53 protein-coding genes, 3 tRNA genes and 1 pseudogene (2 of these 57 only partly in view) are annotated in these 56,240 nt (G+C 70.7%); 33 read left to right on the top strand and 24 right to left on the bottom strand.

What is annotated here, in order from left to right; all coding sequences use genetic code 11:
• Together R4Z63_RS15420 and R4Z63_RS15415 are read right to left on the bottom strand one after the other, a co-directional pair.
• On the bottom strand, positions 1-1,680 hold the 5' portion of the coding sequence (locus R4Z63_RS15420) for an HSP90 family protein (RefSeq protein WP_384445828.1). 225 nt of this gene lie to the left of the window's left edge; only the first 1,680 of its 1,905 coding nucleotides appear in the window; it begins with the start codon at positions 1,678-1,680; the stop codon falls past the left edge of the window.
• Between the two features lie 144 nt (positions 1,681-1,824).
• Positions 1,825-2,364 (bottom strand): RNA 2'-phosphotransferase, encoded by a 540-nt coding sequence (locus R4Z63_RS15415; protein ID WP_384445826.1) that lies wholly within the window; start codon positions 2,362-2,364, stop codon positions 1,825-1,827.
• A 153-nt stretch (positions 2,365-2,517) separates the two neighbouring features.
• On the opposite strand from R4Z63_RS15415, the gene R4Z63_RS15410 reads away from it, so the two are divergent.
• Positions 2,518-3,348 (top strand): aquaporin, encoded by an 831-nt coding sequence (locus tag R4Z63_RS15410; protein ID WP_384445824.1) that lies wholly within the window; start codon positions 2,518-2,520, stop codon positions 3,346-3,348.
• 174 nt (positions 3,349-3,522) lie between these two features.
• On the opposite strand, the gene R4Z63_RS15405 is transcribed toward R4Z63_RS15410, so the two are convergent.
• The 3 genes from R4Z63_RS15405 to R4Z63_RS15395 form a co-directional block, all read right to left on the bottom strand.
• Positions 3,523-4,437, bottom strand: coding sequence for a MerR family transcriptional regulator (locus tag R4Z63_RS15405; protein ID WP_037920280.1), 915 nt, complete (start codon positions 4,435-4,437; stop codon positions 3,523-3,525).
• A 180-nt stretch (positions 4,438-4,617) separates the two neighbouring features.
• Positions 4,618-6,417, bottom strand: a complete 1,800-nt coding sequence (locus tag R4Z63_RS15400; RefSeq protein ID WP_384445861.1) for an SDR family oxidoreductase — start codon at positions 6,415-6,417, stop codon at positions 4,618-4,620.
• 5 nt (positions 6,418-6,422) lie between these two features.
• Positions 6,423-7,295 (bottom strand): M24 family metallopeptidase, encoded by an 873-nt coding sequence (locus tag R4Z63_RS15395; protein ID WP_384445822.1) that lies wholly within the window; start codon positions 7,293-7,295, stop codon positions 6,423-6,425.
• Between the two features lie 215 nt (positions 7,296-7,510).
• Between R4Z63_RS15395 and R4Z63_RS15390 the strand changes: the two genes are divergently transcribed.
• From R4Z63_RS15390 to R4Z63_RS15370, 5 genes are all read left to right on the top strand, one after another.
• Positions 7,511-8,500 carry an ABC transporter ATP-binding protein gene (locus tag R4Z63_RS15390; protein ID WP_078556253.1) on the top strand — a complete coding sequence of 330 codons (990 nt, stop codon included), beginning with the start codon at positions 7,511-7,513 and terminating at the stop codon, positions 8,498-8,500.
• Complete coding sequence (locus tag R4Z63_RS15385) at positions 8,490-9,377, top strand: ABC-2 transporter permease (RefSeq protein WP_037920274.1); 888 nt, start codon at positions 8,490-8,492, stop codon at positions 9,375-9,377. The genes R4Z63_RS15390 and R4Z63_RS15385 overlap by 11 nt, the downstream gene beginning before the upstream one ends.
• On the top strand, positions 9,374-10,285 hold the full coding sequence (locus R4Z63_RS15380) for an ABC transporter ATP-binding protein (protein ID WP_037920272.1): 912 nt from the start codon (positions 9,374-9,376) through the stop codon (positions 10,283-10,285). Before R4Z63_RS15385 ends, R4Z63_RS15380 begins: the two co-directional genes overlap by 4 nt.
• 15 nt (positions 10,286-10,300) lie before the next feature.
• Complete coding sequence (locus R4Z63_RS15375; RefSeq protein WP_037920269.1) at positions 10,301-11,020, top strand: ABC transporter permease; 720 nt, start codon at positions 10,301-10,303, stop codon at positions 11,018-11,020.
• An 83-nt stretch (positions 11,021-11,103) separates the two neighbouring features.
• Positions 11,104-11,754 carry a rhomboid-like protein gene (locus R4Z63_RS15370; RefSeq protein ID WP_384445819.1) on the top strand — a complete coding sequence of 217 codons (651 nt, stop codon included), beginning with the start codon at positions 11,104-11,106 and terminating at the stop codon, positions 11,752-11,754.
• A 233-nt stretch (positions 11,755-11,987) separates the two neighbouring features.
• Here R4Z63_RS15370 and R4Z63_RS15365 read toward each other — a convergent pair whose 3' ends face one another.
• From R4Z63_RS15365 to R4Z63_RS15325, 9 genes are all read right to left on the bottom strand, one after another.
• Positions 11,988-12,800, bottom strand: coding sequence for an HAD family hydrolase (locus R4Z63_RS15365; RefSeq protein ID WP_384445817.1), 813 nt, complete (start codon positions 12,798-12,800; stop codon positions 11,988-11,990).
• Positions 12,797-14,074, bottom strand: coding sequence for a serine--tRNA ligase (gene serS / locus R4Z63_RS15360; RefSeq protein ID WP_384445815.1), 1,278 nt, complete (start codon positions 14,072-14,074; stop codon positions 12,797-12,799). The genes R4Z63_RS15365 and serS overlap by 4 nt, the downstream gene beginning before the upstream one ends.
• 522 nt (positions 14,075-14,596) lie before the next feature.
• A complete protein-coding gene (gene pheA, locus R4Z63_RS15355; RefSeq protein WP_037920260.1) occupies positions 14,597-15,532 on the bottom strand; it encodes a prephenate dehydratase in 936 nt (311 codons plus the stop codon).
• 42 nt (positions 15,533-15,574) lie between these two features.
• Complete coding sequence (efeB, locus tag R4Z63_RS15350) at positions 15,575-16,861, bottom strand: iron uptake transporter deferrochelatase/peroxidase subunit (RefSeq protein ID WP_384445859.1); 1,287 nt, start codon at positions 16,859-16,861, stop codon at positions 15,575-15,577.
• Positions 16,858-18,810: a copper resistance CopC/CopD family protein gene (locus tag R4Z63_RS15345; RefSeq protein WP_037920256.1), complete on the bottom strand. Its 1,953-nt coding sequence runs from the start codon at positions 18,808-18,810 to the stop codon at positions 16,858-16,860. The genes efeB and R4Z63_RS15345 overlap by 4 nt, the downstream gene beginning before the upstream one ends.
• Before the next feature lie 21 nt (positions 18,811-18,831).
• The gene (locus tag R4Z63_RS15340; RefSeq protein WP_037920254.1) at positions 18,832-19,311 is read right to left on the bottom strand and encodes a copper chaperone PCu(A)C; all 480 of its coding nucleotides are present in this window, start codon (positions 19,309-19,311) and stop codon (positions 18,832-18,834) included.
• Positions 19,308-19,964: an SCO family protein gene (locus R4Z63_RS15335; protein WP_037920252.1), complete on the bottom strand. Its 657-nt coding sequence runs from the start codon at positions 19,962-19,964 to the stop codon at positions 19,308-19,310. Before R4Z63_RS15335 ends, R4Z63_RS15340 begins: the two co-directional genes overlap by 4 nt.
• 73 nt (positions 19,965-20,037) lie before the next feature.
• On the bottom strand, positions 20,038-20,760 hold the full coding sequence (locus R4Z63_RS15330; RefSeq protein ID WP_384445812.1) for a YcnI family copper-binding membrane protein: 723 nt from the start codon (positions 20,758-20,760) through the stop codon (positions 20,038-20,040).
• 110 nt (positions 20,761-20,870) lie between these two features.
• Positions 20,871-21,680, bottom strand: a complete 810-nt coding sequence (locus R4Z63_RS15325; RefSeq protein ID WP_384445811.1) for a hypothetical protein — start codon at positions 21,678-21,680, stop codon at positions 20,871-20,873.
• 138 nt (positions 21,681-21,818) lie between these two features.
• On the opposite strand from R4Z63_RS15325, the gene R4Z63_RS15320 reads away from it, so the two are divergent.
• Positions 21,819-22,268, top strand: coding sequence for an ATP-binding protein (locus tag R4Z63_RS15320; protein WP_384445809.1), 450 nt, complete (start codon positions 21,819-21,821; stop codon positions 22,266-22,268).
• A 126-nt stretch (positions 22,269-22,394) separates the two neighbouring features.
• Here R4Z63_RS15320 and R4Z63_RS15315 read toward each other — a convergent pair whose 3' ends face one another.
• Together R4Z63_RS15315 and R4Z63_RS15310 are read right to left on the bottom strand one after the other, a co-directional pair.
• Complete coding sequence (locus R4Z63_RS15315; RefSeq protein WP_384445807.1) at positions 22,395-23,861, bottom strand: aminopeptidase P family protein; 1,467 nt, start codon at positions 23,859-23,861, stop codon at positions 22,395-22,397.
• A 118-nt stretch (positions 23,862-23,979) separates the two neighbouring features.
• Positions 23,980-25,533, bottom strand: a complete 1,554-nt coding sequence (locus tag R4Z63_RS15310; RefSeq protein ID WP_384445857.1) for a PP2C family protein-serine/threonine phosphatase — start codon at positions 25,531-25,533, stop codon at positions 23,980-23,982.
• A gap of 395 nt (positions 25,534-25,928) precedes the next feature.
• Between R4Z63_RS15310 and R4Z63_RS15305 the strand changes: the two genes are divergently transcribed.
• Positions 25,929-26,687 (top strand): bifunctional DNA primase/polymerase, encoded by a 759-nt coding sequence (locus R4Z63_RS15305; protein ID WP_384445805.1) that lies wholly within the window; start codon positions 25,929-25,931, stop codon positions 26,685-26,687.
• Positions 26,688-26,796: 109 nt separating this feature from the next.
• Complete coding sequence (locus R4Z63_RS15300) at positions 26,797-27,369, top strand: hypothetical protein (RefSeq protein ID WP_384445803.1); 573 nt, start codon at positions 26,797-26,799, stop codon at positions 27,367-27,369.
• Positions 27,370-27,551: 182 nt separating this feature from the next.
• Here the strand turns inward: R4Z63_RS15300 and R4Z63_RS15295 are convergent, their stop codons facing one another.
• The 3 genes and pseudogenes from R4Z63_RS15295 to R4Z63_RS15285 form a co-directional block, all read right to left on the bottom strand.
• Entirely contained in the window at positions 27,552-28,526 is a 975-nt protein-coding gene (locus tag R4Z63_RS15295) for a DUF5926 family protein (protein ID WP_384445801.1), read from the bottom strand.
• Positions 28,527-28,743: 217 nt separating this feature from the next.
• A pseudogene (locus tag R4Z63_RS15290) lies at positions 28,744-29,345 on the bottom strand (ATP-binding protein).
• A gap of 85 nt (positions 29,346-29,430) precedes the next feature.
• Complete coding sequence (locus R4Z63_RS15285; protein ID WP_172671318.1) at positions 29,431-30,219, bottom strand: glycerophosphodiester phosphodiesterase; 789 nt, start codon at positions 30,217-30,219, stop codon at positions 29,431-29,433.
• A gap of 236 nt (positions 30,220-30,455) precedes the next feature.
• On the opposite strand from R4Z63_RS15285, the gene R4Z63_RS15280 reads away from it, so the two are divergent.
• The 7 genes from R4Z63_RS15280 to R4Z63_RS15250 all read left to right on the top strand — a co-directional run bounded on the left by R4Z63_RS15280 (position 30,456) and on the right by R4Z63_RS15250 (position 36,391).
• Positions 30,456-32,006 carry a S1C family serine protease gene (locus R4Z63_RS15280; protein WP_384445799.1) on the top strand — a complete coding sequence of 517 codons (1,551 nt, stop codon included), beginning with the start codon at positions 30,456-30,458 and terminating at the stop codon, positions 32,004-32,006.
• Between the two features lie 87 nt (positions 32,007-32,093).
• Positions 32,094-32,999 (top strand): LysR family transcriptional regulator, encoded by a 906-nt coding sequence (locus R4Z63_RS15275; protein WP_384445797.1) that lies wholly within the window; start codon positions 32,094-32,096, stop codon positions 32,997-32,999.
• A 79-nt stretch (positions 33,000-33,078) separates the two neighbouring features.
• On the top strand, positions 33,079-33,627 hold the full coding sequence (locus R4Z63_RS15270; RefSeq protein ID WP_384445795.1) for a cysteine dioxygenase family protein: 549 nt from the start codon (positions 33,079-33,081) through the stop codon (positions 33,625-33,627).
• Positions 33,627-34,673 carry a YeiH family protein gene (locus R4Z63_RS15265; protein ID WP_384445793.1) on the top strand — a complete coding sequence of 349 codons (1,047 nt, stop codon included), beginning with the start codon at positions 33,627-33,629 and terminating at the stop codon, positions 34,671-34,673. The genes R4Z63_RS15270 and R4Z63_RS15265 overlap by 1 nt, the downstream gene beginning before the upstream one ends.
• Positions 34,674-34,882: 209 nt before the next feature.
• Positions 34,883-35,848, top strand: a complete 966-nt coding sequence (locus R4Z63_RS15260; protein WP_384445791.1) for a trypsin-like serine peptidase — start codon at positions 34,883-34,885, stop codon at positions 35,846-35,848.
• A gap of 50 nt (positions 35,849-35,898) precedes the next feature.
• Positions 35,899-35,985 (top strand) — tRNA-Ser (locus R4Z63_RS15255).
• A gap of 190 nt (positions 35,986-36,175) precedes the next feature.
• On the top strand, positions 36,176-36,391 hold the full coding sequence (locus R4Z63_RS15250; protein WP_384445789.1) for a hypothetical protein: 216 nt from the start codon (positions 36,176-36,178) through the stop codon (positions 36,389-36,391).
• Here the strand turns inward: R4Z63_RS15250 and R4Z63_RS15245 are convergent.
• Positions 36,382-36,912: an SCO4225 family membrane protein gene (locus tag R4Z63_RS15245; RefSeq protein ID WP_384445787.1), complete on the bottom strand. Its 531-nt coding sequence runs from the start codon at positions 36,910-36,912 to the stop codon at positions 36,382-36,384. The genes R4Z63_RS15250 and R4Z63_RS15245 overlap by 10 nt on opposite strands.
• Positions 36,913-37,484: 572 nt before the next feature.
• Here R4Z63_RS15245 and R4Z63_RS15240 point away from each other — a divergent pair.
• From R4Z63_RS15240 to R4Z63_RS15200, 9 genes are all read left to right on the top strand, one after another.
• A complete protein-coding gene (locus R4Z63_RS15240) occupies positions 37,485-37,907 on the top strand; it encodes a DUF6344 domain-containing protein (RefSeq protein WP_384445785.1) in 423 nt (140 codons plus the stop codon).
• A gap of 666 nt (positions 37,908-38,573) precedes the next feature.
• Entirely contained in the window at positions 38,574-38,885 is a 312-nt protein-coding gene (locus tag R4Z63_RS15235; protein WP_384445783.1) for a hypothetical protein, read from the top strand.
• Positions 38,886-39,066: 181 nt separating this feature from the next.
• Positions 39,067-40,218 (top strand): acyl-CoA dehydrogenase family protein, encoded by a 1,152-nt coding sequence (locus tag R4Z63_RS15230; RefSeq protein ID WP_384445781.1) that lies wholly within the window; start codon positions 39,067-39,069, stop codon positions 40,216-40,218.
• Positions 40,215-41,162 carry a bifunctional MaoC family dehydratase N-terminal/OB-fold nucleic acid binding domain-containing protein gene (locus tag R4Z63_RS15225; protein ID WP_384445779.1) on the top strand — a complete coding sequence of 316 codons (948 nt, stop codon included), beginning with the start codon at positions 40,215-40,217 and terminating at the stop codon, positions 41,160-41,162. Before R4Z63_RS15230 ends, R4Z63_RS15225 begins: the two co-directional genes overlap by 4 nt.
• Complete coding sequence (locus R4Z63_RS15220) at positions 41,162-42,193, top strand: acyl-CoA dehydrogenase family protein (RefSeq protein ID WP_384445777.1); 1,032 nt, start codon at positions 41,162-41,164, stop codon at positions 42,191-42,193. Before R4Z63_RS15225 ends, R4Z63_RS15220 begins: the two co-directional genes overlap by 1 nt.
• Positions 42,190-42,573, top strand: a complete 384-nt coding sequence (locus R4Z63_RS15215) for a MaoC family dehydratase (RefSeq protein ID WP_384445775.1) — start codon at positions 42,190-42,192, stop codon at positions 42,571-42,573. Before R4Z63_RS15220 ends, R4Z63_RS15215 begins: the two co-directional genes overlap by 4 nt.
• The gene (locus R4Z63_RS15210) at positions 42,570-43,736 is read left to right on the top strand and encodes a lipid-transfer protein (RefSeq protein WP_384445773.1); all 1,167 of its coding nucleotides are present in this window, start codon (positions 42,570-42,572) and stop codon (positions 43,734-43,736) included. The genes R4Z63_RS15215 and R4Z63_RS15210 overlap by 4 nt, the downstream gene beginning before the upstream one ends.
• A gap of 137 nt (positions 43,737-43,873) precedes the next feature.
• Positions 43,874-44,407, top strand: a complete 534-nt coding sequence (locus tag R4Z63_RS15205) for a SigE family RNA polymerase sigma factor (protein ID WP_037920174.1) — start codon at positions 43,874-43,876, stop codon at positions 44,405-44,407.
• 152 nt (positions 44,408-44,559) lie between these two features.
• Positions 44,560-46,209, top strand: a complete 1,650-nt coding sequence (locus R4Z63_RS15200; protein WP_384445771.1) for a long-chain fatty acid--CoA ligase — start codon at positions 44,560-44,562, stop codon at positions 46,207-46,209.
• Positions 46,210-46,230: 21 nt separating this feature from the next.
• On the opposite strand, the gene R4Z63_RS15195 is transcribed toward R4Z63_RS15200, so the two are convergent.
• The 3 genes from R4Z63_RS15195 to R4Z63_RS15185 form a co-directional block, all read right to left on the bottom strand.
• Positions 46,231-46,803 (bottom strand): antibiotic biosynthesis monooxygenase, encoded by a 573-nt coding sequence (locus tag R4Z63_RS15195; protein ID WP_384445769.1) that lies wholly within the window; start codon positions 46,801-46,803, stop codon positions 46,231-46,233.
• 13 nt (positions 46,804-46,816) lie between these two features.
• On the bottom strand, positions 46,817-50,173 hold the full coding sequence (locus R4Z63_RS15190; RefSeq protein WP_384445767.1) for a response regulator: 3,357 nt from the start codon (positions 50,171-50,173) through the stop codon (positions 46,817-46,819).
• Positions 50,174-50,293: 120 nt separating this feature from the next.
• Positions 50,294-50,719, bottom strand: a complete 426-nt coding sequence (locus R4Z63_RS15185; protein ID WP_037920168.1) for an SSI family serine proteinase inhibitor — start codon at positions 50,717-50,719, stop codon at positions 50,294-50,296.
• Between the two features lie 186 nt (positions 50,720-50,905).
• Here R4Z63_RS15185 and R4Z63_RS15180 point away from each other — a divergent pair.
• From R4Z63_RS15180 to R4Z63_RS15170, 3 genes are all read left to right on the top strand, one after another.
• Positions 50,906-50,996, top strand: a tRNA-Ser gene (locus R4Z63_RS15180).
• A gap of 269 nt (positions 50,997-51,265) precedes the next feature.
• Positions 51,266-51,338 (top strand) — tRNA-Arg (locus R4Z63_RS15175).
• 200 nt (positions 51,339-51,538) lie between these two features.
• Positions 51,539-51,904, top strand: a complete 366-nt coding sequence (locus tag R4Z63_RS15170) for a PH domain-containing protein (RefSeq protein ID WP_030839590.1) — start codon at positions 51,539-51,541, stop codon at positions 51,902-51,904.
• A gap of 14 nt (positions 51,905-51,918) precedes the next feature.
• Here R4Z63_RS15170 and R4Z63_RS15165 read toward each other — a convergent pair whose 3' ends face one another.
• Positions 51,919-52,830 carry an SMP-30/gluconolactonase/LRE family protein gene (locus tag R4Z63_RS15165; RefSeq protein ID WP_384445764.1) on the bottom strand — a complete coding sequence of 304 codons (912 nt, stop codon included), beginning with the start codon at positions 52,828-52,830 and terminating at the stop codon, positions 51,919-51,921.
• Between the two features lie 107 nt (positions 52,831-52,937).
• Here R4Z63_RS15165 and R4Z63_RS15160 point away from each other — a divergent pair, with 107 nt between their 5' ends.
• The 5 genes from R4Z63_RS15160 to R4Z63_RS15140 all read left to right on the top strand — a co-directional run.
• Positions 52,938-53,372 carry an Lrp/AsnC family transcriptional regulator gene (locus tag R4Z63_RS15160; protein WP_037920164.1) on the top strand — a complete coding sequence of 145 codons (435 nt, stop codon included), beginning with the start codon at positions 52,938-52,940 and terminating at the stop codon, positions 53,370-53,372.
• Entirely contained in the window at positions 53,369-54,262 is an 894-nt protein-coding gene (locus R4Z63_RS15155; RefSeq protein WP_384445761.1) for a DUF2797 domain-containing protein, read from the top strand. Before R4Z63_RS15160 ends, R4Z63_RS15155 begins: the two co-directional genes overlap by 4 nt.
• Before the next feature lie 112 nt (positions 54,263-54,374).
• Positions 54,375-54,671 (top strand): antibiotic biosynthesis monooxygenase, encoded by a 297-nt coding sequence (locus R4Z63_RS15150; protein ID WP_384445759.1) that lies wholly within the window; start codon positions 54,375-54,377, stop codon positions 54,669-54,671.
• A complete protein-coding gene (locus tag R4Z63_RS15145) occupies positions 54,655-55,536 on the top strand; it encodes an amidohydrolase family protein (RefSeq protein ID WP_384445757.1) in 882 nt (293 codons plus the stop codon). Before R4Z63_RS15150 ends, R4Z63_RS15145 begins: the two co-directional genes overlap by 17 nt.
• Before the next feature lie 105 nt (positions 55,537-55,641).
• Positions 55,642-56,240 carry the 5' portion of a response regulator transcription factor gene (locus R4Z63_RS15140; protein WP_037920160.1) on the top strand. It continues 169 nt past the right edge of the window, so only the first 599 of its 768 coding nucleotides appear in the window; its start codon is at positions 55,642-55,644; its stop codon lies off the right edge, out of view.

Here is a 56,240-nt window from a genome sequence, read left to right as displayed (position 1 = left end):
GTTGAGGACCAGGCGCGCGCGGGGCGCGGATCCACGCAGCGACCCGAGGATGCCACTCCACAGGGAGTCGGCGCTCTCCAGCGCGGCGGTGCGGTCGTGTTCCTGGCGGGCCTGGCGGTCGTCGAGGTAGAGCGCGGGCACGGTGACGGGCTGGAAGGCGCGCAGCGCCACGTCGCAGTGCTGGGATGCGAGGCGGGTGCGCGCGGTGGCGAGGAAGGGCGCCAAGGCCAGCTCGTCCGCGGTGGGCACCTGGTCGAGCCGTTCGGTGACGGCTCCCGCGTCCAGTTCGGTCACCTTGAGCTCCGGCCGTACGGAGGGCAGCAGGGCGAGCAGGTCCGCGTCGTAGGTGTAGCCGGCGTTGATGACGCCGAGGCCGTGGGCCGCGGCGATCGGCGCGATCTGGCGGAACTCCTCGACGGTGCGTGTGAAGTGGATGTCGGTGTGGGCGGCCGCGAACTCCTGCAGGCTCATCGAACCTGCGCTGGTCTCGAACGGCAGCCAGGGCAGCATCAGTCCCAGCAGCTCGGGGTCGTGCCGGGCCATGGACTTCACACCGAGGTGGTGGACCTGGAGGAACGAGGCCAGGCGCTCGGGGTCGCCGGCCGCGAGCTCGGCGAGCCAGCCGCGGATGCGGGCGCCGAGGGCTTCCCGTACGGCGGAGAGGGTCTCGTCGTCGTAGAGGTTCTCCCGGGAGGCGGTCGGCCGCAGCGTGTCCGTGTCGATGACGGCGCGGACGAAGAACGCCCAGTCCGGCAGCAGGTTGTCGGCCCGATGGGTCAGCAGCATGCCTTTGAGGTGGACGCGGTGTCCGGCCCGGTGGGCGGGGCTGGTCGGGTCCGGCAGGACGTACGCGACCCCGCGCACGCCGGCGACCGGCAGGTCGAGGTCGATGCTGTCGAGGGGTGTGAAATCGAAGAGTTCGGCGCAGTGTCCGGCCAGGGCGACGCGGCGGGCGGCGGGGGTGGGGAACGCGCGCTCCCAGACGGCGGGCCGGTCGGTGACGGGTCGCGGCTCGCCGCCCTGACCGTCGTCGAAGGTGATGTCGTAGGGGAGCAGGGAGCCGTAGTCGCGGGCCAGTTCCTCGACCTTGGCTGGGAGGATCCATTCCGCCGCACCCGGCCGGGCTTCCAGGACGACGGTGGTGCCGGGCTCGGGGCAGGCTGCGTGGGGCAGTTCGCGCACCGTGTAGGAGCCGTCGTCCGCGGCCAGCCATTCCACGGGGGCGGCTCGGGGGTCGCGGGCGGAGCGGGTGACCACGCGGATCTGGCGGGCCACGACGAAGCACGCGAGCAGTCCGATGCCGAACTGGCCGAGGAAGTCTCCTCGGGTGGCTTCCAGGGCCTGCTCGGGGAACCCGTCCTCGCCGCCCCGCTTGGAGCTGCGGCCGATGGTGGCGAGGAACGAATGGGCCTCGGCGGCGGTCAGGCCGATCCCGCTGTCTTCGATGGTCACCCGGCCGCCGGAAGCCGTCAGCCGGATGCGGACCGGTGCCTCCGGGTCGATCGCCTGGCGTGCGGTGACCGCGTCCACCGCGTTCTGCAGGAGCTCGCGGACGTAGACGCGCGGGCTGGAGTAGAGGTGGTGGGAGAGGAGGTCCACCAGACCACGCAGGTCGACCTGGAAGCTGTGGGCGGCGGACACGGGTGTGGATGTGGGGGCCGGCGTGGGTGTGGACGTCATGGGGCGTCACCTCGCGTGCATGTGTGGATGGTTCGGCGATCGCGAGGTCCCCCCCTCACTGATCCCGGAGTGGGAGACACATTAGGGGGATGGTCCGACAATCTCCGTGCGATTTCCGGCGCCGGCGCAGGGCAGCCCACAGGGCTACGGGAGGCGCAGGAACTGCGGAGGCACAGCGTCCACCAGCCACACCCCGTTGGCGCTGACTCGGAAGACGTGCCCGGCCGCACGCATCGCCGCGGCGTCCACGCTGAGGACGACGGGTCGGCCGCGGCGCGCGCCGACCCGGGTCGCCGTCTCCCGGTCGGGGGACAGGTGCACGTGGTGGCGGTCCATCGGGCGCAGGCCTTCGGAGCGGATCGGGTCGAGTGCCGCGGCCACGGTGCCGTGGTAGAGGTACGCGGGCGGTTCGGCCTCCGGAAGGTCCAGGTCCACGGTCACGGTGTGCCCCTGGCTGGCTCGGATGCGGGTGCCGTCGACGGCGAACCGCCGCTTGTCGTTGGTGGCCACGACGTGGTCGAGCTCCGCGCGGCTGAGGTGGAAGCCGTGCGCCGCTGCGCCGCTCAGCAGGTCGTCGATCTCCACCCAGCCGTGCGGGTCCAGCACCAGGCCGATCCGTTCCGGCTGGTGTCGCAGATGTTTCGAGAGGTACTTGGACACCTTCACGGTGCGTCTTTCGTCCATGAACCCCAGCGTGCCCGTCCCCCACGTCCTCCGGCAGGGTTTTTCGGCTGCCGTGGGCCTGCGGACGGCCTGCGGACGGCCGACGGGCGTCTATTCTCATTCCGAGATGCGGAATATATTTTCCATTACTACTTCTGCTCCGGGGGAGACCTCATGCCAGTCCACACCTCTCTGCCACGCCGCGCGGCTGCCGAGCTGATCGGGACCGCCGGCCTGCTCATGGTCGTGATCGGCTCCGGGCTCAAGGCCGCGGAGCTCAGCTCCGACGCCGGTGTCGCCCTGATCGCCAACTCGTTCGCGTCGGCCATCGGCCTCGGGCTGATCGTCACCCTTTTCGGGCCGCTGTCCGGCGCCCATCTCAACCCGGTGGTCACCCTCGTCTCCTGGTGGGCCCGCCGCAGCGGCGGTGATGGGCTCGGCGGCCGCGAGGTACTCGTCTATGTCGCGGCCCAGACCGTCGGAGCCATCGGCGGCGCTGTTCTCGCGGAGGCCATGTTCGGACGGGTCCCGGGCACCTTCGCCACCCAGGTGCTCGACGGAGGTCACCTCCTCGTGGGCGAGGTGATCGCCACCGTCGGCCTCGTCCTCGTGATCCAGGGGCTGGGGCACATCGGGCGCCCCAGGCTCCTCCCGGCCGCGGTCGCCGCGTACCTCGCGGCTGCGATCTGGTTCACCTCTTCCGGCTCCTTCGCCAACCCCGCCGGCACCATTGGGCGCAGCTTCAGTGATTCCTTCACCGGCATATCGCCCGGATCGCTGCCCGGCTTCGTCGCCGCCCAGTTGCTCGGCGGGGTCCTCGGCCTGGCCATGGCGGCCTTCCTCTACGGAATCCGGGCGGAGGACGCGGCCGCATCTGGGGACTCCGAAGCCTGCGGGACCGAGCCGACGCCGGGCAGCGGGACGGTCCTGCCGGCCGTGCTGCCCGGGACCGGGCCGGCGGAAGGCGTCGGCCCCGATAGGGCCGAGTACCAGGCGATCGGTTGAGCCGCGGTCGCGGTTGCCCACAGGAAAAGTGGACTTGTCCACAGGTGTTTGGGTGGGTTTTGACGACAAACGCGTGATCCGCCCTGTGGAAGCTGTCGACCTGTGGAAGCAGTGGACAGATCCGTCTCGGACGCCACGGGTCACCCCGTCCGTTCCGCCCCACCACGGGCCCGGCTACCGGCCACCCCGGCGTGCCAGATCGTTCATCGTGCGGGCCTGGAGCTCCCGCTCCGTCGCTGCCCGCACGAACTCCGCCACGTGGTCGGCGCCGACCAGCTCCTGCACCGCCCGCACCGTCCCGGCCGGTAGCGCCACCGGCGACGGTCCCGTCGGCTGCGACGTCCCGGCCGCTCCTAGGTGCCGCTGGAGGTGCCGGGTCGCGAAGAGTCGCATTGCGCGGGCCAGCTCCGCATCCACGGTCTGCTGGGCCAGCGGCCGCAGCCGCCGTACCATCGTCGCCGCCTCCGCGGCGTCCGCGTCGGTGGGAGGCACCTGCCCGAGGTAGCGCGCGAAGACGTGCTCGGTGGTGAACTCCAGGAACCGCGACGCGATGTGCTCCACCTGGCCCCGCAGTTCTCGGAGGTGTCCGGTGATCGCCGCGAGCGGCACCCCGGCCGCGTACAGCTCGGCCGCCACCGCCAGCTCCTGCGGGGACGGCACCAGGAACTGGTCCGGGCGCCCGGGGATCCGCTCCAGCACGCCCAGTTCGCAGGCCTCGCTCACCGCCTCGTCGTCCGGCAAGCCGCCGAACCGTTCGTTCAGCTCGTCCCGGCTGATGCGGGCCGCCTCCTCGTCGGTCCACGGCCCGTGTACCTCGGCGACCAGCCCCAGTACGCCCCCCAGCCCGCGCCCCGCGTCCCAGGCCTCCAACAGCTCCTTGATGGAGGCCAGGGTGTAGCCGCGGTCCAGGAGGTCGGCGATCTGGCGCAGCCGCGCCAGGTGCGTGTCCCGGTAGACGTTGGAACGGCCCCGCCGCTCAGGCTTGGGCAGCAGACCGCGGTCCTGGTACGCGCGGATGGTGCGCACCGTCGCTCCACTGTGGTGTGCCAGATCCTCGATCCGGTACTCGGCCACCGCCTGATCGGACAAACCCGGCTCCCTACGACGTCGTGGCTCGGCCGGCCGTGCGGAGCGCGCCGGCCGCGGCCCGTGCGGCAGGTGAAGCCGCAAGGCACTCGACCGCCCTGCGCAGCGAGCCCTCCTGCGAGGGATGGTACGACCGCCGGCGGGAGCGGGGTATGGCCGTGCCGGGCTCTCTCCGGCCCGCGCTCACAGCCGGGGCTCCAGCCGTGCGATGCGCCGCAGGGTGCGCGGGGCGAAGCGGGACATCCACAGGGCGCCCTTCGACTCGGGTGTGACCGGCACGACCGCCTCGTTGCGGACCACGGCCCCCAGGATCGCCTCGGCGACCTTCTCCGGTGGGAAGTTGCGCAGGCCGTAGAGCCGCGAGGAGCGTTCCTGGCGGCGCTTCTCCTCGGCCTCGTCCACCCCGGCGAAGCGCGAGGTGGCGGTGATGTTGGTGTTGACGATGCCGGGGCAGATCGCGGAGACGCCGATGGACTTCGGGGCGAGCTCCGCGCGCAGGCACTCCGACAGCATCAGCACCGCGGCCTTCGAGGTGCTGTAGGCGGGCAGGGTGCGGGAGGGCAGATAGGCAGCGGCCGAGGCGGTGTTGACGATGTGCCCGCCCTGACCGCGCTCCGCCATCTGCTTCCCGAAGATCCGGCACCCGTGGATGACCCCCCACAGGTTGACGTCCAGGACCTTCTTCCAGTCCTCGGCCGTGGTGTCGAGGAAGGCCCCGGACAGGCCGATCCCGGCGTTGTTGACCAGGACGTCGACGATTCCGTACTCGGCGGCGACCTTCGCCGCCAGCTTCTCCATCGCCTGCTCGTCGCCCACGTCCACACACTCCGCCCAGGCGTCGGAGGCACCGACGAGGCGGGCCATGTCGGCCGTGCGTGCCGCGCCCTCCGCGTCCCGGTCCACCGCCACCACGCGTGCTCCCGCCTCGGCGAAGGCGAAGGCGGTGGCCCGGCCGATGCCGCTGGCCGCTCCGGTGACCAGGACCAACTGGCCGCCGAAGCGGTCGGCGTACCGGGCCGGAGCCCTCCGCTCGGGTGCCCGCGCGGCCGGCTCCTCCCGGGCCGTGACGAACTCCGCGATCCAGGAGGCCAGTTGGTCGGGCCTGGTCCGCGGAATCCAGTGCTTGGCGGGCAGGGTCCGCCGCAGCAGGTCCGGTGCCCAGCGCTCCAGGCCGTCGTAGAGCCGCTCGGACAGGAACGCGTCCCCGGTCGGGGTGATCAGCTGGACCGGTACGTGGGCGTAGGCGTCCGAGCGCGGCCGGCGCAGCCTCGGGCGCACGTTGTCGCGGTAGAGCCAGGCACCGTGCGCCGCGTCCGAGGACAACGAGGCCGTCGGGTAGGAGCCGGCCGGGACCTTCTCGACGCGCTGCAGCATCCCGGGCCACCTCTTGCCGAGCGGCCCGCGCCAGGCGAGCTCCGGCAGCACGGGCGTGTGCAGCAGGTAGACGTACCAGGACTTGGCGCCCTGCCCGAGGAGCTGCGCCGCCGCCCGCGGAGTCGGCCGCGACATGCGCTTCTTGATCCAGTGTCCGAAGTGGTCCAGGGAGGGACCCGACATCGAGGTGAAGGAGGCGATCCGCCCCTCCGTACGGCCGACCGTCGCGAACTCCCAGCCCTGCACCGAACCCCAGTCGTGGCCGACGAGGTGCACCGGCCGGTCCGGACTGACCGCGTCCGCCACCGCCAGGAAGTCGTCGGTCAGCTTCTCCAGGGTGAAGCCCCCGCGCAGCGGCTCCGGCGCGGTGGAGCGGCCATGGCCGCGTACGTCGTAGAGCACGACGTGGAAGCGGGTCGCGAGCCGCTCGGCGACCTCGGTCCAGACCTCCTTGCTGTCCGGGTAGCCGTGCACCAGCAGCACGGTCGGGCGGCCCTTCTCGCCGAGTTCGACTACGCACAGTTCGACCCCGCCGCTGCGCACCCAGCGCTCCCGCGCACGCGGGAGCTCCCCCGCTCCTGTTCGGCTCATGCCGCTCATGCCGCTCATGCCGCTCATGCTGCCTTCTCCTCCTCGGCCCAGCGCCGCACGTGCGGCAGATCGTCGTCGAGCCAGAACGCGCTCTCCTGCGGGTCCCGCGAGTCGGTGACCACGAGGATCTCCTCGAACTTCGCGCCGGTGCCCCGGAAGCCCAGGTGCGGTTCCACCGCCCACAGGCCGGGCTGCGGCGGATGGTCGGAGAAGCGGTAGGGGCTCCATAGCGGGGACCAGCCCTCACGGTGTCCGTGCAGCGCGTCACCGGCCAGTCCCTTGAGGGACTGGGCGCCGAACCCGAACAGGGTCGGCGACCAGCGCCGCTGCTCGACCCGGTCGATCTTGTGGGCGATCACGCCGAAGGGGTAGGCGCGGTGGCGGTTGGCGTACCCCTGCCGGTTCATCAGCCGCTCGACGTCCTCGTAGATCTCCCGCAGGGAGCGGCGCTCGCGCACCTGCTCCAGGATGAGCGCCCGGTGCGCCCGCAGATCGGACATGAGCCGGTCCTGCACGGGATTGAGGCCGAGGCTGCCCGAGTATCCGATGTCCGCCGAGAAGCCCTTGTGGACCGGCGCCATGTCGAGGATGAACGGCATGCCCGGCTCCAGCCGCCGGTTCGTCGGGAAGAACTGCAGCGGGATCCGGAAGCCGGCGAAGGCGGTACGGTCCCCGAACCAGGCGAACGGCAGGTGGAACCAGTCCCGTACCCCGCGGTCGCGCAGCCACTCGCGCTGCATGCGCGCGGCCTCGCGCTCGGTCACTCCGGGCCGCAGCTGGGCCGCGACGGCCTCGGCGCACGCGTAGGCGAGGCACTGCACCTCCCTGAACCCGCTCAGGTCGGCGGAGAGCCGTCCGGAGTGCCGCGCGGTGCGTTGCCTGGTGTCCCCAGCCATGTCAGCCCGTCCATCCGTGTAGCCGTATGCCCGTAAGTTGACACTGATGAATGTGACAATGCTCGGAGATCGCGTCAAGGGGCGTGCACGGACCTGTGGACAAAGTTGTCCGGTCCATATCAACCTCCCGTACGGGCGTGTACGCCTGAAGGCGGAGACGGGATCCAGCTCCAGGTCTGACGCCTTACGACAGCCCCGCCACTAACGTCGGATCCGTGACTGTCATCGCGACTGAAAGCCTGAGCAAGCGGTACCCCCGAGTGACCGCCCTCGACCGGCTCTCCCTGGACATCGGCCCCGGCGTGACCGGGCTCGTGGGCGCCAACGGAGCCGGCAAGTCCACGCTGATCAAGATCCTGCTGGGACTGTCCCCCGCCACCGAGGGCAGCGCCACCGTGCTCGGCCTCGACGTCAATACGCATGGCAGCGCCATCCGTGAACGCGTCGGGTACATGCCCGAGCACGACTGCCTGCCACCCGACGTCTCGGCCACCGAGTTCGTCGTCCACATGGCGCGCATGTCCGGCCTGCCGCCGACCGCGGCTCGCGAGCGCACCGCCGACACCCTGCGCCACGTCGGACTGTACGAGGAGCGGTACCGCCCCATCGGCGGCTACTCCACCGGCATGAAGCAGCGCGTCAAGCTCGCCCAGGCTCTCGTCCACGACCCCCAGCTGGTCCTCCTCGACGAGCCGACCAACGGCCTGGACCCGGTCGGCCGCGACGAGATGCTCGGCCTGATCCGCCGGGTCTACACCGACTTCGGCATCTCCGTCCTGGTCACCTCCCACCTCCTCGGCGAGCTGGAGAGGACCTGCGACCACGTCGTGGTCGTCGACGGGGGCACACTGCTGCGCTCCAGCTCCACCAGCGACTTCACCCAGACCACCACGACCCTCGCGGTCGAGGTCACCGACTCCGACCTCCACCCGGACGGCACCACCGCCCTGCGCAAGGCGCTGACCGAGGCGGGCCTGACCCTGCACGCCGGCGCGGAGCAGGGTCTGCCCGGGGCCGGCCACATCCTCCTCGTCGAGGCCACCGGCGAGCAGACCTACGACACCATCCGCGACACCGTCGCCGAGCTGGGCGTCGGCCTGGTCCGCATGGAACAGCGCCGCCACCACATCGCGGAGGTCTTCCGCGACAACGACCAGCCCGTGTACACCGCTCAGCAGAAGGGAGCCGGTTCCGATGGCGCCTGAGACGTCGACGCAGATCCACAACATCGGCTACCGGTCCTACGACGGACCCCGGCTCGGCCGCGCCTACGCCCGCACGTCGCTGTTCTCGCAGTCCCTGCGCGGCGCCTACGGCCTCGGCCGGTCGGCCAAGTCCAAGGTTCTCCCGATGCTGCTCTTCGCGGTGATGTGCGTCCCCGCGCTGATCATCGTCGCGGTGGCCATCGCGGTGCCCGGCTCCACCGACCTGCCGATCAAGTACACGACGTACGCCCTGACCACGCAGGTGGTCATCGGCCTCTACCTTGCCTCCCAGGCGCCGCAGTCCGTCTCGCGCGACCTGCGCTTCAAGACGGTCCCGCTCTACTTCTCGCGGCCCATCGAGCGCGTCGACTACGTCGTGGCCAAGTACGCGGCCATGGCCTCGGCCATGTTCATCCTCACCGCGACGCCACTGCTGATCATGTGGATCGGCGCGCTGCTGGCGAAGTTCGATTTCACCGACCAGACCAAGGGATTCGGGCAAGGACTCGTGTCGGTTCTGCTGCTGTCGCTGCTCTTCTCCGGGATCGGCCTGGTGATGGCCGCGCTCACCCCACGCCGCGGTTTCGGTGTCGCAGCGATCATCGCGGTGCTCCTGATTCCCTACGGTGCGGTCACCGCGGTGCAGGGCATCGCCTACAGCACCGGGAACACGGCAGCCATCGACTGGCTGGGCCTGTTCTCACCGATCACCCTGGTCGACGGCGTGCAGACCGCGTTCCTCGGCGCCAGCTCCGCCTTCCCCGGCGGTGAGGGCCCCTCGGCCGGCATCGGCTTCGTCTACCTGCTCGTCGCCCTCGGCCTGATCGCCGGCTCCTACGCCGCCCTGATGGCCCGCTACCGGAAGGCCGGGCTGTGACCACCATCGACATCGACCACACCTCCCGCTGGTTCGGGAACGTCGTCGCCGTCAACGACGTGACCATGCGCGTCGGCCCCGGCGTCACGGGACTGCTGGGCCCCAACGGCGCGGGCAAGTCCACGCTCATCAACATGATGGGCGGCTTCCTCGCCCCCTCCACGGGCACCGTCACCCTCGACGGCGCCCCGATCTGGCGCAACGAACAGATCTACCGGCAGGTGGGCGTCGTCCCCGAGCGCGAGGCGATGTACGACTTCCTCACCGGCCGTGAGTTCGTCGTGGCCAACGCCGAGCTCCACGGCCTCGACGACGCGGCGGCGCAGCGCGCGCTCGCCACCGTCGAGATGGAGTACGCGCAGGACCGCAAGATCTCCACCTACTCCAAGGGCATGCGCCAGCGCGTGAAGATGGCGTCCGCTCTCGTCCACGACCCGTCCGTGCTGCTCCTGGACGAGCCGTTCAACGGCATGGACCCTCGTCAGCGGATGCAGCTGATGGACCTGCTGCGGCGCATGGGCGACGAAGGACGCACCGTTCTGTTCTCCTCCCACATCCTGGAGGAGGTCGAGCAGCTCGCTTCGCACATCGAGGTGGTCGTGGCCGGACGGCACGCCGCCTCCGGCGACTTCCGCAAGATCCGCCGCCTGATGACGGACCGCCCGCACCGCTACCTCGTCCGCTCCTCCGACGACCGGTCCCTCGCCGCGGCCCTGATCGCCGATCCCTCCACGGCCGGCATCGAGGTCGACCTGAAGGAGGGCGCGCTGCGCATCCAGGCCGTCGACTTCGGCCGGTTCACCGAGCTGCTGCCCCAGGTGGCCCGACAGCACGGCATTCGGCTGCTGACGGTCTCGCCCTCGGACGAGTCCCTCGAGTCGGTCTTCTCCTACCTCGTCACGGCCTGAAAGGAGCTGGCACCCATGTACGACCCCACCGTTGCCCGGCTCACCTACCGGGCCCTGCTCGGTCGGCGCCGCGCGCTGATCCTCTTCGCCCTTCCCGCCCTGCTGATCGTCATCTCCATCGCCGTCCGCGCCTTCACGGGGCTGGACGACAAGGTCGCAGCTGACCTGCTCGGGGGTTTCGCGCTCGCCACCATGGTCCCGCTGATCGGGGTGATCGCCGGTACCGGCGCCATCGGTCCCGAGATCGACGACGGTTCCATCGTCTACCTGCTGGCCAAGCCGGTGAAGCGCCCGACGATCATCATGACCAAGCTGATCGTGGCGATCGCCGTCACCATGGCCTTCTCCGCGATCCCCACCCTGATCGCCGGCTTCATCCTCAACGGCAATGGCCAGCAGATCGCCGTGGCCTACACGATCGCCGCACTCGTCGCCTCGATCGCCTACAGCGCTCTGTTCCTGCTGCTGGGCACCGTCAGCCGGCACGCCGTCGTCTTCGGCCTGGTCTACGCCCTGATCTGGGAGTCGCTCTTCGGCAGCCTGGTCGAGGGTGCCAAAACCCTCAGCGTCCAGCAGTGGGCCCTGGCGCTCGCCGAGAAGGTCGCCGGTGAGGGATATGTCGACGCCACCGTGGGCCTGCCCACCGCCTCGGTCCTGCTCGTCGCGGTCACCGTCGGAGCCACCGTCTACGCAGGCCAGAAGCTGCGCCGCCTCACACTGGCCGGCGAGGAGTAGGCCCTGCCGCAGTACTCGCCCGACTGTGCCCCGCCCGGCCCACCGGCCAGGCGGGGCACCGTTTCGAGGGCCATCATCGGTGCATGATCGAGCGCACTGACCCGGAGCCGTCCAGGCCCCTGCGGTCCTGGATACGTTCCTCGCCCGGAACGCACATCTGGCTGCTGATCATCGCCGTGACCAGCGTCATCGTCGCGATCGTGCCGGACCAGACGGAACGCGTCCTGCTGCACCGAAACAGCAGCAACATCCACCAACTCGTCCAGTACCCCGTGCGTGCCCTCCTCAGTAGCGCGTTCTGGATCGAGAACCCAGCTTCCCTGGCTCTCTACGCCGCGCTCTTCGAGGTCTTCCATGCACCCGTCGAACGCTGGCTCGGCACCTTGCGCTGGCTCGTCATCGTGGCCACCGCCCATGTCGTCGCCACGCTGATCAGCCAGAGGGTCCTGTTGACGGCCATCCAGGACCACCGGGCCCCGCGCAGCATGGCTCACGTCGTCGACATCGGCGTCAGTTATGGCCTCGCGGCTTCAATAGGTGTCCTCACCTACCGGCTCCCCGGCCCATGGAGATGGCTTTACCTGGTCGGAGTGCTCGCCTTCTTCGGGATCCCGCTCGTCACCGGAGGCACCTTCACCGACCTGGGCCATGCCATAGCGCTCGCCATCGGACTGCTGTCCTGGCCGCTCACCCGCCACGTCGTTCCAGATGAAACACCGCCACGTTTCACGTGAAACGTGGCGGGTCGGCCTCCGTTTTCGCGGGGCATTGCCCCGGGTCCACCCACTGGCCGTCGCCTATGGGCGGCGCCGTCGGATTCACGGCTGATGCGCGGAAATTCGCTGGTACGGGGCTTCGGGCCGGGGCAGAGTAAGGAGTGCGGGGAGCAACAAGAAAGGTCCGGGGCGGCCACTTCGAGCGCGCCTTCCGGCGCGGGCCACCCCGGACCTTTCGTAGGTCCTGCGCGTTATCCGGCGCCCAGCAGACGCTCCAGCACCACGGCGATCCCGTCCTCCTCGTTGGAGGTCGTCACCGCGTCGGCCACCGCCTTGAGTTCCGGGTGGGCGTTGGCCATGGCCACCCCGTGGGCGGCCCAGCCGAACATCGGGATGTCGTTCGGCATGTCGCCGAAGGCGATCGTCTCCGTCGCCTTCACCCCGAGCCGGCGCGCGGCCAGGGACAGGCCGGTGGCCTTCGTCAGGCCCAGCGGCAGTATCTCGGCGATGCCGGGCCCCGCCATGACAACGTCGACGAGGCTTCCCACGGCCTCCCGGGCCACCTTGACGAGCTGGTCGTCGTCCAGCTCCGGGTGCTGGATGTAGAGCTTGTTGAGCGGAGCTGTCCACATGGCTGCGGTGTCCTCCAGGTAGAGGGCCGGGAGCCCCTCTTGCACCTGGTAGCCGGGCCCGAACAGGACCTTGCCGTCCACCCCATCGCGGCTGGCTGCCAGGGCCAGCGGGCCGACCTCAGCCTCCAGCTTCGACAGCGCCAGCCCGGCCAGCTGCCGGTCCAGCGTCACCGAGGTCATGAGCCGGTGCGAACCCGCGTCGTAGACCTGGGCGCCCTGTCCGCAGACGGCGATCCCCTCGTAGCCGAGGTCGTCCAGTACGTGACGGGTCCAGGGCACCGAACGGCCGGTCACGATGATGTGTGCCGCGCCCGCCGCGGTGGCCGCGGCGAGGGCTTCACGGGTGCGTTCCGAGACGGTGTCGTCGCCACGCAGCAGCGTGCCGTCGAGGTCGGTCGCGACGAGCTTGTAGGGGAACGGGGCCGGGCTCACTTGTTGATCGGCTCCAGGACCTCGCGGCCGCCGAGGTACGGGCGGAGCGCCTCAGGAACCCGAACGGATCCGTCGGCCAGCTGGTGGTTCTCCAGGATCGCCACGATCGTGCGCGGAACCGCGCACAAGGTGCCGTTCAGCGTGGACAGCGGCTGGGTCTTCTTGCCGTCGCGGTAGCGGATCGACAGGCGGCGGGCCTGGAAGCTGTCACAGTTCGATGCGGAGGTCAGCTCGCGGTACTTGCCCTGGGTCGGGATCCATGCCTCGCAGTCGAACTTGCGCGAGGCGGAGGCGCCCAGGTCGCCGGTGGCGACGTCGATCACCTGGAACGGCAGCTCCAGGCTCGTCAGCCACTGCTTCTCCCACTCCAGGAGCCGCTGGTGCTCGGCCTCGGCCTCCTCCGGCGCGACGTACGAGAACATCTCGACCTTGTCGAACTGGTGGACGCGGAAGATGCCTCGGGTGTCCTTGCCGTAGGTACCGGCCTCACGGCGGAAGCAGGGGGAGAAGCCGGCGTACCGCAGCGGCAGCTGGTCGCCCTCGATGATCTCGTCCATGTGGTAGGCGGCCAGCGGGACCTCGGAAGTGCCGACCAGGTAGTAGTCGTCCTTCTCCAGGTGGTAGACGTTCTCCGCGGCCTGGCCGAGGAAACCAGTGCCCTCCATGGCGCGCGGGCGGACCAGCGCCGGGGTCAGCATCGGGATGAAACCGGCCTCGGTGGCCTGGGCGATCGCGGCGTTGACCAGCGCCAGCTCCAGCAGGGCGCCCACACCGGTCAGGTAGTAGAAGCGCGAGCCCGAGACCTTCGCACCGCGCTCGACGTCGATGGCGCCCAGCAGTTCGCCGAGTTCCAGGTGGTCCTTGGGCTCGAAGCCCTCGGCGGCGAAGTCGCGGATGGTGCCGTGCGTCTCCAGGACGGTGAAGTCCTCTTCGCCGCCGACGGGTACGTCCTCGTGGACGATGTTGCCGAGCTGGAGGAGAAGGCGCTTCGCGGCTTCGTCGGCCTCGTTCTGCTCGGCCTCGGCGGCCTTGACGTCCTGCTTGAGCTGTTCGGCCTTCTTCAGCAGCTCCGCCCGCTCCTCCGGGGAGGCCTTCGGGATGAGCTTGCCGAGCGACTTCTGCTCGTTGCGCAGTTCGTCGAAGCGCATGCCGGAGGACCTGCGGCGCTCGTCCGCGGAGAGCAGGGCGTCGACGAGGTCGACGTCCTCTCCACGAGCGCGCTGCGAGGCGCGGACACGGTCGGGGTCTTCACGGAGCAGCCGGAGGTCAATCACCCCTCCAGGCTACCGGGCTGGGCTTCCTTGGATCACACCGATATCACGCTGCGTGTCGCTATGTCCTGATTGCAACGAATGGATAAGTCTTGATCGCTGACCGGAAGTGGCCCTTCTCGGGCTGTCAATAAAAGCGGCCGCATTCCCCGAAAAGGGGCAGCGTGCCGGATCCTGAGTCGTCCCTGAGCAGGGCCGGAGGTGGCTCTTGTCCACAGGAATGGTGACCGTCCGAAGTTTATCCACAGGCTGTGCGCCGTCGCTGTGGACACAGGAATGGATCATTCCTGACCGGTGGATGGCTGAGGGGAATCAGGGCCCAAACCGCCCTCACACACTCATTCGGGTGGGAATGGCTCGCTCCAAAGTGTTCATCGGCGATACGGGGGTGACACCGTTCACCTGTCGCTTCCCGGCGCGAAACCTGGGCTGCCTGACCGATTTGTCGACCTTGCCGTACCGCTCTGTCGACTTATCCCCAGTCTCGGCCGCGACCTGTGGATAACTCTGTGGATAGAGGGGGCGCTAGGCCCGACCGTCGAGGCAGCGTGCCAGCCAGTCGGACGCAGCCGTGAAATCGCCATCGGAGGTTCCGGCCCGCGGGGACCGCACGTCACTCTGAGCGACACCGGCGCGGGGGTAGGAGCCGAGGAAGCGGACCTGAGGACAGGTCCGCTTGAGGCCCATAAGCGCCTCGCTGACCCGCCGGTCCGAGATATGGCCCTCCGCGTCGACGGCGAAGCAGTAGTTGCCGATGCCCTGTCCGGTCGGACGGGACTGGATGAGCATCAGGTTCACCCCGCGGACCGCGAACTCCTGAAGGAGCTCCAGCAGCGCACCAGGGTGGTCGTCGCCGAGCCACAGGACGACGGACGTCTTGTCGGCACCCGTCGGTGCGGCCGGCCGCGCGGGACGTCCCACCAGCACGAACCGGGTCTCGGCGTTCTCCGCGTCGTGGATCTCGGTGACCAGTGGCACGAGGCCGTAGGTGGCGGCGGCGAACTCGCCGGCGAAGGCGGCGTCGAAGCGTCCCTCCTGGACCAGCCGGGCGCCATCGGCGTTCGAGGCCGCCGACTCCCATACCGCGTCGGGCAGGTTCGCCCGCAGCCAGTTCCGCACCTGGGGCTGGGCGACCGGGTGCCCGGTGACCGTCTTCACGTCCGACAGGGCGGTCCCCGGCCGTACCAGCAGGGCGAACGCGATGGGCAGCAGCACCTCGCGGTAGATCATCAACGGCTCGCCCGAGGCCAGTTCGTCGAGGGTGGCCGTGACTCCTCCCTCCACCGAGTTCTCGATCGGTACGAGGGCGGCGGCCGCCTCGCCGTTGCGCACGGCGTCCAGGGCGGCCGGGACCGACACCATCGGGACGAGCTCCCGGGTCGCGGCTTCCGGCAGGGTGCGCAGGGCGGCCTCGGTGAAGGTGCCCTCGGGACCGAGATACGTGAAGCGGGTGGCTGACATGCGATCAGCCTAATGCCGGGGTCCCGGCCACCGCGGCGCTGTTCATCCTTCGAGCAGTCGCTGCCCCACGTACTCGCCGCTGCGCGGGCCGGGCGGAACCGCGTACAGGCCGCTGGACTCGTGTCGGATGAACGCCGACAGCGCGTCGCCGCGGTCGAGCTTGCGCTGTACGGGCACGAAGCCGCGCAGCGGGTCGGCCTGCCAGCAAATGAACAGGAGCCCGGCGTCCGGAGCTCCGTCGGGGCCGATTCCGTCGTGAAACGAGAAGGGGCGCCGCAGCATGGCGGCCCCGCCGTTCTGCTCGGGGGCCGAGATACGGGCGTGCGCGTTCGACGGGATGACGGGCCTGCCGTCGGGGCCGATCTTGTCGAGCTCCATCTCGGTGGTCTCGCCGCCACCCGTCAGCGGTGCGCCAGTGGCCTTGGTGCGGCCGATGACCTGCTCCTGCTGGTCGAGGGACTGTTTGTCCCAGTCGTCGAGGAGCATGCGGATGCGCCGCACGACGGCGTACGAGCCTCCGCCCATCCAGGCGTGCTCCGCGGGCCCGGGGCCCACGGCGGGAACGAAGATCCGTTTGTCGAAGTCGGGCTCGGAGGGCTTCGGGTTGCCGGTGCCGTCGACCTGCCCCATGAGGTTGCGGGCGGTCATCGGGGTGTCGGTCGCGCCGGGGGACCGGTTGAAGCCGTTCATCTGCCACCGGACGCGGGCGGCTTCCCCGGCGTCTTTCTGGAGTGCGCGCAGGGCGTGGAAGGCGACGAGTCCGTCGTTCGCGCCGATCTGGACCCACAGGTCGCCGTTGCTGCGCTGCGCGTCGAGCCGGTCGGAGGAGAAGTCGGGCAGCGGGTCGAGGGCGGCGGGGCGGCGGGAGCCGAGGCCCGTGCGGTCGAAGAAGGAGTGTCCGAAGCCGAAGGTGACCGTGAGGGAGGACGGCCCGGCGTCGAGGGCGATACCGCTGTCGGCGGTCGGTGCGGTCTCGCCGGCCATGAGCCGCCGTGCGGTGTCGGACCAGCGACGCAGCAGCGCCGCGGCCTCGGCGCGGCCCGCTCCGGGGGCCAGGTCGAAGGCGACCACGTGTCCCTTGGCCTGTAGGGGCGTGGTGATGCCGGCCTGGTGGTCCCCGTGGAACGCCACCCGGGTGGCTCCCAAGGAGGACAAGGTCCCAGCCGCTCCGGTCGCCGAGCCACTGCCGGACTCGGCGAGCGAGGCGTGTGCGAGGGCGCCGCTGGCGCCGCCGAGGGCCAGGCCGGCCGCGCCTGCCGCGCCGACGGTGCCCAGCAGCCGGCGCCGGGAGATCTCGATGTCAGGGTTGCTCTCGGTCACGCTGGTCAGCCGATCTTCACGGTCTTCTGGACGGTGGTCTGGTCAATGTCGGACGTGCGGACGGTCACATCGATGCGCCATTCGCCGGCAAGCGGCAGTTGGACACCGGATGCGGTCCAGTGTCCGGGGGCGGCCTGCTCGGGGAGGACCGGCAGCGGGCCGATGTCCTGGGACGGGAGGGTGAAGGCGACCTTGATCTCGGGGAGGTCGAAGGGCTGCCCCTCGCCGGTGTCCGCCCAGAGGTGGAGCGTATTGGCGCCGACCCGGCCCGGGTCGAGCTCCAACCGGACGGAGCCCTTGCCCGTCGGACCGCCGGTGTCGAACGGCAGGGTGATCTTTACGGCGCGGTCGGGGACCGCGGTGGAAGCGTTGCTGCGGGACGCCTCCTGCTCCACGGTGCGTCCGGGTTCGGTGCTCGTGAGGATCGTGGTCACGACGAGCAGGACCACGGCGATCGCCGCTTCGGCGAGCACGGAGCGGCGCAGGCCCGCCCGGTCCGGGTCGGCGTCACGTACCCGCTTCTCGCGTGCGCTCTCCAGAGCGGCGCGCTGCCGGGCGAGCTGTGCGGCCCGCTCCGGGTCCGCCGGGACGGTGGTGGTGGGCTCTGTTTCACGTGAAACATCATCGGGTTCGGCTACCCGCGCGCCCACCTTCGCGTCGGCCTCCTCGAACGCGGCAGGAGCCTCGGCCAGCCGGGCGGTCCACTTCCGTGACAGGTAGGAGACGGCGAGGAGAACGACGACCAGGGCGACCTTGAGGAGCAGCAGTCGCCCGTACTCGGTGCCGGTCAGGGCGGACCAGCTGCCGGTCTGCCGCCAGGCCTGGTAGATGCCGGTAACGGCCAGGACCACCACGCTGACGAAGGCGAGCCGGGAGAATCGCCGGACCGCCGAGCGCTCGATCCCGGGCACCTTGTACAGGGCTACGAGCAGGGCGGAGAGGCCGCCCAGCCAGGTGGCCACGGCCATCAGGTGGAGGATGTCGACGGGCATGGCGAGGCCGGGCTGGATGCCGGTGGACGCGTGCTCGGAGAGGGCCCAGGTGGCTGCAATGCCACCGGAGACCACGGCCCCGCCGATGGTCAGGCCGAAGGTCAGGTCGTTGGTGTCCCTGGTCTCCTCCTCGGTCCCGGTGTCCTGCAGACGGCGCGCGAACACGCCGAAGAGGACCGCGACGAACAGGGCTGCCGCGCCCAGCAGCAGCAGCCGGGAGACCAGCGAGGCGCCTGTCTTGGTCTCCAGGACCGCCCTGAGCCCGTCCAGGTCGAAGGCGTCGGTGAACCGGCCGGAGCCCGTGTAAGGGGTCCGGAGCACCAGCATCGTCAGGGTGGCTGCGGTCAGGGTGACCCAGGCCCGCACGACGAGCTTCTGGAGCGGCCGTTCGGCGGCGCCCCTGCGCCAACACAGCAGGATGAAGGCGGCGCCGCCCACCAGGGCGGTGAAGCCGGCGTAGGCGGCATAGCGGGCGATGCCGTAGGCGATTCCGACGGGCCCGCCGCCTGCTGCCGTGGCGGGGAGGGAGACCTCCGTGGCCGAGGGCGCGCCAATGGAGAAGGTGAACGCGCCGGAGACCGGGTGGCTGTCCGCCGAGACGGCCTGCCAGGCGACGGTGTAGGTGCCGTCGGGTAGACCGGAGTGCAGGGCGGTGCCGTAGCGGATGCTGTTCCCGCTGCACATGTCGCGCAGTTCACCGGTGTCTACCCGTCGGCCCTGGGGGTCGAGGACACGAATCGAGTCGTCGCCCATGGCGACCTGCTCCGAGAAGGAGAGCGTGACCTGGGCGGGGGCCGTGGCGACCACCGCCCCGTCCGTGGGGTCGCTCGCGGTGAGTGCGGCGTGCGCCGTGGCCGGTGCGGCCGCGGTGAACAGGGTCGCCAGCAAGGCTGCGAGGACCAGCGCGAGCCGTGGCAGGAGTGCCGTGGCACGGGCGCGGGCCGCGGAGGGGGCGGTGACCGTCATGGCGTGTCAGTCCTCGGTCCGTCAGTGGCCGTGGTCGGCCGTGGAGGTCGGAGCCTGCGCGTTGTACGTGCGTTCCTTCACATCCAGCTCGACCTTGACGGAGCCGGCCTTCTCGAAGCGGAGCTCGACGGCGACCTTGTCGCCGACCTTGGGAGTGCTCTTGAGCCCCATGAACATGATGTGGTTGCCGCCGCGCTCCAGCCTCAGCTCGCCGTCCGCCGGCACGTCCATGGACTGGACCTGCTGCATCTTCTGGTCCTTGGTCTCGTGGATCTGGAGATCGTCGGAGAGGGGGGAAGTGGCGCTGATGAGCTTGTCGGGGTTCTCGCTCGGGTTGTCGATGACCATGAAGGCACCGGCCATCTTGTCGTTCACGGGCTGCGGCATGAAGGCGCCCTTGACGACCATCTTCGGTTCGGATTCTCCGGAGCAGCCGGATATGGCGAGCATCGCCGTCAGGGAGAGGGCGGCGGCGAGGGTACGGACGGTGCGGGTGTTCACGGGTTCTCCCCCTTGGCGAGCTTCGGCAGGTCCTTGGCGTAGTCCTCGACGGTCGTGCCCTCGCCGTAGAGGACGTAGCCCTCGTCGGTCTTGGGCGAGAACGCGATGACCTGCGCGCCGTGCATGGAGACGACGCTGCCGTCGGCCTCCTTCTTGGCCGGATCGATGCCGATGCCGAGGGTCCGTGCGGCCGCCTGGATGGTCGCGAAGTCCCCGGTGAGCCCGATAAAGGACGGATCCTGCGCCTTGAGCCACGCACCGAGGGATTCAGGGGTGTCCCGTTCGGGGTCAGTGGTGACGAAGACGACCCGGAGGTTGTCCTGGTCCTCCTTCGCGAGGTTCTTCTTGGCGACAGCGATGTTGCTCATCGTCAGCGGGCACACGTCGGGGCAGCTGGTGTAGCCGAAGTAGATGAGCGTCGGCTTGCCCTGGGTCTGCTCGCGGAGGTTCCACGGCTTGCCGGTGGTGTCCGTCAGGACGAGGTCCGGCTTGGTGAAGGGGCGGTCCAGGACGGTGGCTGCCTTCTTTGCGTCCTGGCCGCCGGAGATCTGGGTGATCCCGCCGTTGTCCCTGGCGGGTTCACCGCCGCAGGCGGTGAGGGTGAGTACGGCAGCAGCGAGGAGCGCGGCGACCGTCACACGTGTGGTGCGCATGGAGAAATGTCCCTGGGATCGGGGATGTGGGGATGTGGATGGACGGAGCGGTGGCGCCCGCGGGCGCCACCCGTCAGGCGGAGCGGCGGCGCGAGGCGATACCGAAGGCGACACCGCCGAGTCCGACGACGATGCCGGCGATGCCGAGGGCGCGGGCGGTGGTGTCGGATCCGTGGCCGGCGGAGGCCTCGTCGTGGCCGTGGCCCGCTTCCTTGTCGGCGTTCTTCGCCTCGTCGGCCTTGGCACCGGCGTGGTGGTCATCGCCCTTGGCGGCCGTCAGCTTCAGTACGGGGGCCGGGGTCTGCGGTTCCGCGGCGCCTTCCTTGGCCTCCTCGATCCAGCGCACGACCTCGTCGTTGTCGTAGGTCTGGATCGCCTTGAAGACCATCTGGTCGGCGTTCTCCGGGAGCTTGCCGACCGAGACGGGGAACTGCTGGAACATGCCCGGACCGATCTTGCCGCCTGACCAGGTCACCTTGGTGACGACCTCGTTGACCTGCTTGCCGTGCACCGTCAGGGGCTTGTCGAGCTTCGTCCTCTCGACGTTCACGGTCCAGCCGGGGACGTCCTGCGGCATCACGGACGTGAGGGGCTGGTCGACCGGGAAGTTGACCTCGAGCTGCGTGGTCGAGGCGTTGTCGCGTTCGTTGGGGACCTTGAAGTTGAGCGTCGCGTACCCGCCCTTGGCGGCGTCGCCGATCGGCTGCACGCCCACGTGCGCGAAGGCGGTGCCGGAGAGGACGAGGACGGAGCCGGCGGCGAGGGCGGCGGCGACGGAGACGCGAGAGGTCTTCATGACAGAAACACTCCACGGAAGCAGTGGCGGCGGTGGCTCCGCGCACGGGCGCGCGCGGAGTACGCGGCACCGGTGCTCCCCTTGTGTGCCCAGGGGAGGCGGATGCCGCTTCAGGCTGCGAGGGCGAACGCCGCGGGCGGCCCGCGGCGGATCACCGTGTGCTGGAGTGCTACCCGGCCCGTGCACGCCGCGGGCTCGTTTCCGGTCCGGCGGCCGGTCCGCGGGGTGCGGGCGGGCGCGCCGAGTCCGGCGCCGAGGGCGCGTACGAACGTCAGCGCGGCGCGCAGCGAGCGCATCGGAGCCGTGTCGGCGGTGAGCCGGGACAGCTCGACGAGCCGGAAGAGCGCGGCGTCGCCCCGGCCGAGCAGCCAGCCGGCGACGAGTGCGGCCAGCAGGTGCCCGAGCAGCATGGCCGGGCTGAGCAGGCCGGTCTCGGGTGCCGTGGTGACGGCGTGGGCCACGTGCACGCTGTGGCCCTGTCCCGTGGCCTGCTCGGCCAGGGCGGACGGGTCCAGGCCGGCGGATTCCAGGATCCGGCGGGCGTCGGACGGGCTCAGGGGTACGGAATTGCCCCCGCACACCAGCCGGGCGGCGAGTTCCGCGAGGGAGCCGTCAGCGGCGCCGCCGGGTGTCCCCACCGCTGCGGTGCTGTGCTGGCCGAGGCCGAACAGCGCGTGCAAGGAGAGCTGCCCGGCGGCGAGCCCGGCGGCCAGGCCGGGCAGCGCCCGGCGGCGCCCCGCGAGCGGGGCGGCGACGGCGAAGACCGCGAGGAAGCCGATGCAGAGGGCCCACCACGGCACGGTGGCGCAGGACGCGAGGGCGTGCCCGGCCGCGGACAGCACGACACAGACCGCGGTGAACACCGCGGCCCGGATGAGCCGGAGGCCGGCTCCGGCGTGCGTCGCGTGGGGGTCAGACATGGCCGGGACATCATCGCACTGCGCTGACACCTTCCTTACGGCAGGTCCGGAAGATCCGCATCCGCCGGACGTGTGCACGGAGGTCTCGGACGGCCGCGGGGCGCTTACGGCCCCTCCCGGGCGGCAATAGGTAACCGTATGAGCATCTGGTGGTCTCTCCACTTGAGGCGCGAAGCCGCGAGCGTGTCGCTCGCTAGGCGGCTGTTGCTGCGGACGATGGAGACCGCGGGGGTGGACGCGGACATCTCCTTCGATCTCTCGGTGGCCCTGAGCGAGGCCTGCGCGAACGCGGTGGAGCACGGCGGGGGCGGCGACATCCCGGACGAGACCGAGGCCGAGGCGTACCACGTCACCGCCTATCTGGACGGGGACTGCTGCCACATCGAGGTGACCGACTCCGGGCCCGGATTCCCGCCCGCCACGGTGGCCTGCCGCAGACCGGCCCTGGCCGAACACGGCCGGGGCCTGCACCTGATCGCCGAGCTCTCCGATCACGTCCGCTTCCGCAACCGGCCGGGCCGGGGCGCCGTGGTGAGCTTCGACAAGATGCTGAAGTGGCGTGACGACGCGCTGCTGAAGGTGTCGTAGTACGACGGTGGGCGGTAGATACGACGGCGGGCGGGACCTCGTACGAGATCCCGCCCACCGACACGTACTGCGGCGCGGACACCGGTCCTTCGGGCCTCGGCCGTTGCGGCCTCGGTCCGCTCGGCGTCAGCCCTTCAGGCGCGCCATCCAGGCCTCGACGTCGGTCGAGGTGCGGGGCAGCCCGGCCGACAGGTTCCGGTTGCCGTCCTCGGTGACCAGGATGTCGTCCTCGATGCGGACGCCGATGCCGCGGTACTCCTCGGGCACGGTCAGGTCGTCGGCCTGGAAGTAGAGCCCCGGCTCCACGGTGAGGCACATGCCCGGCTCCAACGTTCCGTCCACGTACGCCTCGGTGCGCGCGGCCGCGCAGTCGTGGACGTCCATGCCGAGCATGTGGCCGGTTCCGTGCAGGGTCCAGCGGCGCTGCAGACCGAGCTCCAGGACACGCTCGACCGGGCCTTCCAGCAGCCCCCATTCGACGAGCTTCTCGGCCAGTACGTGCTGGGAGGCGTCGTGGAAGTCGCGGAACTTCGCGCCCGGCTTCACCGCGGCGATGCCGGCTTCCTGGGACGCGTAGACCGCGTCGTAGATCTTGCGCTGGATGTCGGTGTACGTGCCGCTGATCGGCAGCGTGCGCGTGACGTCCGCGGTGTAGAGGGAGTGGGTCTCCACACCGGCGTCCAGCAGCAGCAGGTCACCGGAGCGGACGTCCCCGTCGTTGCGTACCCAGTGCAGGGTGCAGGCGTGTGCGCCGGCGGCGCAGATCGAGCCGTAGCCGACGTCGTTGCCCTCGACGCGGGCGCGCAGGAAGAAGGTGCCCTCGATGTAGCGCTCGGACGTGGCCTCGGCCTTGTCGAGAACCTTCACGACGTCCTCGAAGCCGCGGACGGTGGAGTCGACGGCCTTCTGTAGCTCGCCGATCTCGAACGCGTCCTTCACGGCGCGGGCCTCGGAGAGGTAGACGCGCAGCTCCTCGTCGCGTTCCTTGGTCACCTTGTCGGTGAGGGCGGACTCGATCACCGCATCGTGGCCGCGCACGGCGCGGACCGGGCCCTCGGCCTCGGTGAGGGCGGCGGCGAGCTCGCGTACGTCCTGGGCCGGGATGCCGAGGAGCTGCTCGGCCTCGGCGAGGGAGTGGCGGCGGCCGACCCACAGCTCGCCCTGGCCGGACAGCCAGAACTCGCCGTTGGCCCGGTCGGAGCGCGGCAGCAGGTAGATGGTCGCGGTGTGACCGCTCGCCCCGGCCGGCTCCATGACCAGGACGCCGTTCTCGGTCTGGTCGCCGGTCAGGTACGCGTACTCCGTCGAAGCGCGGAAGGGGTACTCGGTGTCGTTCGAGCGGGTCTTCAGACGGCCTGAGGGGACGACCAGGCGCTCACCGGGGAAGCGCTCGGACAGCGCGGCACGCCGGGCCGCGGTGTGCGCGGCCTGCGCGATCGGCTCCAGACCGCGCAGCTCGGTGTCGGCCCAGCCGGTGCGCATGTTCTCGGCGAGTTCGTCGCTGACGCCCGGGTACAGAGCGTTTTTGCGCTGCTTGTGCGTCTTCTTGGGCTGCTCTTCTTCCGGGGTCTCCGGGGTGAGCTCGTCAGCCACGTCTTCTCCTCAGCTACGACGGTACGGACCTGGGTGTGGACCTCACCCATCGTATGCGTGTACGGGGAAGGCGTGGTCCGGATCGTGCGGGTTGTCACGGTCCGGGCCGCGCGGCGGATCACTCGAAGCGGGCTGCGAGCAGCACGATGTCCTCGGGGGCGTCGGCCGGCCGCCCGTCGGGCAGCACGGTCCGCAGGATGTGGTCGCACAGGGTCTCCGGGTCCTCCCGGGCGGCTCGGGGCGCCCCTGCGGCTGCCGCGTGCAGACGGGCATAGGCCCGGTCCATCGGGTCGCCGGTGTGGTGGAGCAGCCCGTCGGTGTAGAGAAGCACCGTTTCTCCGGGTGCGGGTTCGATCTCCATGCTCGGCGCCTCCCAGCAGGACAACATGCCCAGGGGGGCGGAGAGCGAGGTCTCCACGTACTCCGTGCGGTGCTCGCCGACGACGAGCGGCGGGGTGTGTCCGGCCCCCGCCAAGATGATCTTGCTGTCCCGGTCGTCGCTCTGCTGCCCCCCGGCGGGCTCGCAGTAGGCGAAGAGCGCGGTGGCCGAGCGGGCGGGTTCGGTCAGCCGGAGCAGCAGTTCCAGGTCGGACAGGACGGCGACCGGATCCTCGCCCTCCATGACGGCGTAGGCGCGCAGGGACGCGCGCAGCCGTCCCATGGCGGCGACGGCGCTCGGGCCGGATCCGGTGACGGAGCCCACGGCCAGTCCCAGGGCGCCCTCCGGCAGCGGCAGCGCGTCGTACCAGTCGCCCCCGCCGAGCGGTCCCGTGTGGTGGCGGGCCGCGAGCTGGATCCCGGGGATCCGGGGGAGCCGGCTGGGCAGCAGTTCCTCCGCGACGGTGGCCAGCCGGGTGCGGGATCGTTCCACCTCCAGCATGCGGGCCAGGTGCTCGGCGGCGTGCCGCACGTACAGCCCGGCCAGATCGCGCTGGCGGTCGCTGGGTTCGGCCTGTTCGTCGTAGAGCCACACGGCGGCGCCGAGTCGGCCGGTGGCCTCGGCGGTCAGGGGGAGTGCGTAGCTGGCGGCGTAGCCGAGCCGGGCGGCGACCTCGCGGTGACGGGGATCCACGGGGGCGGCGAATCCGCCGGCCCCGGGGGGCGCGTCCGGTTCGGGAAGCACTTCGGAGCCGCCCTGGGCGTCGGGCAGTCCGTCGAGGATCCGCCCGTAGCGGGTCGCGCTGCGGGGCACGGTCTCGATGTGGCCCAGTTCGGCGTGTCCGAGGCCGAGTCCGATGGTGGCGGTGGGGCCCAGCCCGTCGGAGGGCTCCAGGACGATCAGGCCGCGACGGGCGCCGACGAGTGCGGCGCCGGCGCGCAGGAACTCGCTGAGGGAGGTGTCGAGGTCGTCGGCGCGGGCCAGGCGCTCGGTGAGCTCGTGCAGGGTGGTGAGGTCCGAGACCATGCCTGCCAGCCGGTCCTGGATGAGGCTGCCCGGTGCGGTCGGAGGGGCCGCCGCGGGAGTGGTCCGGGCGGGCGGGGGTGCCGCAGTGTGCGGTGACGTGGTAACTGCTGGATCGATTCCAGCCACTTTCGGCAGATGCGGGGCGCTCATGGCGTCCGCCTTTCCACCTGGTGCGATTCGCCAAATAGCATTGCAAACCCCCAGACCGTGCTGCGCCGCCATCAAGGAATCCACATCTACACGCACACACGGAGGCATGTCCAGCATTGCCCAGGTGGGAATCCTGGTGTCCATGAGACGGCAACTCACTGTCGGGCCAAGGCTAGAACTTGGCCGGAAAAAGCTGGACGCGATCGGTTTTTGAGGTCGACTGGACGAGCTCCGCAGGGGGGTCGGGTACGTACTCGGTGGTGGCCGAGGGCAGTTGACGTACCGGGAACCACTCGGTCGCGGTCTGTCGTCCTCAGCGGCGGCAGCCGGTCTCGGCAGTCGGCGCGGGTCGCGCTCCACCCCCGCCGGACGTTTGATGGACCCGTAAGAACTGTACGAACCGTGTGATCCTGCCCCTGGCGAACAGTGACGCGAAACCTGTACGTGTGGTGAGACACCGATCACATGGTGTGATGTGGCCCTCGACGTTCAACGGAAAGGAACGAGCGCTCATGCGCGAGATCCTCGGAAGGCGTCTCCAGCGGCTCCGCGATCGCCTGCAATCCCTGCGCCCCGACCGGGGGGAGAGCGGCAGTGCCTCCGCTCTCCCCGAAGCGGCGCTCACCTGCGCCACCACATGGCAGTGGCCCGTCCTGCCCGGCGTCGGCCGGTCCGGTACGGACGGAACCCGCTGCGCCTGTCCCGACCCCGACTGCGTCGTCCCCGGCGCCCACCCCTTCGACCCGGGTCTGCTCGCAGCCTCCACCGATCCCCGCATGGTGTCCTGGTGGTGGACCAACCGGCCCACCGCACCCGTCCTGCTGGCGACCGGCGGGACCGCCCCGTGCGCCGTGAGCCTTCCCGCCGGTGCAGCCGCGCGGGCCGTCGTACGCCTGGAGGCGCAGGGCCTGAGGCTCGGGCCGGTCGTCGCCACGCCGACCCGGTGGGCGCTGCTCGTGGCGCCGTACTCGCTGGAGCGGCTCGGGGAACTCCTGTACGCCAAAGACCACGTGCCCGCCTCTCTCCGGTTCCACGGTGAGGGCGGCTACCTGCTGCTGCCGCCGTCCGCCGCGTCCAGTGGCGGCCGCGTCCGATGGGAGCGCGAACCGCGTGCGCTGCCGCAGTGCCCGCCCGGTCCGAAGTCCCCTGGCCTGCGGCCGCCGCAGACCGCGGGGGTGAAGCTCTGGCTGCCCGATGTCGAGGTGGTCGTGGACGCGTTGGTTGAGGCGAGCAGCAGCGCGCCCGGTGGCGGAAGCCGGCTCGCGTACTGACCTGTGGGGTCCCCGAAGATCACTCGTACGGGTGCCAGTGGGGCGAGTTTCCAAGGGAATTGGGCGCGGGGATCTCCGCGCCCCTTTCCCGCGTCGCTATCTTCGGCGAATGAATCTCCGCCTGATCGGTATCGGCGCCGGTGTGCTGATCATCCTGTCGCTCCCGCTCGCCGGTGCGATCGCCGGGCCTGATTTTGCCGGTCAGGACGACGGAAAGAGCGGCGGCCTGTTCACGAGCCTGGGCCTTTCGGAGCCCGCCCGTACCTCGTCCGTGCCGGTCGGGCGCCCGGCGGAACCGGCCGGGACCGGGCGCTCGGGCCCGGCGGAGCAGCCCCGTACGGATGCCCGATGCGGCCCCGAGGTGTCCTCGCCCTACGGAGTGGAGGCGCAGACGTGCGTCATGGCGAGCGAAAGCCAGACGTGGGGCAGGAGTTACTACAGGAACGCGAGTGGTCAGGCGCTGGACGCCGTGCTGACGGTGATGGGGCCGGCCGGGCGCACGGTGCAGATCCGCTGCTCGGTCGGTGCTGGTGACGAGCCCGGTCTGTGCGAGACGCCGAAGGAAGACTCCGCCGGGGGGTTGGAGAGTTACTCCGCCGTTGCGGAGTTTGCAGTTCCGGATGATGAAGGGAAGCTGCTCTTGCGGTCCGGGAGCAACTCACCGGCACCGGCTGACGGTTGAACACCGCCCTGAATAGAAGGGCCCGGTCGCTGGCGACGGGGGATGCACCAGCGACCGGGCTACAAGAACGGTAACAAGAGATCGCCTGTTCGCAAATTCGATCTCTGATATTCAGACACCGATTTGCAGACGATTAACGGGAGTTGTGACCCCGGTCACCGACTCCGCGCGTCCGGGCTGCGTCAGCTCAGGGTCACCTGGCGGTTGGTGAGACCGCCGCGCGCCCGGCGCTCCTCGGCGGTCAGCGGAGCGTCCGCGGCCAGTGCCTTGGCCAGCCGCTCCGCGAACTCCGCCGCCGGCTTCTCGACGTCGTCGGCCGTCACCCCGGTCGGCAGATCCCAGACCGGGACCATCAGGCCGTGGGCGCGGAAGGAACCGACGAGCTTGGTGCCCTCGCCGAGCGAGGACGTGCCGGCCGCATGCAGCCGCGCGAGGGCGTCGAGGAGCTTTTCCTCGGGGTGCGGCATGACCCAGCGCAGGTGGTTCTTGTCCGGGGTCTCGCACCAGTAGGCGGCGTCGACGCCGGTCAGCTTGACGGTGGGGATGGCGGCCGCGTTGGCGCGCTCCAGTGAGGCGGCGATCTCCGGCGACGCGTTCTCGCCGCCCTCGGATTCCGGAATCCAGAATTCGAAGCCGCTGTGCACAACCGGCTCGAAACCGCCGTCGGTGTCCAGGAGATCCTGAAGTCGGGGGCCCTCGGCGGGTACGCGGCGGGCAGTGACCGGAGTTCCCGGCTCCGCGACGAGTGCGCGCTCCAGGGTGTCGGCCAGGTCGCGGCTCAGGTCTCCGGTGGACGTCTCGTTCTGCAGGCCGAGCAGGACCGACCCGTCCTCGCGGCGCAGCGCCGGCCAGGCCATGGGCAGCACGGTCACCAGCGTGACGGAGGGGACGCCGTCGGGCAGACCGCCCTTCAGCGACAACGGGATGGTGGCCGCGGGCACGAGTTCGCGCAGCGCGACCCAGTCGCACTCGCCCGGCAGACCCTCGAACGGCCGCCGGACGTGCTCGGTGACGGCGTGCGCGGCGGCGGCGCCGTGACAGGCCTTGTAACGGCGCCCGGATCCGCAGGGGCAGGGCTCGCGCGCCCCGACAACGGGGATCTCGCCGTTGCTGAGCTGCGGCTTTGCAGACTTGGTTGCGGGGCGCTTCTTGGCCATCGTGCGTGTCTCCCGGTTGCGGCGGTACGGCGTCGGTCTGGGCGCGAGCCTAGCCGTTCGTACCGCCGGAACCGGTGGGGTGCGGCCGGGAGCACGGTCGGCGTGCGCTCCCGGACGGCCGCCTGTTCGGATGGCCGGTGCTGCTGTGCTGATGTCGAGCTGTGGTGCGGTCACGGGTCCCGGTCCGGGGAAGATCCCGACTTCCGGGCCCGCGGGGTCAGACGTCGAGATCGTCGAATGCCGTGCTGAAGTCGATCGCCGGGGGCGCAACGCGCGTAGCGAAATCCTCGTGCCGGGGCCCGCAGGCAACGATTACCCAGACGGTGACCTCACCCGCCGCTCCGTCCCGGACACCCCAGTCCTGGGCGAGGGCGCTGATGATGTTCAGCCCCCGGCCGCCGCGCGCGGTGACCGAGGGCGTCGAAGGAACAGGCCGGGTGGGCCCACCCCCGTCCGTGACCTCGACCATCAGCCGCCCCGCTCCGTCGACGCGCCACGCGGCGCGTATCTCCCCCTCCCCGACTTCCCGAGCGCCCAGCGGCCTGCCATGTCGGCAGGCGTTGCTGAGCAGTTCGGAAAGGATCAGTACGGCATCGTCCACGACCGAATCGGCCACCCCGCTGATGCGCAGTTGTGCGCGCATCCGGTGTCTGGCCTCACCCACGCCCGCAGGACCATGGCGTACGTCCATGCACGACGACGTGGGCACTTCTTGTGCCACCACCAACGCCACCCCCGGAACCTCCTTAGCCCCACGCATGGTCTGGATGCCCTCTTGGCCTGGACCGGAAACCGCCGAACCAGACCGCTCTGACGCATTCGTGTCGGCCGAATACGGTACGGATGCGCCGGTGTACGCCCTGTGATGGATGGGGTGAGGGTGGGGGGTGTGCAAATCGGGACGTCAGCGACCCAGTTGGGACAGAACTTGACGCGGTCTGTTCGTAATGATCGCTTCCACACCCAGATCCGCGCAGAGCTGAACGTCTTCTGGATCGTTCACCGTCCACACGTGAACGGAATGGCCCGCGTCCTGAAGCCTGCGGATGAAGCCGGGGTGATTGCGGACGATCCGGATCCCGGGGCCGGCGATCGCCACTCCAGCCGGCAGCCGTCCGTCGCGCATCCGGGGTGAGATGAACTGCATGAGGTACACCGTCGGGATCGTCGGCGCGGCGGCCTGCACCCGGTGCAGGGAGCGCGCGGAGAAGCTCATGACCCGGACCGGGTGCGGGCCCTCGGGCGGCGCGGCGTCCAGACCGAAGCGCCTGAGGAGGGAGAGCAGGCGCTCTTCCACTTGTCCGGCCCAGCGCGTCGGGTGCTTGGTCTCGATCGCGAGCTGTACGGGCCGTCCGGTGTCCGCGACCAGCTCCAGAAGGCGCTCCAGGGTGAGGACCGAGGTGCGCTCGGGGTCGGCGTCCCAGTCGGGGGATTCCTCACGGTCTTTCCAGGAGCCGAAGTCGAGGGCGGCGAGATCGGCCAGCTCCAGGGCGGAGACGGCGCCGCGGCCGTTCGAGGTGCGGTTCACCCTGCGGTCGTGGACCAGGACCAGATGGCCGTCGGCGGTGAGCCTGACATCGCATTCGAGGGCGTCGGCGCCGTCCTCGATGGCCTTGCGGTAGGCGGCCAGGGTGTGCTCGGGGGCGTCCTCCGAAGCGCCGCGGTGGGCGACGACCTGGATGGTGCGCGGCATTGCGTGGGTCACCGGGTCATGGTGCCACCGTCAGCCCTCTGGTGGTCGGGTCGAGCCCTGCGAGTGCATCCGAAATGTCGGACATAAAGAATGGGGGGAGATGCACAGGTCCGGCTTACAGTGCTCTGACGGGGCATGGGAAAGGCTTTGTCCTGGAACTTGTACGGCATGTCGAACGTTCAGCCGGATCGATATCGCCGGATTTCTGCAGTTGTGCGTGACGAGGAGAGAGAGCTGTGAGCACCGAGAACGAGGGCACCGCGGCCCCCACACCCTCCGCGGCCCCGTCCGTGACCCCTGCTCAGGGCTCCGAGACGGCGCCGGCGGCCTCCACGCCCGCTCCGCAGCCGGACCACGCCCCGCAGGACGCCGCCCCGGGCGTGCCGCCGGCCCCGTCCGCGGCGCCCGCACCGGCGCCCGCCGCCGGTGAGCACGTGACCCAGCAGCTTCCGCCGACGCCTGCGCCGGGCACCGGAGCGACCGAGCAGATCCCACCCCCGCCCGCCCCGCAGGCCCCTGCCTACGGCCAGGCCCCCGCCCCGGCCGCGCACGGGGCCGAGGGCTGGCCTCCCCCGCCGCCCACCGTGCCGGCGTACGGTGCGGGCGGTGCGGGCGGCGGTCCGGTCTGGGGCGCTCCCCCGGCCGCCGACGGCTATCCCGCGCCCAAGCCGAAGGGCAGGGGCGGCCTGATCGCGGCCGTGCTCGTGGCGGCCCTCCTCGCGGGCGGCATCGGCGGCAGCGTCGGCTATTGGGCCGCCGAGCGCAGCAACAACGGCACCGGCTCGACCACGATCAGCGCGGCCAACACCCCCAAGGACCTCAAGCGCGAGGCCGGCTCCATCGCCGGGCTCGCTGCCGGCGCACTGCCCAGCGTGGTCACCATCGAGGCTTCGGCCGGAGACGGTGAGGGGGGCACCGGCACCGGCTTCGTCTACGACCAGCAGGGCCACATCCTCACCAACAACCACGTCGTGGCCTCCGCTGTGAACGGCGGCAAGCTCTTCGCGACCTTCTCCGACGGAAAGCGGTACGACGCCGAGGTGGTGGGCCGTGCCCAGGGCTACGACGTCGCCGTGCTGAAGCTGAAGAACCCGCCGGCCGGCCTGAAGCCGCTGGCCCTCGGCGACTCCGACAAGGTCGCGGTCGGCGACGCCACGATCGCGATCGGTGCCCCGTTCGGGCTGTCCAATACGGTCACCACCGGCATCGTCAGCGCCAAGAACCGCCCGGTCGCCTCCGGTGACGGCACCGGCAGCAAGAACTCGTACATGAGCGCGCTGCAGACGGATGCCTCGATCAACCCGGGCAACTCCGGCGGGCCGCTTTTGGACGGTCGCGGCGCCGTCATCGGCATCAACTCCGCCATCCAGTCGGCCGGGAACGGCGGCTTCGGTGGCGGCCAGGCCGGCTCCATCGGGCTCGGCTTCGCTATCCCGATCAACCAGGCCAAGAACGTGGCCGAATCCCTGATCAAGACGGGCAAGCCGGTCTACCCGGTGATCTCGGTCTCCGTGGACCTCCAGGCCAAGACCGAAGGCGCGAAGATCTCCGAGCAGGGTGCCGCCGCCAACGAGCTCGTCGACCCCAACGGTCCGGCCGGCAAGGCGGGCCTCAGGCCGGGCGACGTCATCACGGCCTTCGGCGGCAAGCCGGTCGACAGCGGTCCGACCCTGATCAGCATGATCTGGACCTACAAGCCCGGCGACACGGTGAAGCTCACCTACCTGCGCGACGGCAAGCCGACCACCGTCGACATCACGCTCGGCTCCAGGATCGGCGACAAGTAGCACTACCGGCCACGGCGGTGGCTCAATGGCGAGGGCCGTGGGCGCGATTGCGCCCACGGCCCTCCAACGTCCGCTTATGCTTCGCTGGTGTTCGATTCTCGGCACATACGTACGTTCCACGCCGTGGTCGCCGCCGGCTCGTACTCGGCGGCCGCGCGCGTGCTGGGCTACACCCAGCCCGCCATCACCCAGCAGATGAAGGCGCTCGAACGCGCTGTCGGCACCCCGCTGTTCACCCGTGTCGGCCGCAGGATGCAGCTCACCGAGGCCGGGGAGTCCCTCTCCCGGCACGCCGAGACCATCCTCGGCAACCTCTCGGCCGCCGAGGCCCAGCTGCGGGCATACGCCCGCCTGCGCACCGGCCGGGTCAGGCTGTGCGGCTTCCCCAGCGCCAACGTCACCCTTGTCCCGGAAGCCCTGAGCGGCCTGGCCAAGGACCACCCGGGCATACAGGTGGAGCTACTGGAGGGAGAGCCCCCGGAGTCGCTGCGGCGGCTGGAGCGCGGCGAGTGCGACATCACCCTCGCCTTCACCTATCCCGGCCTGCACGAGGAGGTACCGGGGGACGTCGCCGAGGTCAGGCTGCTGGAGGACCAGCTGACGGTGCTGCTCCCGACCGGGCACCCGCTGGCCCGGCGCCGCGCCGTGCACCTGGCCGACCTCGCCGAGGAGCGGTGGATCGCAGGCTGCCCACGCTGCAGGGCGAACCTGCTACACGAGTGCGCGGAGCTGGGCTTCGTGCCCGACATCCGCTTCGCCACCGACGACAACCTGGTGGTGCAGAGCCTGGTGGCCCAGGGCCTGGGTGTGGCGATGATGCCCGCGCTGGTCCTGCCCTCGCTCTCGCTGAGCCGGGTCTGCGGACGCGCGCTCCAGCCGGCCGCCCGCCGGCACATCGCCGCGTACGTCTACCGGGACCACCTGCGGATCCCGGCAACGGCCGTGGTGCTGAGCGCACTCAAGCAGGCGGCCTCCAACCGGGTCGGCTGCTGACCAATCCATAAGCACTGCTTGGGATTTCGGGTAAAAACTGTCGTTGGACGCAATGGAACGGCGCCCGCACGCTGCCCGTATGACCACCACCACACCGGCCCGTACCACCACGAGGATGGCCGCCCTCATCAGTGAGATCCGCACGGTCGTGGAGCGGGGACTGGCCCCCGACCTCACCGCCTATCTCGTGGGCGAAAGGCTCGCTCCCCACCTCGGTGCGACCGACCTGCTGACGCCGACACAGCAGGAGGGCGATGCGGAGCGGTACCGGCAGCACATCCTGCACGCGGAGCCCGACGGCAGTTTCTCCGTGGTGGCGCTGGTGTGGCTTCCCGGGCAGGAGACCTGCATCCACGATCACGTGTCGTGGTGCGTGGCCGGGGTGCACCAGGGCGAGGAGAGCGAAAGCCGTTTCCGCCTCGCGCCCGGTGCGGGTCCTGCTCGCCTGGTGGCGACGGAGACCGTGGTCAACGCCCAGGGTGAGGTCTGTGGATTCGCGCCGCCCGGCGATATCCACCAGGTACGCAACTCCTGTTCCACCACGGCGATATCGGTGCACGTGTACGGCGCTGACGTGTCCCGGCTGGGGACCAGCATCCGTCGCGTCTACCAGCTTCCCGTCGGCTGATGGCCCTCCTCCATCGCCCACAGGGCAAGGTGGTTCGGCATGTTTCACGTGAAACATCCACGCCTTGGCCCGGGTTGGTGCTGGCGGCTGGAGGAGCCCTGGCCGCCTGGTGCGTCCATCGCCTCATACCGGCCGTACCGATGCTGACTGCGTCAGTGGTGCTGGGCATCGCGATGGCTCACTTCCCCGGACCGCGGAGCCTCGTACGGGGAGCCGGGCGAGCAGGCCTCTCCCTGGCCGGGCGGCGGCTCATGCGGATCGGCATCGTCCTGCTGGGCCTCGGCCTGGGGCTGGACCAGGTGCTCCGTCTGGGCTGGGTCACGGTGGCCATGGTGGTCGGGGTGGTCGCGGCCACGTTCTTCGGCACCCTCTGGATGGGCCGCAGGCTGGGACTACCGGGCGACCAGCCGCTGCTGATCGCCACGGGGTACTCGATCTGTGGAGCCTCCGCGATCGGCGCCGTGAGCCAGGTTTCGGGCAGTGACGAGGAGGACGTGGCCGCCTCGGTGGCACTGGTCACCCTGTGCGGAACCCTCGCCATCGCCGTACTGCCCCTCCTCCAGGACCCGCTGATGCTCTCCGACCAGGCCTTCGGGAGGTGGGTCGGCGCCGGTGTGCACGACGTCGGCCAGGTGGTGGCAACCGCGCAGACGGCGGGCCCGGACGCCCTGGGCGAGGCGGTGCTGGTCAAGCTGATGCGGGTGGCCCTGCTCGCCCCTCTGGTGGCGGCCGTCGCCTTCTCGGTACGGGCCCGGCGGCGCGGCATGCGCACGTCCTCGGGGCGACGGCCCGCCCCGGTGCCGCTCTTCGTGGCCGGGTTCCTGGCCGCGGCCGCGCTGCGCGCCACAGGCGTGCTGCCCGACGTCGCCCTGGAATGGGCGCGCACCGCGCAGGAGGCACTGCTGGCGGCGGCCCTGTTCGGCCTGGGGAGCGCAGTCCACCTGCCGACGCTGGCCCGGACCGGTGGGCGTGCCGCAGCGCTGGGACTGGGGGCGTGGGTGGTCGTCGCCGGGGCCTCGTACGCGGGCGTGATGCTCACCGTATGACGCTGCAACGGCCGGGAGTTGGACATTTCCTGGCCGGAACCTACCGAACGTTCCGACTGTCCGATGACATTGATGCGGGGCCGTGCCACTCTGCCCCGACAAAGCCGCACCCCGTACGACGCGCCACGCACAGCCGATCCGCACCGACCGCTCTTCACCCCCACCCTGCCCGGCTCCGACCGGTCCGGGCACGGCAGAAGGAGTCATGCGTGAATCGTCATCGCACGGCCTTGCCCGTCCTGCTCTCGGTGGGCGCCCTGGTAGCGGGTGCCCTGACGGCGGCCACACCCTCGATCGCGGCGGACGCCAGCACGTCCTTCCGGCAGCAGCACACCCAGGGCTTCTGGACCGCCGAGCGGATGCGGGGGGCCACCCCGCTCGACGTCACGGCGGTCCCCGGCGCGGGCCGCATCACCACTGTGGCCTCCGCAGCCTCCGCGGCCCCCACGGCCATCGCCCCGACCGCGGCCGCGACCGCCGCGTCGCCCACGGCCTTCCCGCAGGCGGGCGGGGCCTGGACGGGTGGCGGCGCGGTCGTGAAGACCTCGGGCCGGGTCTTCTTCACGATGGGCAGCCGCACCGCCTCCTGTTCCGGCAACTCGATCACCAGCGCCAACGGCAGCACGGTGATGACGGCCGGCCACTGCGTGAAGTACCAGGGCGCCTGGCACACGAACTGGGTCTTCGTGCCCGCCTACAGCAACGGATCCGCGCCCTACGGCCAGTGGTCGGCCACCAAGACCTTCGCCACCGACCAGTGGGCGGCGAGCGAGGACATGAACATGGACGTCGGTCTCGCCGTCGTCGCCCCGCTGAACGGCCGGACCCTCAGCCAGGCCGTCGGCGCGCAGGGCGTCCTCTTCAACGGCGGCTACAACAAGAGGATGTACTCCTTCGGCTTCCCCGCGGCGGCCCCCTACGACGGCACGAAGCTGGTCTACTGCAGCGGCAACAGCGGCAAGGACTTCCTCCTCACCCGGGACCACAGCCTGGGGTGCAACATGACGGGCGGCTCCAGCGGCGGCCCCTGGTTCCAGGACTTCAACGAGACCACGGGTCTCGGTACCCAGGTTTCGGTGAACAGCTTCGGCTACAACTTCCTGCCGAACCGCATGTACGGCCCGTATCTCGGCAACGAGGCGAAGGCTGCCTACGACAAGGCGCAAACCTCCTGATCCGACAGTCGCCCCGCCACCCCCACCTGGCCGGTACTCTGTACCGGCCAGGTGGGTTGCCCGAGCGGCCTAAGGGAACGGTCTTGAAAACCGTCGTGGCAGCGATGTCACCGTGGGTTCAAATCCCACACCCACCGCAGATGAACGGCCCCTGACCAGGAGATATGGTCAGGGGCCGTTTGGTGGTGCGGACATCGTCCGTGGCTGCTGACACCCTTGGTTCCCCGCCATGACGGGCACGCATGGGGTACGAGAGCAGCGCTCGCAGGGCCCCGCACGCCCAAATCTCAGCAGCGCCGGACCACTGCACTGTGCGATCTTGCCAGCATGAGCGAGACGCCCCCCGCCTCCGTAACTGTCGCTGACGGCGAGATCTTTGCTGGCCGTATCCTGCCGGGCATCAAGGCCATCCGAGAGCATCTCGGATGTTCTCTTCAAGAGGCGTTGCTGACCTTCCATGAGCGGTACGAAGTCCTTCAGTGTGAACAGCCCGAGACGTTCGCCGTGGCGCCCGATGAGTACTGGACCGGCTTCTACTCCTGAGACGGAGGGCCAGCCCCCTGCTTCTGCCCACGTACGGGCCAGTTCGTGGGCCAGGACCAGGGTGCTAGACCTGCGTGCCTCCGGCGTTGCGTCGCCGCGCCCACGAAGCGGAGCAGGGCCCAGATCGCCGCGGCGTTGACCAGGGCGCTGAACAGGACCGCAGCGGAGAAGCCGAGTCCTCCCCAGACCGAGGGCTCGACGGCCACGGAGGTGTCCGGTACCCAGTCCGCGGGGAGCGGATCCGACGCCGGAACGAACTCCGCGGGCGGCTCAGCGGGCGGTTCCGAGCCGTAGTAGGGCTCCACGGGCGGAGTCGGGGCCGGCCCCATGGCGTCCGCCGCGGGTCCGAAGGTGCTCAGCAGCAGGAGGCTGACCGGCGCGGTGGCCAGGATCGGCCAGACTCCGAAGAACCCGATGTCCCCGGTCCGGCTGCCCACCGCGACGTAGACGAGCATCGCGACCACCAGTGCCAGGTATGCGCCGGGCACCCACATCTCAGCCTTCGACCAGCGCCGCACCATGACGTTTCCCCGTTCCGTTTCGCTTCGTTCGACCTGCGCCCAGTCTCGAAGCTGCCGAGAACCCCCACCTGAGTACGCCTACTCATCCTGCTCGGCTGTACGTACATGCTCAGAGCCGTGCACGGCGAGCACGCCGGGAACACCGCACAACGTTTCCCCTCATGTCCGACACCCAGTGCCGGAGGACTCCCTGACCGGCCGGCGTTGTGGTCCCGCGCCTGACGGCCGGAGGGGGCGGGCCGGTCGTCGGCCGCCGTGATCACCAGGAAGCGCTGCCCGGACCGGGCGTGCGGGGCGTTCTCCGGCGGGGTAACACCCGGGGCGGGTTTCTCGGCTTGCGGGTCGGATGCCGGCGTGCAGGGGCAGCGGTCCCCGCCCGGTCCGGGCCCGGCCGGTCCTGAAAGCGCGGTCTTCACGGGCTCCAGGGGCCGGGCGGAACGTGCGATTGATCCTTCCGGGTGGTGTTAGTCGGAAGATCGGCGCGTGTGATGAACGCGGTGCGGTTGCCCCCACATCATGACGAATGTATTCAGATCCGCCCGTCCGAACATCGCGAATCGAGGCACACCGTCATGGCTCACCGCAACGTCCTCACGTCGATCTGGACCTCGGTCCTCGCAGCTCTCGTGGCCGTTCTCGCCAGCCTCGGCTTCGGCGGCAAGGCTGCTCCGGCCGCCGCCGCATCCACCGCCGGTGGCGCGGCTCCGACCGCTGTCGCCGCCGTCCCCGCGCGCCGGCAGGCGGTCTCGGCGCCGAGGAGCTGGCGGGAGATGATGCGGGGTGGTTCGCTGCCGCCGACCCTGAAGCAGCGCATCCGCGCCGAGGCCCACGGCAAGACGCCCGGTGTCCGCCGCTCGACCACCGCCGCAGCCATGGGTGCCGCCCCCGGAACCGCCGCCCGCGTCATGGCGCCCTCCGTGGTACCTGCCCCACGTACCGTCCGTGCCGTCCGTGCCGGCCGTGCCGCCCGCGAGGAACTGGCGCTCGCCGCGTAGCCCCGTACGGGCAGGCAGAACGCAGCGGAACGAACTGTGAACCGCAGCCGGAGGCCGGGACGCGCCGTCGGGCGAGGGTGCGCCGGTGCGCAGGCAGCAGCAGGACCGCAGGCAGGGGCGAGGTCGCGGCGGGAATCAGCACCGCCCCCGGAAGCCCGCTTGTAGGCAGCCGCAGGCGTCAGGCAGCGACAGGGATACAGAGGCAGGAACGCAGGCAGGCGCTGGAGCCCGGTCGGTCTCGACCGTGGATCGCGCCGAGCGGTGCCCCGGAAGCGGGGTACGGAGGGATCCCCCGGCGTGCGGCGGGGAGCGTGCAGGGGGCGTGAAGCTTGGCAGTGCAGGGCCGCAGGCCCGGGAGACGGTGGGGTTCCCGGACGGCGCGGCCCTTTTCGGCATGTTCCGGAGCGGCGGCCTGACGGAACGCTTCACCCCTTGTGCGATGCGGGGTGCGGCTGGTTCTGCAGTGCTGATCCGGGGCCTCGGGGGCGCGAATGGGGTTTATCCGGTGTTGGTCATGCTTGCGGGGGAATCGGGAAGTCCGGGGTGGTTCGCCGGGGATTCGGTGGGCAACTCTGGTCTCGCGACGTCGTCAGCACGGAACGACCGAGGCGGTCGGCCAACCGCCCTGGTGCAAGTCTCACTTCGGTTTTCTGGAGGAATGAAGACATGGCAAGCAGCCGTACCGCCCGCGTCATCGCCGCCGTCGCAGCCCTGCCCCTCACCGTCGCCCTCTTCGGCGGGGTGGCGTCGGCAGACAACGGCTCCTTCGCGAACGACGGATCGAATGCGAGCGTCGCCAGCATCATCGGCAGTGGCGTGGGTGGTGACAACAACGGCAACTCGGCCACCTCGCAGCAGGTGGCCACCGGCTTCGGCGCCTCCAACCAGAACAACACCGCGCAGGTTAACGGTTCGTCCTTTACCGCGATCAACCAGGGCAACTCGAACGTGGCGGTCAACTTCCACCCCTGGTGGTAGCAGCGGCACCAGCCGCTTCCCATCGTGAGGGCGTCTGTGCGACCGGACCGGCTGGGGTCCGGTAGCGCGGGCGCCCTCGCGCGCGTCCTGCCTCTTCCGCCTCTTCCCGACCTTGACACCACGGGTAAATCTGACGGACAGTCAGTTATCTTGATGACATGGACGCCGGGAGGCCTGCGCCGTGCACCTCGCCCCGACCGAAGGCCAGTTGCGGCTCCGTGCCGAACTGCGCGCGTACTTCAAGGAACTGCTGCCCGACGGAGTCCCCGAAGATCCGGCCCGTCAGCGCGGACTGCTGCGCCGGATCGGCGCCGACGGACTGCTCGGCCTCGGCTGGCCCGTCGCCTACGGCGGACAGGGCCGCGGGGCGGATGAGCAGTTCGTCTTTTTCGACGAGGCCTACCGGGCCGGCGCTCCCGTCTCCATGGTCACGCTGAACACCGTCGGCCCGACCCTCATGAAGTACGGGACCGAAGAACAGAAGGACTACTTCCTCCCCCGGATCCTCTCGGGCGAGATCGTCTTCGCCATCGGCTACTCCGAGCCCGAGGCCGGCACCGACCTCGCCGCACTGCGCACCCGGGCGGTCCGTGACGGAGCCGACTGGCTGATCGACGGGCAGAAGATCTTCACCTCCAACGCCCAGAACGCCGAATGGATCTGGCTGGCCTGCCGCACCGACCCCCGAGCCCCGAAGCACAAGGGCATCTCGATCATTCTCGTCCCCACCGGCGACCCCGGCTTCTCGTGGACGCCGATCGAAACCGTCGGCGGGCTCACGACCACGGCGACGTACTACGACTCCGTCCGCGTGCCGGCCGGAAACCTCGTCGGCCCCGAACACGGCGGCTGGGAACTGATCACCAACCAGCTGAACCACGAGCGCGTGGCCCTCGCCGCCATCGGCATGCAGGCCGAGGACTTCTACGAGCTCGCCCTCCGGCACGTCCGCACCCCCGACCCGGCCACTGGGGAGCGGCCCGCCGACCTTGCCTGGGTGCGGTCCCGCCTCGCCGAGGCCCACGCCCGGCTGGCGGCCGTACGCCTCCTCAACTGGCGTCTCGTCCAGGACGTGCGCAGCGGAAGCCTCGCCCCCGGTGACGCCAGCGGCGTGAAGTTCCTCGGTACCGAGTCCGCCGTCGAGGTGTACCGGATGTGCCAGGAGGTGGTGGGTGAGGAGGCGCTCGTCCGGGGGCCCGAAGCCTTCGCGGGCGGCGAGCTTGAGCGGATGAACCGGGCCGCGCAGATCAACACCTTCGGCGGCGGGGTGAGCGAGGTTCAGCGGGAGATCGTCGCCATGATGCGGCTCGGGATGAAGGGGAGGAAGCGATGACGGCGGACGCGACCGGTACGGCCGGGGAGGCCGCCCGGTTCCAGGCGCTGCTCGCGGCCTTCGAGGGCGCACCGGCCGCCACCGCCGGCCGCGGCAAGGACCCGGTCAACGAGCCGATGATCCGACATTGGTGCGAGGCGATGGGCGACACCCACCCCGCCTACACCGGGCCGGGCGCCATCGCTCCCCCTACCATGCTCCAGGCCTGGACGATGGGCGGGCTCTCCGGCCACTCCGACCGCTCCTCCGCCTACGACGAGCTCTTCGCGCTCCTCGACGACGCCGGCTTCACCTCCGTCGTCGCCACCGACTGCGAACAGGAGTACTTCCGCCCGCTGCGCTCCGGCGACACGGTCACCTTCGACGCGGTCATCGAGTCCGTGTCGCCGCGCAAGACGACCAAGCTGGGCAGCGGCCACTTCGTGACGACCCGCATGGACATCCGCGCGGGCGGGGAGCCGGTCGGTACCCACCGCTTCCGTGTCCTCAAGTACGCGCCCGCAGGACGGCCGGCGAAGGAGGACGCGCCCCGCGTGAAGACCACCGCGCGGCGCCCCCGCCCCGTGGTCAACCGTGACAACCGGGGTTTCTGGGAAGGCGTCCGGGACCACCGGCTGCTGATCCAGCGCTGTACCTCGTGCGACACCCTCCGCTTCCCCTGGCTCCCCGGCTGCAACACCTGCGCGAGCCCCGAGTGGGACACGGTCGAGGCCTCCGGGGCCGGCACCGTGTTCAGCCACGTCGTCATGCACCATCCGCCGTTCCCGGCCTTCGACCCGCCCTATGCGGTCGCGCTCGTCGAGCTCGCCGAAGGGGTACGCATGATCAGCAACATCACCGGTGTCCCGTACGACAAGGTGCGCATCGGCCTTCCCGTCCAACTGGAGTTCCTGCGCGTCGACGACGACCTGGAACTTCCCGTCTTCCGCGGGAGCGAGGCCTGATGGACTTCCACCCCACCGAGGAACAGGCCGCCGCTGCCGGTCTGGCCGCGCGGATCTTCGCTGACCTCTCCACCCATGAACGCCTCGCCGCCGCCGGCACCGGCAGCGATGCCGAACTGTGGAAGGCCCTCACCACAGCCGGCCTGACGGCCGCGGTCCAGGAGATCGGCCTGCTCGGGCTGGTCCTTCTGCTGGAGGAGCAGGGCCGCACGACGGCCCAGGTCCCCTACGCCGCCACCTGCGTCTACGGAATCCTCCCGGTGGCCGCCCACGGCAGCCCCGAACAGCGTGCCCGCCTCCTGCCCGCGCTCGGCAGCGGGGACACCGTGGCCACCGGAGCCTTCCCCGCCCGCGGCCGGATCACCGCCCGGGGCGGCCGGCTCACCGGGACCGCCCCCACCGTCCCCTGGCTGCGCGACGCCACTCACGTGCTGGTTCCGGATACCGAGCGGGCACTGTGGCTCGTACGGACCGATGCGCCCGGTGTGCGGACGTCACCCGTCGAGACGACCGCGCCCTGGTCGGCGGGCCGACTGGTCCTGAGCGGGGCCGACGCCGAACGCATCGGCATCGAGGGCGCCTACGAGCACAGCCTCGCCGCCGCGCGCACCGCCTTCGCCGGGCTCCAGGCGGGCGTCTGTGCGGGCTCGCTGGCCCGCGCAGTGGAGCACACCTCCTCCCGTGAGCAGTTCGGCCGTCCGCTCTCCACCAACCAGGCGGTCATGCTGCGTGCGGCCGACGCGTACATGGACACCGAGGCGATCCGGGTGACCGCGTACGAGGCGGCCTGGCGTATCGACCAGGGGCTCGCCGCGCACGAGCACGCGCTGACGACGGCCTGGTGGGCTTCCGAGGCGGGCAAGCGCGTCGTACATGCGGGGCAGCACCTGCACGGCGGCATGGGCGCCGATCTGGACCATCCCGTCCATCGGCACTTCCTGTGGGGGCGCCAGCTGGACGCCTACCTGGGCTGCGGCGGCGAGCTGCTGGCCGAGCTGGGAGCTGCGATAGCCGAGGGAGAGCGGGCATGAACGTCGGTGACACGCTGCCGCCCCTGGAGATCGCGGTCACCCGCACCCTGATCGTCGCGGGCGCGATCGCCTCCCGCGATTACCAGGACGTGCACCACGACGCGGCGCTCGCGCGGGAGAAGGGCTCCCCGGACATCTTCATGAACATCCTGACGACCAATGGTCTGGTCGGCCGCTACATCACCGATTGCCTCGGGCCTCGGGCCGTCCTGCGCAAGGTGGCCATCCGCCTTGGCGCCCCCAACTATCCGGGGGACACCATGACTCTCACCGGCACCGTAACGGTCGTGCTCGGCAACACGGTCGAGATCCGGGTCGTAGGAGCCAACGGCCTCGGCCACCATGTGTCGGGCACGGTCACCGCGGAGGTGGCGGCATGAGTGTGCGTAGCCGGGACAAGCTCGGCGGCCGGGCCGCGATCGCCGGCATCGGCGCGACCGAGTTCTCCAAGGACTCCGGCCGCAGTGAGCTCAAACTCGCCGTCGAAGCCGTGCACGCGGCTCTCGACGACGCGGGTCTCACCCCCGCCGACGTCGACGGCATGGTCACCTTCACGATGGACACCAGCCCCGAGATCACCGTCGCCCAGGCGGCGGGCATCGGGGAGCTGTCCTTCTTCTCCCGTATCCACTATGGCGGGGGCGCCGCCTGCGCCACTGTCCAGCAGGCCGCTCTTGCCGTCGCCACCGGGGTGGCGGAGGTCGTCGTCTGCTACCGCGCGTTCAACGAGAGGTCCGGGCGCCGCTTCGGTTCCGGCGTCCAGCAGCGCGAGCCCTCGGCGGAGGGCGCGGCGCTCGGCTGGTCGCTGCCCTGGGGACTGCTGACCCCCGCCTCCTGGGTGGCCATGGCCGCCCAGCGCTACCTGCATACCTACCACCTCACCCCTGAGGCCTTCGGACACGTCGCCGTCACCGACCGCCGCCACGCCGCGAACAACCCCGCCGCCTACTTCCACGGCAAGCCGATCACCCTCGCCGACCACGCCGCCTCGCGCTGGATCGTCGAACCACTGCGGCTGCTGGACTGCTGCCAGGAGACCGACGGCGGCCAGGCCCTCGTGGTCACCACGACCGAACGGGCTCGCACCCTGCGGCACGCCCCCGCCGTGATCACCGCTGCGGCACAGGGAGCCGGACGCCGCCAGGAGGGCATGACCTCCTTCTATCGCGACGACCTGACCAGGCTGCCGGAGATGGACGTGGTCGCGCGCCAGCTGTGGCGCACGAGCGGACTGCGGCCTTCCGACATCGACGTCGGCATTCTCTACGACCACTTCACGCCCTTCGTCCTGATGCAGCTCGAGGGGTTCGGCTTCTGTGAACCCGGTGAGGCCGCCGCATTCGTGGCCGCGGACACTCTCCCGCTGAACACCCACGGAGGCCAGCTCGGAGAGGCGTACCTGCACGGCATGAACGGCATCGCCGAGGCCGTCCGTCAACTGCGCGGCACCTCGGTCAACCAGGTGGCGGATGCCTCACACGCACTCGTCACGGCCGGCACCGGGGTGCCGACGTCCGGGCTGATCCTCGGCGCCGACGGCTGAGACCCCGGTCCCGGCCGGGCCCCCGCCCCCTCCACCTTCAGGGGGTGGGGAGGGCCCCACTCCTACAACCTGAGATGGATCCCCCATCGGCACCTGCGGGCGATTCCAGGAATGGCGGGCGCTCCTAGCGTGGAGACATGACCCCGCCTGTGTGCACGCTCGCCTCGAATCCGACGCCGTACCCGTCGTTCTCGGCGTACGTCCGTACCCGCGGCACGGTCCTGATGCGCACCGCGCGCTCCCTCACCGCCAACCCGTGCGATGCGGAGGACCTGCTCCAGACAGCCCTCGCGAAGACGTACGTGGCCTGGGACCGCATCGAGGACCACCGTGCCCTGGACGGCTACGTCCGGCGGACCCTCGTCAACACCCGCACCTCCCAGTGGCGCAAGCGCAAGGTGGACGAGTTCGTATGCGACGAGCTCCCGGAGGCCGACGGAACCTCTTTCTCCGACCCCGCCGAGACCCAGGCGTTGCGCGACGCGATGTGGCGGGCGGTGACCCGGCTTCCCGACCGGCAGCGGGCCATGGTCGTCCTGCGCTACTACGAGGACTTGAGCGAGGTGCAGACGGCAGAGCTGCTGGGAGTCTCGGTCGGCACGGTCAAGAGCGCCGTCTCCCGCGCGCTGGGCAAACTCCGCGAGGATCCGGAACTCACCCCGGTCCGCTGAGGCGGGCGATGTTTCACGTGAAACCAGAGAATGTTTCACGTGAAACCGGAAGCGGTTTCTACTCCCGGGTAGTGACAGACCGAGCGGTACGTGCGCAGAATCGGCAGCATCCGTAGCCGCCGCAGCGCCGCAGCGCTCACCGGGAGGACGCTTTGCTCAGCACCATGCAGGACGTACCGCTCCTCGTCACCCGCATACTCCGTCACGGGATGACGATCCACGGGAAGTCCCAGGTCACGACCTGGACCGGGGAGGCAGAGCCGCACCGCCGCAGCTTCGCCGAGATCGGCCTCCGCGCCACCCGCCTCGCCGGCGCCCTGCGCGACGAGCTCGGGGTGCAGCAGGACGACCGTGTCGCCACCCTCATGTGGAACAACGCCGAGCATGTGGAGGCGTACTTCGCGATCCCTTCCATGGGTGCGGTCCTGCACACGCTGAACCTGCGGCTTCCCGCGGAACAGTTGGTCTTCATCGTCAACCACGCCGCCGACCGGGTCGTCCTGGTCAACGGCACGCTGCTGCCGCTCCTGGCACCGCTGCTGCCGCATCTGCCGACCATCGAACACGTCGTCGTGACCGGCATCGGCGACCGCTCGGTGCTCGACGGCCTGAACGTGCGTGTCCACGAGTACGAGGAGCTCATCGAGGGCCGCTCCGACAGCTACGACTGGCCGGAGCTGGACGAGCGCCAGGCGGCCGCCATGTGCTACACCTCCGGCACGACCGGGGACCCGAAGGGCGTCGTCTACTCCCACCGCTCCCTCTACCTGCACTCCATGCAGGTGAACATGGCCGAGTCCATGGGGCTGACCGACAAGGACACCACCCTCGTGGTGGTTCCGCAGTTCCACGTGAACGCCTGGGGCCTGCCGCACGCCACCTTCATGACCGGCATCAACATGCTGATGCCGGACCGCTTCCTGCAGCCCGGCCCGCTCGCCGAGATGATCGAGCGGGAGAAGCCCTCGCACGCCGCGGCCGTCCCCACCATCTGGCAGGGGCTGCTGGCGGAGGTCACCGCCCATCCCCGTGACCTGAGCTCGATGAAGCAGGTCACCATCGGCGGAGCGGCCTGCCCGCCCTCCCTGATGGAGGCCTACGACAAGCTCGGGGTCCGCGTCTGCCACGCCTGGGGCATGACGGAGACCTCCCCGCTGGGCACGATGGCGCACCCGCCGGCCGGCCTGAGCGCAGAGGAGGAGTGGCCCTACCGGATCACCCAGGGCCGCTTCCCGGCAGGTGTCGAAGCCCGGCTGGTCGGCCCCGGCGGCGACCTGCTGCCCTGGGACGGCGCGTCGGCCGGCGAGCTCGAAGTACGCGGCAACTGGATAGCGAACGCCTACTACGGCGGTGCCGCCGGCGAACCCTTCCAGCCCGAGGACAAGTTCAGCGCCGACGGGTGGCTCAAGACCGGGGACGTCGGAGTCATCAGCCCGGACGGCTACCTCACCCTCACCGACCGCGCCAAGGACGTGATCAAGTCCGGCGGAGAGTGGATATCGAGCGTTTCGTTGGAGAACGCCCTCATGGCGCACCCCGAGGTCGCCGAGGCCGCGGTGGTCGCCGTCCCCGACGAGAAGTGGGGTGAGCGGCCGCTGGCCACCGTCGTCCTCAAGGACGGCGCGACCGTGGACTACACGGGACTGCGCGAGTTCCTCTCGCAGTCGATCGCCAAGTGGCAGCTGCCGGAGCGCTGGAGCACCGTCGACGCCGTGCCGAAGACGAGCGTCGGCAAGTTCGACAAGAAGGTGATCCGCCAGCAGTACGCGGACGGCGCACTGGAGGTCACCAAGATCGCCTGAGGGGGGTGGCCCCGACGGGGTTTAGCGTGTGAGCCATGGCCGCAGCAGCCTGCTGACTGCGGGCATGGCCAGGTAGGTCATCAGGGTGCTGAAGACGACCGCGAAGGCGGCCGTGCGCAGCACGACGTGCAGATCCACCAGGTACGGCCCGAGCAGCGCGTTGCCCGCGAGCGAGAGGGGGAAGATGGCCAGCCCCGAGCTGATGGCCATCTTCCACCGCGGCGGCGCGGGCCGGGTCGTGCCCGGCTTGGCGAACCACGTCTCCATTCCGTGCAGTTCCCGCCGGGCTATCTCCGTATGGTGGTGGCCCAGGCAGTTGGAGAACCACTGGGCCCGTTCCGGAGAGTCCTGCCAGCGCTGGAAGGCGGCCTGGTTGCGGAAGCGGTGGACCAGGAACCACGGCCCGCCCTCGGTCGCCGGGCGGAAGAGCCCGTAGCCCAGATGGTCCGGGAAACCGGCTGCCGTCTCCAAGATCCCGTGCGCCCAGGCCTCGAACGCCTCCTCGTGCCCGGGCTCGACCTGTCGTGCGATGAGAAGGTTCACCTCCCCGTTGTCGGCGGGGACGGTGTGCTCGGTCGTGTGGATGATGGCCATCGGGCCAGGATCGCTAGTTGGTGCCGATCTTGGCCAGCAGGTCCACGATGCGGCCCTGCACGTCTGCCGTGGTGGCCCGCTCGGCGAGGAAGAGCACGCTCTCGCCCGAGGCCAGCCTCGGAAGTTCGGCCGGCTCGATGCCGGTCGCCGTGTAGACGACCAGTGGGGTGCGGTTCAGCTGCCCGTTGGCCCGTAGCCAGTCCACGATCCCGGCCCGCCGACGGCGCACCTGCATCAGGTCCATGACCACCAGGTTGGGCCGCATCCGCGTCGCCAGTTCCACGGCGTCGGTGTCCGCGCCCGCCCGGGCGACCTGCATGCCGCGCCGCTCCAGGGCAGCCGCGAGCGCGGTCGCGATCTCGTCCCGCTCCTCGATCAGCAGCACGCGGGAGGGGTGCTGTTCGCTGTCGCGCGGCGCCAGTGCCTTGAGCAGCACGGCCGGATCGGCGCCGTACGCGGCTTCCCGCGTGGCCTGCCCCAGCCCGGCCGTGACCAGTACGGGCACCTCGGCGGCCACCGCAGCCTGCCGCAGCGACTGCAGAGCGGTCCGGGTGATCGGCCCGGTCAGCGGGTCGACGAACAGTGCGGCCGGGAAGGCGGCGATCTGCGCGTCCACCTCCTCGCGGGAGTGCACGACCACCGGCCGGTAGCCGCGGTCGCTGAGCGCCTGCTGCGTCTGGACGTCGGGCGCCGGCCACACCAGGAGCCGGCGCGGGTTGTCCAGTGGCTCAGGCGGCAGTTCGTCGTCCACGGGCTGCGGTACGGGCCGGTTGACCACCTCGACCGCACCGCCCGGGCCGTCCAGCGGCTCGGGGCCCTCGTCGGAACCCGCCTCCGGGGCACCTATGGCGAAGGCCCGCCCCTGCGGGCTGGGCTCGGCGAGCCGACGACGGCGGCCGGAGCCGGAACCCGCGGCAGGGGCCGCTCCGGCGGGATCGACGGCGATGCCCTGGCCGAGGGTGCCCAGAGCCCGCACGCTGATCGGCTGCGCGGACTGCCCCTGCACCGGGGCGTCCTGCGGCCGGCGTGCTCCGGGGACCGCGACCTGGCCGGAGGCCCCGTCCTCCTCGGCAGCGGTACGGCCCGGAACCGGCCACGCGGGGGCACCGGCCAGCGCGCGCCGACGCCCGGTCGGGTTCTCGGCAGGCACGTCGGACGCTGCGGCGGCCGGGGCCTCGGGCTCGGTACCGGGGGCTCCCAGGGCCCTGCGGCCACGCCGCCCCGCCGGCGCCGCGGCATCGGACCCACCCTCGCCCTCGGAGGCAGCGGCAGCCGGGCTGGCGGCTGCCGGGCCGGAGTCTGCGGGAGCAGGTGCGGCGGGGGGCACCGGGGCCGGGCCGGCGGGCAGCGCGAAGCCGCCCTCCGGGGCGATGGGCCGAGCCGGAGCGGGCGTCGGGCCGAGCCCCGTCGCGGGGACGGGACCGCCGGGCTGGGCCGGACCGGCCTGCCCCAGCGCACGCCGCCGGCCGGCCGGGTGCTCGGTCACCGGAACCGGAGGTACTGCGGGCACGGGCGGTAGCGCCGGCATGGCGTTGCCCTGCGGTGCCACGGGCCGACCGGGGCCGCTCTGGCCCTCGGGAGCGCCGCTCTCGCCACTGTCGTCACCGGCCCGGCCGCGCCTGCGTCCGGTACCGAGGCCCGCGGGATTCACCGGGGACTGCGCCAGCTCGGGACCCGGCTGCGGCGTGGCCTCGGCCGCTCGCCGCCGGCCCGAGGGCAGCGCGAGAGCGCCTCCGCCCGCCCCGTCCTGCGCGGCCCCGCGGCCCGGGGCCTCGTCCTCCAGGAAGGCGTCCACTCCGCGCCGGCCCCGCCGGCCGCCGGAGACCTTCCCGGGGGCGGCGCCCCCGGCCGTTCCGGAGCCGTCCGGCCCGGCGCCCCCCGCGGGCTCCTCCGGCGGCTCGGGCAGGGTCACCGTCCCGGCCCCCGCGCCGAGCGGGAGTTCCAGGACGTAGGCACCGCCGGGTGCGCCCGGCACCTCCACCGTCTGCAGCACACCGCCGTGCGCGGCCACGATGCCCCTGACGATCGGCTCGTGGACCGGGTCGCCGCCCTCGTAGGGACCGCGCACCTCGATCCGTACGACGTCGCCGCGCTGCGCGGCGGCCACCACGATCGTCGAATCGCTGTATCCGCTGCCCTGACGGGTCTTGCCGGTGGCGTCCACGCCGGCGACGTCCGCCACCAGGTGCGCGAGGGCGGTCGAGATCCGCTCCGCGTCCACCTCGGCCTCGATGGTGGGCGCGTGGACGGCGAACTGGGCCCGACCGGGGCCGATCAGCTCGACGGCACCGTCGACGCCGGCCGTGACCACGCCGTTGATGAGGACCTTCTTCTTCGAGAGCTTGTCGCGGCCGGCGTCCAGGCGTTGGAAGCCGAGCACGTTGTCCACCAGGGTGGTCATCCGGGAGTACCCGGCGGCCAGGTGGTGCAGGAGCTGGTTGGCCTCCGGCCACAGCTGTCCGGCGTCGTCGGCGGCCAGGGTCGCCAGCTCGCCGCGCAGCTCGTCCAGCGGGCCGCGCAGGGAGTCCCGGAGGACGGCGATCAGCTGCGCGTGCCGCGCGGCCAGGGCGTCGTAGGGCCGGCGGTCCGTGAAGGTCATGACGGCGCCCACGAGCTGCTCCCCGTCCCGTACGGGAGAGGTGGTCAGGTCGACGGCGACCGGCTGCCCGGCCTTGTTCCACAGCACCTGCCCGCGCACGCGGTGCTTGCGTCCGCTGCGCAGGGTGTCGGCGAGCGGGGACTCCTCGAACGGGAAGGGCGAGCCGTCGGCGCGGGAGTGCTGGACCAGGCCGTGCAGTTCGCGGTTGCCGAGGTCGGTGGCGCGGTAGCCGAGGATCTGGGCGGCCGCCGGGTTGACGAGTACGACGCGGCCGTCGGTATCGGTGCCCACGACGCCCTCGGCGGCGGCGCGCAGGATCATCTCGGTCTGCCGCTGGGACCGGGCCAGCTCGGCCTCGGTGTCGACGGTCTCGGAGAGGTCACGGACCACGAGCATCAGCAGCTCGTCACCGGTGTAGGCGGGTTGCGGCTCGCGGTAGGCGTCGCGGCCGTCAAGGTGGGCGCTGGTGACCTCGACGGGGAACTCGGAGCCGTCGGTGCGGCGGGCGATCATCCGCTTGGGCTTGGTGCGGCCGCCGGTGTCCTCGCCGGGCCGACGCATGGAGCCGGGGATCAGCTTGGAGTCGAACTCGGGTAGGAGGTCGAGCAGGCCTCGGCCGACCAGTCCGGTGCCGGGGCTCTCCATGACCTCGAGCGCGATCGAATTGGCGTTGACGACCGTGCCGTTGGCGTTGACGAGCAACAGCGCGTCCGGAAGGGCGTCGAGTATTGCTGCGAGGCGAGCAGCGCCTCGGGATGGCCTGCTGCTCACGACGAGCTTCCTCCCTGACCAACGACTACCGGCAAGTCACGGGAGGAGTCTAAGGCCACAGGCTCGCGGCGGGGTGGCCGATGTGGGGCCGGCAACGCCGCTTCCGGGCATCCTCCCAGGTCAGGAACGCCCACTCGGAAGCAGAGGTTCCAACTCGTCCCAGCGCTTGATTTCGCATCCGTCCGTCCGCCGGAAGGTGGCGTTCACCTTGCGTCCGTTCCATGTTCCGGTGACGCGTGCGGTGGCGGGGCCGCCGTACTGCTTGGTGCAGATCTGGTCCGGGGATACGGGGGCGAAGGGGTTGCGCCCCTCCCTGGCGAACTGGTCCAGTCGGGCGCAGGCGCCCTCGGCCTCCGGGTGGTCGCCGCCGACGGGGCCGCATTCGAGCGTGTACTCGCGGTCCAGCTGGCGGTTGCCGGTGTCGGCCATGGTCATGGTCAGCCGGTCGGGCGGGGCCAGCAGCTGTCCCAGGGGCAGTGGGGGCAGCGGCCCGGCGGCCGCGGTGGCCAGGGCCGAGGTGACGGCGAAGGCGGCGAGACGCAGCATGGGGCACTCCAGGTCGTCCGGACGTCGTACGCCTGACCAACGACGTGAGCGCGCCGATGTTGCGTGCGGCGGGGTCTTTAAGGCTTTGCCCTCGGCCCGCCCCGCCTAGTACCGTGGGAGCGGATTGGTGAGGGGCCCCGCGCCTGTGTCATCATCTGCACGCACCTTCGTACGCGAGGGTGTGCTGGAGGCGTCGCCTAGTCCGGTCTATGGCGCCGCACTGCTAATGCGGTTTGGGTCTTACCACCCATCGAGGGTTCAAATCCCTCCGCCTCCGCAGTTCATCGAAGCCCCGGTCCGTCAGGACCGGGGCTTCGATGCGTTCCGTGGCCTTCGCGCCGACCGGGGCGTTTCTGTGCGCTGCCGTGCGCTCTTCCGGCGCGCCGCACCCTTGACCGCTCCTTGCGCCGACCCGTGTGGATGATCTTCGGTGGGAGTGTTTTCCCAGGTCAGGAGTGGTTTGGGTAATGGATTTCGCGTCCCGGCGAGGTCCATGTATTGTTGTTCTCGCAAGGCCAACGGGGCGAAAAACCCCGGGAAGCCCAAGCACTCGTAGCTTAACGGATAGAGCATCTGACTACGGATCAGAAGGTTGCAGGTTCGAATCCTGCCGAGTGCACAGCAGACCAGAGGCCCCGGACGAAAGTCCGGGGCCTCTGGCGTATGCCCAGGAGATGTCGGGCGGGATGTCCTCCTTGCTGGGGAGGAGGTCCCCCGGAAGATGTCAGGGGCAGGATGGCTCTGGCGGGGGACGCCGGTGACCCGGCGGCGTCGGTACGGTTCTTGCAGATCGTCCGAGGCTGGAAAACGGGGGCAATCATGGGACTGTTCGGGAATGCGCACACCGTCGACCCCGTGTCGGCGCAGCGGGACTACGCGCGGCTGCTGGGGCAGGGGGAGCAGGTGCACGCGGCCTTCCTGCTGATCCGGGACACGATCCTGTTCACCGACCGGCGGCTGGTGCTCGTGGACAAGCAGGGGCTCACGGGCAAGAAGGTGGAGTACCACTCCGTCCCGTACCGGAGCATCACGCACTTCTCCGTGGAGACGGCCGGCCACTTCGATCTGGACGCCGAGCTGAAGATCTGGATATCCGGCAGCTCGACGCCGATCGAGAAGACCTTCACCAAGGGTGTCGACATCTACGAGGTGCAGGCGATCCTGACGCAGTTCGTCGCCCGGTAGCCGCCCGGCCGGCCTCAGAGGACCCGGGGGAGGCCGGTCACCGACATCACCAGTGAGTAGAGGGAGGTGGTGGCGGTGATGAAGAGGCGGTTGTTCTTGGGGCCGCCGAAGGCGATGTTCGAGACGGGCTCGGGGATGCGCAGTCGGCCGATCAGGGTCCCGTCCGCGGCATAGCAGTGGACGCCGTTCTCCATCGCGGCCGCCCAGAGCCGGCCCTGGTCGTCGAAGCGGATGTTGTCGATGCCGGGGCAGGTGGTGAAGACCCGGTCGTCGGTGAGGGTGCCGTCGTCGGTGACCTTGAAGGCGCGGATGTGGCCCGCCCTGGTGTCCGCGGCGTACAGCTCGTTCTCGTCGGCGGAGAAGACGAGGCCGTTGGGGCCGAGGAAGCCGTCGGCGACGATGCGCACCTCGCCGGTCGAGGGGTCGGCTCGGTAGAGGTTGCAGGCGCCGATCTCGCTGGATGCGCGATGGCCCTCGTAGTCGGTGGTGATGCCGAAGTCGGGGTCTGAGAACCAGACGGAGCCGTCCGATCGAACCACCGCGTCGTTCGGGCTGTTGAGTCGTTTGCCTTCGAAGCGGTCGGCGATGACGGTGATGCTGCCGTCGGGCTCGGTGCGGGTCACGCGCCGGTTGCCCTGTTCGCACGAGATCAGGCGGCCTTCGCGGTCGAGGGTGTTGCCGTTGGAGTGGCCGGCGGGTGAGCGGAAGACGGAGACCGCCCCGGTCGCTTCGTCCCAGCGCAGCATCCGGTCGTTGGGGATGTCGCTCCAGACGAGTTGCCGCCAGGCCGGCAGGTACAGCGGGCCCTCTGCCCAGCGGCAGTCGTCGTAGAGCCGGTCCAGCCGGGCGTCGCCGTGGGTGCAGCGGCCGGTCGTGAAGCGTTCGTCCAGAATTTCGTACAAGGTGAGGTCGGCTATGGCAGACATGATTCTCCCTGAGAGAAGATTGCCGAATTTTGTTCGGTCTGATGGTGAGATTGCAGGAACAGGTACCGTCTTCGCAAGGGTTGTCAGGCCCAAGAGAGGAAGATTGCGTGGACGACATCGACCGGGCGCTCGTCCTGCGCCTGCAGCAGGACGCCGGGCAGTCCTACGCGGCCCTCGGCACGGCCGTCGGGCTTTCTGCCGGGGCCACCCATGAGCGGGTACGCAAACTGCGCGAGCGCGGGGTGATCCGGCGGACCACCATCGATGTGGACCCGACCGCCGTCGGCAGCGGGGTCCTCGCCTACGTGATGGTCGACGCCAACGCCTGGATGGGAGAGTCCGCGGAAGCCTTCGCCGCGATCCCGGAGATCCAGGAGGCGCACATCATCGCGGGCAGCGCGTCGGTGCTGGTGAAGGTCCGCACGGCCTCGACCGAGCAGTTGCAGGACGTCCTGCGCCGCCTCTACGCCATCGACGGCGTCAGCGGTACGCACGCGACCGTCGTCCTGGACACCTTCTTCGAGCGGCCGCTCCCGCTGTGACCTGGTGGTGCACCGGGATCCGGTGGAAGGGGTCCGGGCCCGTCATCGGCTGGTACGGCCAAGGGAGAGGTGAGCGCGCGAGCGCGCTGGAGTACGGGCAGCTGTTGGCCTTCGTCGCACGCGGGGAACGGCACTGCCTCGGCGTGTGGAGGGCCGGGAAGCGGACGCCCTGTCCGGCCTCCGCCACCGTTCCCGGGACTGGAGGCGGTGCGCAGTGCCCCGAATGCGCCCGCCTCGACCGGTCGTTCTCCGTGGCGGCCGACACCAACGCCGCCGATCCGCGGACCTACCGGGTCTATCTGGCCTGGTTCGGCCCCGGCCTGGTCAAGGTCGGGATCACCGCCGAGGAGCGCGGCCGTGCCCGGCTGCTGGAGCAGGGTGCGATGTCGTGGACCTGGCTGGGACGCGGGCCGCTGATGGCGGCCCGGCGTACCGAGGAGCTGTTGCGGGCGGCGCTCGGGGTGCCCGACCGGATCCCGTACGCGCGCAAGCGCGCCGTACGGGCTCATCTGCCCGGCGCGCCGGAGCGGGCGCGGGAGGTCGCAGAGCTGCACGGCCGGGCTGTGGCCCTGGCCGGGTGGCCGGAGTCCCTGAAGCGGCTGGGATGTGAAGTCTCCGACCATGCAGCGGTGTTCGGGATGGACGACTGGCAGGGGCGCCCGTCCCCGGACCGGGTGGTCGCGCAGATGACGGCCGACGGGGCCGTCGTGGGGCGGCTGGTCGGTGCCGCCGGGCCCGATCTGCACGTCGAGGACGGTTTGGTGGTCGACACCCGGCTGTTGGCCGGCTGGGAGCTCGCCGCACCGTGCGAGGGGGCGGTGACCTCGGTTCCGGTTGTACAGATCCCGCCCGCAGGAGCCCCGCCCGCGGAGCAGGACGGGCTGTTCTGATGTCCTGGCCGGGGAACCAGGAGGGCCGGTACACGGCCATGTCCCGGATCTCCTGGATCCTCCGTGCCGATCCGGTGGACACGCCGGGGGCGCTCCGCAGAGGGTGGTGAGCATGACCCTCCAGCCCCCGGGAGCCTTCGAACCGCCCAGTGCCATGGCCGTTCCCCGTGGCCTCCGCACCGAGATCGTCCAGGCCGTCCCCGGCTGCCTCGGCCACGCGTCCGCGCGCACTGCCGAGGGCCCGGCCCGCACCGCCGCCTCCTTCCTGGGCCGCGGGTCCCTCGCCGTCCGGCGAGAGGAGCCGGAGCACCGGAAGGCCGGGAGCACGGGCCGCGCCGACTGGCAGGAGAGCCGCACCCCGCGCATCGCCACCGTCGAGCGGAGCCACGGCTGTGTCCGCAACGGCTGACGCGGTCCGCGTCTTCCGACAGAGGCTCGGGCTGCCCGGACTGGTCGACGTCCACACGCACTTCATGCCCGAGCGGGTCCTGGAGAAGGTGTGGGACCACTTCGATGCGATCGGCCCCCTGACCGGCGTCGAGTGGCCCATCACCTATCGCCATGAGGAGGAGCAGCGCGTCGCGCTCCTGCGGGATTTCGGGGTCCGAGCCTTCACTTCCATGCTCTACCCGCACAAGCCGGAGATGGCCGCCTGGCTCAACGCCTGGTCCGCCGCGTTCGCGGCCCGCACACCCGACTGCCTGCACACCGCCACCTTCTTCCCGGAGCAGGGGGTGGACGCGTACGTCCACCAGGCAGTGGAGGCAGGTGCCCGGGTGTTCAAGGCACACCTCCAGGTCGGCGGCTACGACCCGAACGACCGCCTGCTCGACCCGGTCTGGGGGCTGCTGGCCGAGGCCGATATCCCCACGGTGATCCACTGCGGCTCCGGTCCCGTCCCCGGCAGGTACACCGGCCCCGCCCCGGTCGCCCGGCTGCTGGACCGCCATCCCCGGCTGCCGTTGATCATCGCGCATATGGGCCTGCCCGAGTACGCGGACTTCCTCGACCTGGCCGACCGCCATCCGACGGTGCGCTTTGACACCACCATGGCCTTCACCGACTTCTCCGAGCGGTTCGGCGGGTTCCCGCCCGCGGACCTCGGACGGCTCGCGGACCTCGGCGACCGGATCCTGTTCGGGACCGACTTCCCGAACATCCCCTACCCGTACGAGCACCAGCTCGCCGCCCTCGAACGACTGGGCCTGGGCGACCCCTGGCTACGGGCGGTCTGCCACGACAACGGCGCCCGGCTGTTCCGGCTCGACGGCTGACCCGCCCCCACCACCCGCCCGCTCCCCCGACGGGCGGGGCCCTTTCTCAGGAAATTCACAGGTTGGGGCAAGAACGCTCTCAGAGGCACCGGGGAGCGTGTCCGTATGACTGCGACGACCACCTCCCTTGCGTCCACGTCCACCAGCAACCACACGGCTCTGGTACGGCCCGACGGCGGGCCCTGCCGGGTGCTCGTCGTCGACGACGAGGCCTCCCTCTCCGAGCTGCTGTCCATGGCCCTGCGCTACGAAGGTTGCGAGGTCCGCAGCGCCGGCGACGGCGCCGGGGCACTGCGGGCCGCGCGCGACTTCCGCCCTGACGTGGTCGTCCTCGACGTCATGCTCCCCGACATGGACGGTCTCACCGTCCTCGGACAGCTGCGCCGGGAGATCCCCCAAGTTCCCGTCCTGTTCCTGACCGCCAAGGACTCTGTGGAGGACCGCATCGCGGGCCTCACCGCGGGCGGCGACGACTACGTCACCAAGCCCTTCAGCCTGGAAGAGGTCGTGGCCCGGCTGCGCGGCCTGGTGCGGCGTTCGGGTGCGGCGCAGGCGGCGCGCGGCGGCTCCGTGCTGACCGTCGGCGACCTGCGCCTCGACGAGGACAGCCACGAGGTGGTGCGCGGCGGCCAGGACGTCCACCTGACGGCCACCGAGTTCGAGCTGCTGCGCTATCTGATGCGCAACCCGCGGCGCGTGCTGAG

The organism is Streptomyces sp. PL-29 (genome assembly GCF_058344425.1).
Note: the sequence above shows the minus strand (reverse complement) of the source record. Positions and strands in the feature narration are given on the sequence as shown.

Coding starts and splice junctions, on each gene's coding strand:
- pheA (WP_037920260.1), bottom strand. CDS start 15,532: ATGTCAGCCACCCGCTTCACGTATCTCGGTCCCGAGGGCACCTTCACC.
- R4Z63_RS15285 (WP_172671318.1), bottom strand. CDS start 30,219: ATGCCGCGCACCATCCAGGTCGTCGCCCACCGCGGCGCTTCGGAGGAC.
- R4Z63_RS15250 (WP_384445789.1), top strand. CDS start 36,176: ATGAGCGAGACGCCCCCCGCCTCCGTAACTGTCGCTGACGGCGAGATC.
- R4Z63_RS15220 (WP_384445777.1), top strand. CDS start 41,162: ATGGACTTCCACCCCACCGAGGAACAGGCCGCCGCTGCCGGTCTGGCC.
- R4Z63_RS15330 (WP_384445812.1), bottom strand. CDS start 20,760: ATGAAGACCTCTCGCGTCTCCGTCGCCGCCGCCCTCGCCGCCGGCTCC.
- R4Z63_RS15205 (WP_037920174.1), top strand. CDS start 43,874: ATGACCCCGCCTGTGTGCACGCTCGCCTCGAATCCGACGCCGTACCCG.
- R4Z63_RS15225 (WP_384445779.1), top strand. CDS start 40,215: ATGACGGCGGACGCGACCGGTACGGCCGGGGAGGCCGCCCGGTTCCAG.
- R4Z63_RS15300 (WP_384445803.1), top strand. CDS start 26,797: ATGAATCTCCGCCTGATCGGTATCGGCGCCGGTGTGCTGATCATCCTG.
- R4Z63_RS15150 (WP_384445759.1), top strand. CDS start 54,375: ATGACCCTCCAGCCCCCGGGAGCCTTCGAACCGCCCAGTGCCATGGCC.
- R4Z63_RS15375 (WP_037920269.1), top strand. CDS start 10,301: ATGTACGACCCCACCGTTGCCCGGCTCACCTACCGGGCCCTGCTCGGT.
- R4Z63_RS15245 (WP_384445787.1), bottom strand. CDS start 36,912: ATGGTGCGGCGCTGGTCGAAGGCTGAGATGTGGGTGCCCGGCGCATAC.
- R4Z63_RS15265 (WP_384445793.1), top strand. CDS start 33,627: ATGGCCCTCCTCCATCGCCCACAGGGCAAGGTGGTTCGGCATGTTTCA.
- R4Z63_RS15165 (WP_384445764.1), bottom strand. CDS start 52,830: ATGTCTGCCATAGCCGACCTCACCTTGTACGAAATTCTGGACGAACGC.
- R4Z63_RS15345 (WP_037920256.1), bottom strand. CDS start 18,810: ATGACGGTCACCGCCCCCTCCGCGGCCCGCGCCCGTGCCACGGCACTC.
- R4Z63_RS15310 (WP_384445857.1), bottom strand. CDS start 25,533: ATGCTGGACATGCCTCCGTGTGTGCGTGTAGATGTGGATTCCTTGATG.
- R4Z63_RS15195 (WP_384445769.1), bottom strand. CDS start 46,803: ATGGCCATCATCCACACGACCGAGCACACCGTCCCCGCCGACAACGGG.
- R4Z63_RS15335 (WP_037920252.1), bottom strand. CDS start 19,964: ATGCGCACCACACGTGTGACGGTCGCCGCGCTCCTCGCTGCTGCCGTA.
- R4Z63_RS15415 (WP_384445826.1), bottom strand. CDS start 2,364: ATGGACGAAAGACGCACCGTGAAGGTGTCCAAGTACCTCTCGAAACAT.
- R4Z63_RS15210 (WP_384445773.1), top strand. CDS start 42,570: ATGAGTGTGCGTAGCCGGGACAAGCTCGGCGGCCGGGCCGCGATCGCC.
- R4Z63_RS15185 (WP_037920168.1), bottom strand. CDS start 50,719: ATGCTGCGTCTCGCCGCCTTCGCCGTCACCTCGGCCCTGGCCACCGCG.
- R4Z63_RS15270 (WP_384445795.1), top strand. CDS start 33,079: ATGACCACCACCACACCGGCCCGTACCACCACGAGGATGGCCGCCCTC.
- R4Z63_RS15170 (WP_030839590.1), top strand. CDS start 51,539: ATGGGACTGTTCGGGAATGCGCACACCGTCGACCCCGTGTCGGCGCAG.
- R4Z63_RS15410 (WP_384445824.1), top strand. CDS start 2,518: ATGCCAGTCCACACCTCTCTGCCACGCCGCGCGGCTGCCGAGCTGATC.
- R4Z63_RS15240 (WP_384445785.1), top strand. CDS start 37,485: ATGGCTCACCGCAACGTCCTCACGTCGATCTGGACCTCGGTCCTCGCA.
- R4Z63_RS15295 (WP_384445801.1), bottom strand. CDS start 28,526: ATGGCCAAGAAGCGCCCCGCAACCAAGTCTGCAAAGCCGCAGCTCAGC.
- R4Z63_RS15370 (WP_384445819.1), top strand. CDS start 11,104: ATGATCGAGCGCACTGACCCGGAGCCGTCCAGGCCCCTGCGGTCCTGG.
- R4Z63_RS15215 (WP_384445775.1), top strand. CDS start 42,190: ATGAACGTCGGTGACACGCTGCCGCCCCTGGAGATCGCGGTCACCCGC.
- R4Z63_RS15325 (WP_384445811.1), bottom strand. CDS start 21,680: ATGTCTGACCCCCACGCGACGCACGCCGGAGCCGGCCTCCGGCTCATC.
- R4Z63_RS15305 (WP_384445805.1), top strand. CDS start 25,929: ATGCGCGAGATCCTCGGAAGGCGTCTCCAGCGGCTCCGCGATCGCCTG.
- R4Z63_RS15400 (WP_384445861.1), bottom strand. CDS start 6,417: ATGAGCGGCATGAGCGGCATGAGCCGAACAGGAGCGGGGGAGCTCCCG.
- R4Z63_RS15395 (WP_384445822.1), bottom strand. CDS start 7,295: ATGGCTGGGGACACCAGGCAACGCACCGCGCGGCACTCCGGACGGCTC.
- R4Z63_RS15320 (WP_384445809.1), top strand. CDS start 21,819: ATGAGCATCTGGTGGTCTCTCCACTTGAGGCGCGAAGCCGCGAGCGTG.
- R4Z63_RS15385 (WP_037920274.1), top strand. CDS start 8,490: ATGGCGCCTGAGACGTCGACGCAGATCCACAACATCGGCTACCGGTCC.
- R4Z63_RS15235 (WP_384445783.1), top strand. CDS start 38,574: ATGGCAAGCAGCCGTACCGCCCGCGTCATCGCCGCCGTCGCAGCCCTG.